Source organism: Paenibacillus taihuensis (genome assembly GCF_003386535.1).
GTDB lineage: Bacteria > Bacillota > Bacilli > Paenibacillales > Paenibacillaceae > Paenibacillus_Z > Paenibacillus_Z taihuensis.
On the sequence record NZ_QTTN01000013.1, the window covers coordinates 57672 to 115342 of the forward strand.

Here is a 57671-nt window from a genome sequence, read left to right on the forward strand (position 1 = left end):
TTGCTCGGATCCACGCCTTCCGGCAATGCAATCGTTCGTTCCACATAGATGTTGAATTTAGAAACTTCAACACTTTTGTCACCCCGCCCGCTCCGTCATCCGGAGCAGGCGAGGCACCTCAAAACATGCAAATCTATTCTTCCACATTCTCCCACGAACGCGTCGGGCTCCAATTCAGCAAGCGCTGGGCGAGCGCGTTGCTGACGATCGCTTCGCGCCCCTCGAAGCGCTTCCGGCGGTCGCGCACATCGGGGTAGAATGCTTCGAGCAGTCGCTCCGTCTCCCAGTCGCTCAGCGTATCGCTGCTCGTAATGCCGAGCGACACGGCGCCGAGGCCATCGGCGACCAGTGCCGCCACCGTTGCGGAGACGGCATCATCGACATGGATGTAGCTCCACAAGGTTCTCTTGAAACGCTCAGGCTCGGCGAAGCTTTGGCGTATGGACTTCAGCTCATCCGATGTGAGGATCGTCGAGTACCGCATCGAAGAGACTTGCATCCCATTGCGACGATTGAATGTCTCCGCCGTCTGCTCGTTCACAACCTTCGACAGCCCATAGCACTCCTGCGGGATCTGCGGATGCGCTTCATCGACCGGCAGGTAATGCGGGTCGAACGCGGTCGGCGCCCAGCAGAAGCCATACGACGACTCGCTTGAACCGATGACCGCCTTCTTGATGCCTAGGATCGAAGCCGCCTCGAGCACGTTGTACGTCGAGTTCACGTTGTTTGCGAAAATATGCTCATACGCAAAGCCAGTAGGCGATGGGATCGCCGCCAAGTGTATAATCCCTTCTGCACCGTTCACCCCGCTGATTACTTGGCCGAGCTGCGATAGATCCACCGTGATCTGCTTGCAGCGCAGCTTGTCACTCCGGCGGTTATCCAGTGCAACGACCTGATAGCCTTGCCGCTGCAGCTCCTCGACGACGCGCGAACCAAGCTTGCCGCTTGCGCCTGTTACTGCGATCGTTTTCATCGTATTCGCCCCCATTCCTTCATTCCTTACGGACGCACCAGCGTCCCGTCCGCTTTACGGTCTGTCGGATACGGATAGTGATACGACGCCCGATTCCACTTCTCATCGACAAGCAGCGCCGCTTTCTCTTCATCGATATCGACGCCAAGCCCCGGCTTCTCTGACAAGTACAGGTACCCACCCTTGCGCGCAACATGCCCAGGGAAAGCCTCGCATTCCGCATCCTTGAAGTGATTAATCTCTTGAATGCCGAAGTTCCACACCGCACGGTCCAGATGCACCGCTGCCGCCTGGTTCACCGGGTCGTTCTCGCCGCCCTCCTGCCATGCGGTGCGGACGCCGAAGTTCTCGCCGAGCGCAGCAATCTTGCGGCAAGCGCTAATGCCGCCTGCCTTGGAGACGCGCACGCGGATGAAATCGATCAGCCGCTCGACGATGAGATCCGTCCATTCATGCGGATTGGCGAACAGCTCGCCGACCGCTTGCGGCGTCGTCGTCTGCTGGCGCAAATGACGGTACCAGCCGATTTGCTCCGGCGGCAGCACATCCTCCAAGAAGAACAGGCTGTACGGCTCCAGCCGCTTCGCCAGCTGTACCGCGCCAATTGGCGTCAAATGCTCATGAACATCATGCGTGAACTGAATATCGCCCCCGAACTTCACCCGCAGCTTCTCGAACATCTCCGGTATCGCATTCAAGTACGTCGGCTCACTGAATGTCGCGCCAGTCGACCAGTGCGATTCTGGCAAATTAGCCACATTATCCTTCAAGAAGCCGCCCCCGCCATATGAACCGAGCTGACAGCGGATAACAGTGTAACCTTCCTCCTTATACCGGTGCACCGCTTCCTCCAGCTCCGATTGATCTCTGCCGTCCGCATGACCATAGCACGGCACAGCCGCTCGGCATGCGCCGCCAAGCAATTGATAAACCGGCAAGCCCGCTTCCTTGCCTTTAATATCCCACAGCGCCATATCGATGCCGCCGATAGCGGTCTGCGTAATGGAGCCATGCCGCCAATAGCCGCTCTGATGCAGCGTCTGCCAAATATCCTCGATCCGGCTCGGGTCTCTCCCGATCAGAAGCGGTGCGAACAGCTGCTCCACCACCTGAACGACCGCCTCCGGATTGAAGATATCCGTCGCCGAGCCAATGCCATATAAACCGTCCTGATCCGTCGTCACCTTCACAATCGTCCAGCTGCCATCATGCCGTGTGCGAATACACTTCACGCCTGTAATTTTGGCCACCTTCGATACCTCCGAATCTCCTCATGATTCGTGACTGATCCATCTGTTGTCTCTATTGTATTCGTTTCCAAAAAACGGTTAAAGGGGTTTTGCATATAAAATCCGCGCCCCCTAAACCAGAAGGCGCGGACATTTAACCGTTATTTTTTCGATGCCAAGTAAGCGTCGATTTGCTTCTGCGCTTCCGACATGATTTTATCCAGACCGTTGTTCTTCTGCTTCTCGATGTAGTCGTTAACGGCTTTCTCGACATCCTTCACGTTACCGAATTCGATCGGCTTGTTGAACTCCTCGACCGCTTGGTCACGCTTCGCCACTTCGTTCTTGATGTTGTCTTCGGAGATGAACAGGCCGTCAACCGGCGAGTTCACGTTAACAGGCAGTGCTGCGAACTCCGCCTCGTGAACCCAGAAGTCTTTGCCGTAAGCTGGGTTTGGACGCATGAACTGCGGCTTCCACAACGCCCATTGGCCGCCCCACTCCATGTAGTTGCTCGTCGTTGTCTGCATGCCGTCCGGATAATTAGCCGCGCCGTCTTTCAGCACGTAGGTCTTGCCTTCGATACCGTATTGAACCATGTCATACAGCTGCTGGTCGGTTTCGAGCATATCCAGGAATTGCAGGACACGGTCCGCATGCTCGGAGTTGCGGTTGATCGCAACCACGTTCGCAAGCGCAGTACGGTTCACATACTTCTTGTCAGGGTAGAGCAGGGAGCTGCCCAGCTTGTAGGACGGATCTGCGAAGCCCGGATCTGCGTTGACCCATTCATGGTCGGAGTCGGTGTAGAACATTTTGCCGTTTCTCCACTGCGCTGCGCCGTCTTCCTTATCGATCATTGCGTCGCGGTTCAGGATGCCGTCGTCGTACCACTTCTTCGACATGAGTGCTGCTTCTTTGTAGAACGGCTGTTGTTCAACCGGTTGGATCTTCACAGCCGGATCGTTCAGGTAGAAGCCCATGCCATGGAAACCAAGGTCAACCCACTCATCGCGCTGCATGTAGATGCCGAGCGGCGTGGAACGGGACAGCTTATCCTTCGGATACGCTTCCTTCAGCTTGTGGAGGAACACATCCAGGTCTTCGATGGTCTTAATGGAATCCGGTGCTGGCGTTATGCCTGCTTTGTCGGTCAAATCTTGGCGCCACGCCGCATACTTCCGTTGGTTCATGCTCATTGTCCAAGGGAGGCCGACAATCTTGCCGTCTACCGTTGCAGCCGCAAGCGTGCCTTGATCCTCGTACTTCTTATACAGCGTCGGTGCGTACTTCGGCAGCAGGTCGTTCAGCGCCATGTAGGAGCCTTTTGCCGCCATTTGCTTATACGACAGCCAGTCGCCGTCGAAGTTCATATCCCATTTGTCGCCGGAAGCCGCCATAACGAGCATCTTATCCTTGAAATCGCCGAACGGAATGAAGTTGATATCGAACTTCACGTTGAGGCCCTTCGTCTTCAAATAGTCGCTGATCGCGGACCATACTTCATCCGTTGCAGCTTTCTTATCGCCGCCAAAATAAAACTTAAGCGTCACTTCCTCTTGCGCCTTGCTCGAGTTATCGGCAGCAGCATTGCTAGAGTTCGTAGTATCGGTTGTCGTCGCATTCGTGCTGTCATTCGTCGCAGTAGAGGAATTATCTGTCGTGCCGCTATTGCCTCCCGCATTATTGCTCGCGTTGTTGCCGGAATTCCCGCCGCATGCCGCCAGCAGCAGCGTGAGCGTCAATATAACCGTAAGCAGCAATGGAAGTCTGGTACGCGTCTTCTTCATCTTCTACCTCTCCCCTTGAGTCGTTGATTTATACTATCCAGCCTGAAGGGGTGATCAGTCCCTGCTAAGCCGCTATAGTCCGCTTAACCTTTCACTGCGCCAATCATGAGTCCTTGGACAAAATACCGCTGCAGGAACGGGTACAGGAATACGATAGGTCCAATGGTGACAACGGTGAGCGCCATCTTAATGGACTCCGAGGGCAATTGGGCAGCAACGCGCTGCATATCGATGGCATTGCTGGAGCTTCGCAGAAACTCGACGTTCGAGACGAGCGTCCGCAGCAGCAGCTGAAGCGGCTGATACTCCTGCTTATCGACGAACATCAGGCCGAGGAACCAGTCGTTCCAGTACCCGAGGGCGACGAACAGGCCGACCGTTGCGAGCACCGGCTTCGACAGCGGCAATATCAGCTGGTAGTAGATGCGGTATTCGCTGGCACCGTCCATTTTGGCAGATTCGTAGATATCCTCCGGGATGGACAGCAGGAAGTTGCGGATCAGAAACATATTGAACGCGCCTGCGAGCGGCGGAAGAATCATCGCGAGAATCGTGTCCTTCAGATGCAGATAGTTGACGCAGACGATGTACCATGGCACAAGTCCGCCGCTGAACAGCATCGTGATGATCACGTAGACGGATAGGATGTTCCGGTACTTAAAAGATCGTCTCGCCATCACATAGCCGCCGAGACTATTAACCAGCACAGAGAGCAGCGTCCCTACTACGGTGACGAGCAAGCTGATGCCGTATGCATCGATGATTCGGTTAGAGCCGAGCAGCAGGATTTTATAGGAAACGAGTGTGATATGCCGCGGGAACAGCGAGTAACCGTTATTAATAATATCGTTCTCCGTTGCGAGCGAGCCTGTAATAACCATAAGGAACGGCAGCAGGCAGGCGACGCTGAAGAGTGTAATGATGAGGATGATGACCGTTTGCGAGATTGAGAATCGTTTGACTGGCATTGTGCCGCCTCCTTGTTTAGAAGATCGCCGAATCTTTGTCGATTCTGCGTGCCGCCCAGTTGCTGCCCAGTACGAGGACGAAGGCGACGGTCGATTGGATGAAGCCGGCTGCGGAAGCCATGCCGATATCGCCTGATTTGCGGAGCGAGCGGTAAACGAGCGTATCGATAACGTCTGTCGTTGGATAGAGCAGCGAAGCATCGCCGACCATCGCGTAAAACATTCCGAAGTCCGCGTTCATGATCCGGCCGACCGCAAGCAGCGTCAAGATAATAATCGTCGGTCTCAGCATCGGGATGCTGATGTAGCGGATCTGCTGCCAGCGCGACGCGCCGTCGATGGAAGCGGCTTCATAATACGAGTTGTCAATGCCCGCGAGCGCCGCCAAATAAATAATGGTGCCGTACCCGGTTACTTTCCAGCGGATCGCGATCGTTAGAATAAGCGGCCATAGCCCCGGCTGGCTGTAGAAGTCAATCGGATGGAAGCCGAAGTACTCGACAATGCGGTTGATCGCGCCGTTCTCGTAGTTGAGCAGGTTGTACGTGAACACGCCGACGACGATCCAAGAGATGAAGAAGGGCAAGAACGTGATGGACTGCGTGACCCGCTTGAACACCTTATTGCGCAATTCATTGATCATCAGCGCCAGTCCGACCTCGAACACCAGACCTACTGCGATGAAGAGCGCATTCAGCAGGATCGTGTTGCGGACCGCGCGGTAAGCGGCATCCGAAGAGATCAGGTAGTCGAAGTTGTTCAGGATCGGCTTCGCCCAGGCGCTGCCGAAGATGCCTCCGTCGAAGTCATAGTTTTTGAAAGCGATGATGAGTCCGGCGAGCGGCAGGTAGTTGAAGACGAGCAGCAGCAAGCCGACGGGGAGGAACATGATATACAACGAGTGATTCCGCATGAGATCCTTGATGAATCCATTCCTTGTGCGGAAAGCAGGGGCAGCGGCAACCGGCTTCGGGACGTTCGCGTTTGCGGTTTCGCTTATCGATTTCATAGGCAGTTCCCTTTCTTGTTCGTTGTTCAATGTAATTCAAGCATAAGGGATGAAGCATTCGTAAACTATGAGCCAAACTTAAACTTTGTAGTATAAGATTAGCCTCTGCGAAAATACGAATACGAATACGAACCTTACCTCTCAGCCGCTCTCAGCCGCTCTCAACCTCTTTCAGCCTCATTCAGCCGCTCTTCGACTTCTAACGGTTGTAACAGCGCCTAATTGGCTCCAAAAGCTCTATTACATTTGCTAACGGTTATCAGCTCGCCTATTGGGTGATGTTCCACCGAGAATTGGCCATTGGGCTTCAAATAGCCGCTGTCACAACCGTTAAAATTTCAAAAGCCGCACTTTACACGGAATAGCCGCTCGGACAACCGTTAGAGCAAATCGTTGATACCCGGAGAGGCTGCATTTAGAGAAAAAGCCGGCGTTTCAGCGAAACGCCGGCCATTTGTGCCTCATTCCTCTCCTACTGACCTACCTCAGCCGGACTGCTGCTCGCCCTCCGCTTCAATAATCGGATGCCGAAGCACGATGCGCGTCCCGTTCCCGCTCGACTCGATCTGCAGCGTGTAGGCTTCGCCATACGACAGGCGCAGCCGGTCGTTCACGTTGCGCAAGCCCACGCCGCGGCGCTTGCTCCTCGCTCTCTTCGGCTGCTCGGGCAGCGACAGCTCCTGCAGCACCGCATCCGGAATGCCTGCTCCATTATCGTTCAGCTCAATGACGATATCGCCGCCTTCCCTGCGCCCGGTCAGCATAATCTTCCCTTTCTCGGGATTGCTGCGGATGCCGTGATGGATCGCGTTCTCGACGAGCGGCTGCAGCAGCAGGCGCAGGAACGGCGCATGCAGCACTTCGTCATCGATGGAGATAAGCACCCGCACGGGATTGCCGAGGCGCGCCTGCTCGATACGGACATAGGCTTTCACCTGCTCGATCTCGCGCGAAACAGTCGTAATCTCCTTGCCCTGATTGAGGCTGAGCCGCAGCAAATTGCCAAGCGACGACACCATCTCGCTGATGTCGGTCATATTGTGATACTCCGCCTTCCACCGGATCGACTCCAGCGTATTGTACAGAAAATGCGGATTGATCTGGTGGCTCAGCACCTGAAACTCCAGTTCCTTCTTCGCCCGCTCCGCCTGTGTCGATTGATCGAGCAGCTGTTGGATTTTGCCCGTCATACTATTGAAGCCGCGGTACAGCCAGCCGATCTCGTCCCTCCGGTCCGACTGCGGCAGGCCGAATTGGAACTCCCCTTGCTCCAGCTTGCGCATGGAACGGACAAGCCGGTGCAGCGGTGCCGTGAAATAGACGGTCATATAGAAAATAACGCCGATACAGCACAGCAAGTAAATGACGAGAAACAGCACCAGCAGATTATCCATCTCTTGAATCGGATGCGTCAGCTGCTCCAGCGGCGTCGTGCTGATCAGCATCCATCCTTCGCTATCCAGTCTCACATACGTGACGAGCTGCTTCTCCCCATCAATCGTGAGCGTTTCCGCCTTCTGCGGCGTTGTGCCAATCGACTGGATAAGCGGCGCGGAATGAATCAGCTTGCCGGTCAGCTCATTGTCCTTGGAATCATAGAGCACCTGCCCGCTGCGCGTCGTCAGAAACATTCGCTGCCCCTTCATCCGCTGGGAGGGCGTAATGTAGCGCTTGAGCTGATCCTCCGTCAAGTCCGCGATGACGATGCCTCTTGGAATTTGATCGTTCAGCCCCGTGAAGCGCTTGATCTTGGACAGCATCGGGCGAAAATACGTGCTCTCCCCTGGCATGAACAGATGCCAGATCGGCGTAACCGTCGTCTGCGCGCTTCTGAACCAGGCAGACTCCGTAAAGCCTTGCGGCTCATCCAGCGTACGGTAATACAGCGGATGCTGGCTTGGATTAATCGGAAATGCCCGCACCCTGAACGCGTCAACTGACGATCTATTCTGGTCAAGCAGCAGCGTCATGCCGGAGATGAACGCACTCTCATCAATAGTTGGTTTCATCGATTGCTCCATCAGCGACTGAAACTTCACATTTCCGATGATCCCGTTAATTTGATCATTGAGCTGGTTCAAATATTGATCGAGGTTCCGCTTCGATTGCAGCATGTAGTCCATCGAGAAGGATGCGTTAGCGTTGGAGATGCCTTCAACCGACTTGATATGCGCATAGTAGGCGAATAGCAGGAACGGCACGATGATGATGAGGAAGAACATGGCGATTACTTTGTTCCGCAAGGAAGCGGCCTGCTGCATGGAGTAGCTACTCATCGTTGATCCCTCTCAGCTTCCGGTACTCTTTTGGCGTATGTCCGACATTCTTCTTGAACAGCTTCGTAAAATGAACCGGATCGCGATAGCCGACCTCTTGCGACACCTGATAGATCTTGTTGCTGACGTCGCTCAGCATCTCCTTCGCCTTCTCGATGCGCACCTCGGTCAAGTACTCGAGGAACGTCTGCCGCTTCTCTTTCTTGAACAGCTTGCTCAGCCATACCGGCGTCACGTGCACCTCAAGCGATACGGTATGCAGCGTCAGATTATCCGCATAGTTGCGCTGAATGAACTTCTCCGCTTCAGAAATAATTTGGCTCTGCGGCTGCTGCACCAGCTGATTGTGCAAGTCCTCGGCAATGGCGAGCACATAGCTCTCTACCTGCACGCGCAGCGAGTCGAGCGTGTCGTACTGCTCCAGCTGATCCCAAATCGCGATCGGGTTCTTCTCCCAGCTGCGCTCCTTCCACCCTGCGGCGGCGGCTTTCTTGAATAACTCCAGCAGCCACTCGAATATTTTCTGCTGAATATCTCTGATATGGGTTGTCGACCAGGTCCGCACGAAGTCCGAAAACGCTTGCATAACCGTCCGAATTTCGTCTATCGAACCGTATCGGATCAGGTCCATCACTTCGTTCAAATTGCTAAGCGACACTTCGCAAAATTCCGCGTCGACGCCGATATCCTGCCTCACCAGCAGCCGGTTGCCGCCGTAAACCGCCTTATGCTCGAGCACGTCCGTTGCTTCCTGGAACAGTTTATGCAGCTGCTTAATGCCGCCGATCGACGAGGCGAGTCCAACGCTTACCTTGACCTTCACATAGCCATTAATCCGATCGATGCATGTAACGGCGATATCCTTAATGCGCGCAAGCTGCTCCTGCTGCATACAGCTAAGCACGATAACGAATCTGGACTTCGCATCGCAATAGAGCGCGGATGGACAGCGATAATCTTCCTCCAGCGTCTGCTTCACGACATTGCTGATGCCGAAGAGGACAAGCTCCTTCTCCTTGCGGTACAGCCTGCCTTGATCGATCGCCTTCAAATCATCGACCTCGATGATCATGAGCGCGAGATTGTGCTGCGTCAGCCATTCCAACTGCAGGTTGCCAAGTCTGTGCATCATGCGCGTTTCCCAGTACGGGTTGTACTCGTTCTCCGCAGCTTCGCGGAGCATTTCCTCCTGCATCTTCGGCAGCGCAAAATGAACCTGATTCTCCAGCAGCAGCTTGTTCTGCTTGTCAAGACGCTCCTCGCGGATTTGGCCGACCGCCTTCGTGACGACCTGCGACAGCTCGTCGATATTGATCGGCTTCAGCACGTAGTCGATGGCGCCAAGCTGCATCGCCTGCTTCACGAGATCGAAGTCGTCGTAGCCGCTGATGACGATCGACTTGCCCGAGAAGCCCCCGCGCTGGCGAAGGGATTGAATAAACTCAAGACCGGACATCCGGCTCATCTTAATGTCGGTCACAATCATGTCCGGGTTCAGTTCTTCGGTAAGCAGCAGCGCCGATTCGCCGTCGTCGGCGGTGTAGACCTCATCCAGGTCGATGCTGAAATCCGACCATGGGAAGCGCAGCCGCAGTCCTTCCCGGATTTCCTTCTCATCATCCACAATCAGCACGCGATACATCGTTCTCATCACCCTTTTTTACCGAGTCTATTGCCTGGTCCATCCCATTCTATCGTTTGATTTTCGAGGGGGCAATGAGGGGATATTGTCTTTCCTAGGCAATTCTAGACGAATCGTATGGAAGGATTTCGACGGTCATCAAAAATTTCCCTTCTGGGACAAAATGAATCACAATTCCCCTATCATCAGCGCACAACCTTCTCTTTACCGGAGATTTGAGGAGTTGCTATTCTCTTCGTGTAAGGATTTTGTAAGCTCTTCATGTGAGAACAAAAGGTTAGGAATGAATTTCAGACAAACAAGGAGGAAGATTGATGAGAAAGTGGTTTTCGCTTGTTCTCGCATTTGCGCTTCTTTGGTCAGTCATTCTGTACCACCAGGAAACAACCTCAGCAGCTGCGGGGGACATTACGCTGACGTCGGTCGCCGATACCGATACGCAGAGCGACGTCGCGGCAGGCACGAATGCAACGCTGAATGTGAGCCAGTGGAATAACATCTTCACCAAATTTTCGTTAAGCGGCGTTGGGAGCTCGATTGCGAGCGCGAAGCTGCGAATCTACCATCCGACGCATGCGGCCAATCATAATCTGATTGTCAGCGGCGCTTCGACGGAGAGCTGGAGCGAGGGCGGGGCGAAGCCGAGCCTTGGCACGCAGATTGCCAGCGCGGCGGTCTCCGCCGTCGGCTATGTGGAGATTGACGTGACGGCAGCTGTGCAAAGCAAGCTCAGCGCTTCGTCATCGTCCGTCACGCTCGGCTTGAGCACGAACCTCGGCTCGTGGGAGGTGTATTCGTCCCGCGAGAGCACGAATAAGCCGCAGCTAGTGATTACGCCGAGCACGACCTCGTCGACGCTGAATCCGGTTGCGGATACGGATACCCAGAGCGACGTGGCGGCGGGTACGAACGCGACGCTGAACGTAAGCCAGTGGAATAATATGTTCACGAAATTTTCGTTGAGCGGTGTCGGGTCTTCGGTTACGAGTGCGAAGCTGCGAATCTACCATTCGACGCATGCGGTCAATCATAATCTGATTGTCAGCGGCGCCTCGACGGAGAGCTGGAGCGAAGGCGGCACGAAGCCAAGCCTTGGTTCGCAGATTGCGAGCAAAGCCGTCTCGGCCGTCGGTTACGTGGAGTTCGACGTAACGTCAGCCGTTCAGAGCAAGCTGACAGCCGGCTCGTCGTCCGTGACGTTCGGCTTCAGCTCGAATATCGGCTCCTGGGAAGTGTACGCCTCACGAGAGAGCAGCAACAAGCCGGAGCTCATCATTAATGGCGGTACCGGGGGAACTGGCGGCGATGGCGGTACGGGAGGCAATGGAGGGTCCGGCACGATGAAAATCGGCACGAACTTCTGGTTCATGGGCACATGGAGCGGCGAAACGCCGTTCAAGTCGAACGTCGATTGGGCGAATGCTTATGCCAGCGGCACCGACGTGTGGAACCCGACTTTCATCAGCGAGCTTGCGCCTTACTCGGTGCTTCGCTTCATGGACTGGGGCGGCACGAACAATTCCAAAGTGCAGACCTGGTCGCAGCGCCGATTGCCGACCGATCCGGTCAACAGCGATATCGGCTATATCGGGCCTAGCGATCCGATCCGCGCGGGGCTTGCTTACGAGTGGATGATCGACCTGTGCAACCGGACGAACAAGGACATGTGGGTCACCCTGCCGCATATGACCGATGACAACTATGCGAATCAGCTGGCGACACTGGTCAAAACGAAGCTCAATTCGAATCTGAAAGTGTACGTCGAGTACTCCAATGAAACGTGGAACGGCGGCTTCAGCCAATTCCAATATACGCTTGACCAAGGCATTGCCCTCGGCCTGCCGGGCTCGAACCAATGGTATCAAGGCGGCGCGTTCAGCCTGTACAGATCCGTTCACATCTGGAACGAGTTCGCGAACGTGTTCGGCACGCAGATGGCTTCTCGCGTTATGCGGGTAGCATCGTTCAGCGGCAACTATGATATTTTTGACCAAGGCTATGCGAATGTGGTGAACAGCACGACATGGAATCCGACGAATCAGAAGGCGGACATGATTGCGATCGCGCCTTATGTCGGCAACGGTCTCGACGGCGCAAGCCCGACGATTCAAAGCCAGTTCCATCAAGAGATCGACAACACGTTCAATGATCGTGTCCTGACGGCAGTTGCGATTGCGCAGAAGTATAACGTCAAGCTCGGAACCTATGAAGGCGGGCAGCATCTGCTGAACCACGCCGACCAATGGAGCGCGAATCAGAACATCTACACCGAGTACACGTACATGCTGAACAAGTTCGCGCCGTACTTCGTGCTGTTCAATCACTACACGAACGCCGGCACATGGGCCTCCGATGGCGCATGGGGCGCGAAGCAGTTCACCGGCCAAGCGAGCTCGGCCGCGCCGAAGTATCGCGCGATCGCCGATTGGGTCGCAGCGCATCCTTGATCGGTTTTGAAGAGGAAGAAGCCTTCCGCCCCTTGGGGGTGGAAGGCTTTTTATGCTCTAACGGGCTCTACAGTCTCTATTCGGCGTAAATATCGTGCTCTGGAATTTTAACGGACTCCAGAGACGTTATTCAGCTAGACCAGGCGATTTGGTGCAAAAAAGTGGGCATTAGCGGCGCTGGTGTCCGTTACTTTCTCTGAAGCACTATTTCTGGCGAAATAAGGTCACTAGAGTCCGTTAAAAGTTATCCGCGCTACCTTTACCCGCTATCCGCCAAACGCAATCCGATAACCGTCTACATCCTCTATCGTAAACTCGCTGAAGAAGTCATTCAGGTCCGGTCCTCTTACGATCGGAATGTTCTTCTCTCTTATCTCCTCCAGCAACTGACGAACGTCCCCATAACAGAACGCATCGAAATAAAGTCCGCCTTGAACGGAGGAGTTCGGTCGTACATCCTGCGGATTAACGGCTTCATGAAGAATGAAAGCCACTTGATCCCGTTTCATATGGACATGCTGAACATCCGGGCCGCCAACTAATTCGTACTGGAATCCAAGCTCCTTGTAAAACTGGGTGGAACGCTCCAAATCTCGCACTAGCAATACCATTGTTGGACCTGCAATAGCTGTTTTGCTCATACTGGGAAATCCTCCCTATTCGCATTTGATATTATCATAGAGTTTTTCTTTCCTAAGCACAATCGGAATTATCGCTGCTTAACGAGAAACGCCGACCCATGCAGGCCGACGCTCCTAAGCTATTTATTTGTTCTTCCCGTTGCCATTCCCATTGCCGTTACCGTTGCTGTTGCCATTGCCTTTGGTCGTCTTTGCCGTGATGCTCGCCGGCTCCGAGTTGTTTCCCGCCGCGTCCTTGGCAATGACGGTGAAGGTGTAGGAAGTATTATACGCAAGCCCTGACACATCAAACGTCGTCGCTGTCACATTATCAGCAAGGACAACATTTCCTTGCTTAACGATATATCCCGTCACGCCATCGGCCTGTGATGCTGCGTTCCAGGACAAGGTGAGGGTTGTTGATCCAATTGCAGACGCTGCAAGGCCTGTCGGAGCAGACGGCGCCACCGTATCGATTGGCGCTGCGCCTGGCAGCACAATTGCTTCGGCTAGCGGTGACTTCTCCTGCAAATTGTTCCACAGCTCTACTTTGGCCGTGTAGCCCGCTGTATTCGCTGGCAGTGTAAAGCCGCCTGTGAAGGTGTCGCTCTCGCCATCCTTCATCGTCTTCGAAGCGAAAGATAACGATACGACTTCGCCGTTCGGATCGTACAATACAACCGCTACTGTTACGGGCTGATTTGCACCTTGTCTAGTCACCGACACATCCGCCGTCAACAAGCCGCCTGCAGGAAGCTCGGTAACCTCGCCACCGTTTGCGCCCTTGAAATGAACAGCATCAACTACGAATTCATACGGCTGAGGCTCAGGATCTGTTACAACTTCATCTGGCGAAATTTCAGCCAGCTGCACATCGTCAATCAGCAGATCAACGCTCGCTGCCGACTTCCAGATGAACACGTTCGCTCCTGCCACACTCGCCCCAGTCGTGAACGTTACTTCTTTCTTCGTCCAGCTCGTGCTGTCGAAGGTGAGGAAATACTTGATCTGATCCTCGTCCGGCGACGTCTCTGTCGGTCTGTATTGGAAGCCCGCATCCGCGCTGCCGTCCACAAGCGCACCGCTTACTTTGCCCCACATCGTCAGCTTATAGCTCGTGTTCGGCTTCACGGTGACGTACTGACCGCCGCCGCCTGCTCCGCCCGCCGCTACTTTGAACGACTGCAAGCCTGTATGCCCTTCCGGCGCTGCTGCCGCATTCGACCAGTTCATCCAGCCGTCCATGCCGCCTTCGAACCCGCCGTTGCTTACAATTGGCGGTACCTCAGCTAGTGAAATATCGTCCACGAACAGATCGACGTTCGTTGCTGCTTTCCAGATGAATACATTCGCCGAAGCAGCGCCGTCACCTGTCGTGAAAGTCACTTCCTTCTGCGTCCAATCCGTACCCGTAAACTCGAGAATATGCTTGATTTGATCCTCATCCGGCGAAGTCTCGGTCGGACGATACTGTACGCCAACCGCAGCGTTGCCGCCTTCCGGCGTGCCGCTAACTTTGCCCCATGCGGAGAACTTGTATGTCGTGTTCGGCTTCAAGATGATAAACTGACCGCCGCCGCCAGCTGCACCAGAAGCGACATGGAATGACTTGGTCCCGCCGTGACTGTCCGTTCCGACCAGCGCACCTGACCAGTTCAACCAGTTATCGAGTCCCGCTTCAAAATTACCGTTAACGAGCAGCGGAATATCCGTCGTTACGGGCAGCGTCAATCCGTCATGCGTATCATCCCACACCACATTGCCCATCCACGTCAGGTTTGTCGGCTTCGAACCGTCCGTATGATCGATTTCCCAGCCTGCTCCCTGCGTAGTCGTCTCCTTCTTCGTCAAGTCGAAGTCGGAACCGCCGTCCTCACTGCCCCAAGACCATACGATTCGGCCAACGCCGCGTGGTACGGTTGCATTAAACATCGCTGCAGTTGCGCTTGTCGTCGCATTATTCGATGCGCCATATTCGCCAACGATAACCGCCAGCCCCTTCTCGGCCGCTGTATCCAAGTACGCATTCAGCCGTTTCAAGCCGTCCATCCACGTGTCGTACATATGAAGCGAGAAGACGATATTGCTGTATTTCCCGGTAAAATAGGGCCCGTTCGTCAGAATCGCGCTGTCATTCGATTGATTCTTGAAGCCGCCCTCTTGCCCGAAGTTATGGCCGTCCAGCACGATGATGTTCTGTGCGCCTGTGCTGCGGATGGCCGTAATAATCGCATCATGCACTTCCTTCCAGCGTGCGGAGGACGCGTCGACGCTTAATCCGCCAAGGCCAGGCTCGTTCATCAGGTTGAACCATACGTACGGGTTGTCCTTATACTTGTTCGCCAGATCGACCCAGTACGCCGAAATTTCAGCGAGCGACATCGAGTAGCTGCCGTCGCTGTTCGTAATCCCTGCAGCAGCAGGATAGCTGCCGGTAAAATCATGATCCTCGATCATCGTCACGACATGACGGGAAGTGAACGTTGCAACGATCGCGTCCAGATCCATGTTGCCCGCAATGTTCCAATTCTCCATCTTCGGGAACATATTGACGCGAACGGTATTGAATTTCCACACGTTCGTAATCAGATCCGCGTCTTGAATCGTATCGCGCAGCCAAGGCCAGCGCGGACCGTTCACGTTAACGCCGCACGTTATCGAAATCTACGATCGCACTGCGCGTTCCGATCCCGATTCGACCCGCATTGAACGTGCTGTCGCTCAGATGATCGATGATCGTTGTAACCGTGCTGCCTTGCCGTGCGTAAACCGAAATCGTGCCATTATCGACAACGACCTGCAGCGTTGTCACTGCTTTGCTCAGCGGGTAGTTAACTCCATTGGCGATCGTCGTGTCCACGCCGTTTACTTTTTTGACCAACTCGACGTTCGATTCCGCCGTATCGTTCTTATTGCCAATAATCAGTTCATACCCATTGTTGTCATCTTGTATGTTAAACAGCATACGCGTCGCGTTCCAGTTGCCGGATGATGCAGATGCCTTTACATCCGCGCTGAAGGAGTACGGACCCGTAAACGTCTCTCCGCCATAAATCGCTTGCTCGTGATAGTTCGCCCAGTCCCCAATATGAAGTGCGCCGCCCGAGACAGAGCCTGTGCTCGAAATCGCCCAATCTGCTGGAGTCGTACCACTGAAGTCTTCCTCGTAGAGTACAGCCGCTTCCGCATTGGCAGCGTTTGCAAGAAACGGCAAGGAGCCAGAGCCAGAGCCAGCAAAGCTAAAAGCAGTGACTAGCATAACCAGGAGCACAATCTTCGAAATCTTTTTAAGCATCCCCATTTTGCACCAATCCTCTCTTAATCACTCGCGAATGCTCTAATTATAGGAGAGAGTATCCGGCAGCATAATGAGGGAGTTGTTGCTCCTTCGTATGAAAGCTGTCTGTTCTAACGAGAACCGCCGATGCTCACATGACAATTTTCGCTTTAGCTCTGACGAACATGCTTTGGCAATTTGCCGGTTTGCTGCTTATAGAACTTGCTGAAATATTTCTCGTCCAGAAATCCCGTCATCTCCGCGATTTGGTAGACCGGTTCATTCGTCGTCTCCAGCAGCTGCGTCGCCCGCTCCACTCGCAGATCGTTCAGCAAATCCTGGAACGGCTTGCCCACGTACTGCTTGAAGCATCGGCTCAGATAGCTGCGGTTCAGATTAACCTTCTTCGCAACCTCCGTCTGGTTCATGCTTGCCTGCAAATCTTGCGAAACCATCCCGATCGCGCGCAAAATGCCAATGCACACATCCTCCGTCAGCTCATGATGCCGCAGCGCAATCCGAATGCCGCCGAGCCATTCCGCCCACTGCTGCCAGAACAGAAACTGTTCGCACTCCCGGTACCAGCCCGCTGCGCCGGGTATCGCATCGAGGTGCCGCCATAGCGCAACTGTCGAACGCACATCAGCCATCCACAGCTTCACGTTCGGGCGGTGCAGATTAACCTTTTGCAGCATGGAGTGGAATGCTTCGTCGTTATAGATCCAATAGAACGAGCGCCATTGCTGCCTTAGCAGCGCAAGTGCCGTCTCGTCTTCCTGGCTGCGCGTCTCTAACGTGCCCCAGTCCACCTCGTACCCCGTCTTGTCATAGCCGAATTCGTAAAAAAGCCGCTCATCGCGGTATCGTGTCAACAGTTGTACCGTCGTTCTCTCCGTCACTTGGCGAATGCCGCGAATGAGCACGACGATCCACTGATTGTGGTCGATCTCCGAATAGATGGACGCTTCCTGTTGATAGGGCTCCAGCATATCCGCTTGCCGCACATAGATGCCTTGCTGCGGAATGACAAGGATTGAATTCTCGCCGACTGGCTCGATGAGTCGCATCGGCAGTGCCCAATCCACGGCTGGGCGAACCGGAGTCAGAAACAACGCCCAAGGCTCCGCCGCCTCCCGCTTCTGGTCAAGCACGGCTACGGAGCGATACTCTTCCGTATGTATGCGTTCGATGACACGCTCGATCGACTTGTTCAACGTATCGTCCTCGAGCTCTGTTTTCACAATATAATCAATGGCGCCAAGTCGGACGGCCTCTTGAATAAGTTGAAATTCCCGGTGGCAGGTCAGGACGACGATCCAGGTGCCGAGATGCTTGAGCCGTACCTGCTTAATGAGTTCAAATCCGTTCATGACCGGCATCGTCAGATCGGTAATGACCAGATTCACCTCGCTGCCTTTCATGAAAGCGAGCGCCTTCTCGCCGTTCTCCGCTTCGCCGACAATTTCGACGTCATGCTCCTGCCATGGAATGGTATGAATGAGACATTTTCGCACAAAATAATCGTCGTCTACGATGAGTGCCTTCATCATATGGAATGGATCTCTCCCCTCTCGCCAAGGTACGAACGCCGATTCTCACTCTTCTAACTATACCTGCTTCCCGGCTCAAAATAAGCGGAAAACTGTTCCGAATCCATTGAATTTTGTCTGATCTTCCGGGTTTGTTTACCCGTGCTGCCAAAAGCGTTAAAATGGTTACGTCACGAGATTATATGAATAGCGAGGTACTGAAGCCATGAATCAAGAAACGATGGAACTGATGAAGACACTAACCGAATTTCAAGCGGCATCCGGATTCGAGCGTGAGCTTAGAGGCTTTGTACGCGGTGAAATTGAGAAATATACGAGCGAGATTGTAACCGACAGACTCGGCAGTATCTTTGGCGTTATGCGCGGCGACGAGAGCGGTCCGGTTATTATGGCGGCAGGCCATCTGGACGAAGTCGGCTTCATGATTACGGGCATTACCGAGAACGGCATGCTCAAATTCCAGACGCTTGGCGGCTGGTTCAGTCAAGTGCTGCCGGCGCAGCGCATCCAAGTGATGACGGATAACGGCCCGATCGTCGGCATTATCGGCACGACGCCCGTGCATCTGCTCGACGAAGCAGCGCGCGGCAAGCCGCTTGATGTGAAGGGCATGTACATCGACATCGGCGCAGACAGCCGCCAGCATGCCGAAGAGGTTGGCGTGCGCATCGGTCAGCAGGCCGTTCCGTATTGTGAGTTCACGCCGCTGGCGAACCCGAAGAAGATTATGGCCAAAGCCTGGGATAACCGCTACGGCGTCGGACTTGCCATTGAGCTGCTGAAAGAGCTGAAAGGCAAGCAGCTGCCGAACGTGCTCTACTCCGGCGCAACGGTACAGGAAGAGCTCGGCCTTCGCGGCGCGAAGACGGCTTCCTCGATGATTAAGCCGGACCTGTTCTTCGCCATGGATGCGAGCGCGGCGAACGATATGAACGGCGACAAGTCGCAGTTCGGCCAGATTGGCCGCGGCGCGCTCCTGCGTATTTACGATCCAACGATGCTGACGCACCGCGGCATGGTGGAGTATGTGAAGGATATGGCGGATACGCACAAAATCCCTTACCAATACTTCGTCTCGCAAGGCGGTACGGACGCTGGCGCGGTACATACGCAAGGCAGTGGCATTCCGTCGACTGTTATCGGCGTGTGCGCACGATACATCCATACGTCCGCATCCGTGCTCCACACGGACGACTACGATGCAGCGAAAGAGCTGCTCGTGAAGCTCGTCGAGAAATGCGACCGGACGACGTATCAGACGATTATTGACCGTGCTTAATGCGCACGGGAGGAGCAGTGACCTTGGGGTCACTGCTCTTTTGTTTAGTTGGGTAGGTGCGCCTTCACTCTCCCTTAGCTCCCAGCCAAAATAGGCTCATTTGATCGCAATAGCGTGCCTGAGGTTCCTTAGAGTTTTGAAACGAGCGGTTTTGGCCAAATAGTGTTATTGGGGTTCCTTAGCGTGAAAACGGGGAGGCAAGTGAGTAGACAGCGAGCAGGCAATCGAATGAGCAAGTGAGCGAGTTGACGAAAAGCTCAAAAAGCCACCACTATTTTCTAGTGGCGGCCTCGTAACATTCCGCTGTATCCTTTCGTCCAATAAGTGAAAGCATAAGGAGGAAAGGGTGTATGGAAATGAACAACAATGTTGGAAATCGTATGCATGTCTGGTTCCGGCTCTTCGCAGCCGTTCTTATAATCGCTTCAACGCTCGTCATCGCAGCAGGCTGCAGCTCCGCCCATAACGACGCGAATACGGCTGCGCCGCTCAGATCGGCGGAACCGACGACCGTCTCGGATCGGATCGAGTCGGGTACGAATCCTTTTGAAGTGGCGGGCATTCGGAACCCGAACGATATGGTAGCTGTGTTCAACAAGGTCCAGAAGGCTATCGCGGATGGCGATCAAGCTGAAGTGGCGAACAATATTCTGTATCCGCTGAGAGTGAACAGCAAGGACGGCAGCGAGCTTATCCAGACACGCCATGATTTCGTGGAACATTACGACGAGATCATAACCGAAGGTGTCAAAAAAGCAATCGCGAACCAGTCGGTCGACAAGCTATTCGTCAATTATCAAGGCGTCATGGTCGGCAACGGCGATATTTGGTTCGGCGGGAGCGCCGACGAGAACCAAGTGATTGGAATCATCGCGATCAATCACGATATTTAACAAGAGGAACATGCGGTGCTAAACTCGCGATGCTCGCGGATCCCTCTTTCAGCAGCAGCTCCAGACCACCGTGCTGCTGCTTCTTCATGTCCATCTCCGCTAGCAAATGCACGTTTTGCGTTTCATGCCTATTTTGCCCATTCCGGCCATCTTCGAAATATATGCAGTGGCAAGCGGCACTTTGCAGGCCGTATTGCCAACGTTAACATGCACTTTGCCGACCGCCTCCGCGATCGCAATTGCTTCCTCGTGCAGCTCCTTCACGTACGCCGCTGCCGAGATCAGAAACCCGTTCATCGTATAGCGGACGCGGTTCTGTTCCTCATGGATGCGATCTCGCACCTCGTGAAGCAGGCTGCGAATTTCATCGATGCCGAGCTGCTCATCCGGCGTAATCGACAGATAATTGGCGTACGTGCTCCAGCCGCAAGCCGCGATCATCTCCTCCGGTGAACGAATCCACTCCATCGCCAGTTCGCGGGCATAAGGACTCTCCGCAGCCATGCTCGCAACCGTATACTCAGACAGCAAGTACCAGTACGCTCCGCGCACCCAGCTTTGAAGCTGCTCACGCGTTATCGTCTTCGGATCGACCGTAAGTCCGGCGAGATACATCGCGTCGCTGACCCCAGATTCGTATAGCGAGAGCGCCAGCTCCTGATCCTTCTTGACTGGCTTCACCAGCTTCTTCAAATCTCCAACCTTTACCCCGTAAAATGGTTCCCGAGCGCCGTGGTTCACGAGCGTCTTCTTCGTCTGTTCCGAGCCCATTTCAGCCAGCTGCTGCATCACTTCTTCGTACGTTATTTTCGCTCACCCGCCCCGCATGTCTCATTTTCTCCAACTATAGCATGTCTCACCTTAAGCGTTCAAACGAGCTAAAACGCAGAAAGGCACAGAAAAGCCCTCCACCGTCAGGCCGAAGCTAGACGATAAAGGGCATCTTATTAGGATCTACGGCCGTGGAGCGATGGCAGCTCCGGCGAGAAGAAAGCTACGTTCACTTGCTGCTGGGCAGTAAGCTCATCCCCGTTAAACTTCAGCTCTGACGTCACGTAGAACGGAGTCTCGATATATCGTAACGTAATCGAGAGCGTCTCCGAATCGCGCCAAGTGAAGCTGGACGCCATGCGATGGTTCGCGCCCCGTTGGAACGGAGCGCCTTGCAGCAGAACGCCGCGGCCTTCCGCCCATTCGCCGCGTCCGCAGCGGAGGACGAACTCGCCTTCGCAGTTCTCAAGTGTAACGACTGCTTCTTGTGATTCAAACTGTACGGATAGCGCAGTCCATTGGAATTGATTTTCGTCTAGTACGTAGCGACTCCCGCTCACTTCAGATTCTAATGGAGATGCCGCATCCAACACTGGAGGCTCGAGAGTAAGTGACCCCAGCTTGTCCGACAATGCCTCATGCGCAGCTGGATCAGCCGTAACATCCTCCGTTAATGCAGGCAGCAAATGCGTCCAAATGCCATTCAGCACACCTTGCATATCGTTCGTCCCGCTCGTCAGCGCGATGACCGTATCCTTCTCCGGCAAGACGATACAGAACTGGCCAAAAGCACCGTCGCCCCGATATGCACCGTTCCGGCAGCGCCAGAATTGGTAGCCGTAGCCTTGTGTCCAGTCGTTCGCTTCATCATCGCCATTGTGAATCTGCTTCGAGGTCGCTTCGTTCACCCATTCTTCCGAGAGGATACGCTTACCCTCCCAAACGCCACGCTGCAGGTATAGCTGTCCGAACTTGGCGATCGACTCTGTCGTCAGCATCAAGCCCCAACCGCCAGTATGGATGCCGCGCGGACACGATTCCCATGTCCCTTCTGTAATGCCGAGCGGATCGAGCAGTCGCGGCCGCAAGTAGTCGAGAAGCTTGACGCCGCTCACCTTCTGCAAGATGGCCGAAAGCATGTAAGTTGCTCCGCTGTTATAGACAAAATGCGTCCCCGGCTCGCGTCCCACCGGTACTTGCAGAAACGCTCGAACCCAATCGCCGTCCTCTGCGGAAGAGAGTGGGCCCATCGTATCCTCTTCATGTCCTGTGCCCATCATGAGCAGATGGCGAACCCGCATCGCGCTGAGATTAGCGGATGGCTCCTCTGGCGCCACTTCCGGGAAGAACGAGATGACGGCATCATCCAGGGACAGCAAACCTTCGGCTGCGGCAAGGCCGATCGCGGAAGACGTGAAGCTTTTGCTAAGAGAGAACAACATATGAGACAGCTCTGGCGCGTAAGGTGCCCACCAGCCCTCCGCCGCCACTTGACCATGTCGCAGGATCATCATGCTGTGAAGCTCAAGTCCCGATTCCTTCCAAGCATCAAGCAGTGCAGCAATTGCAGTGGAGCGGATACCAACCGCTTCCGGTGTTGTTCGCGGCAAACGCAGTTCAGTACGTGTAATGAGAATCGCCTCCAAATGTTTTCGATTAAACATAGATGAGATGACCAACAAGACTATTCTAGCATTCTATTTACAGGAAATTCCATGCAAAAATTCGCAAGCAGCCGCCGAATATGAAAAAGACATGAGGATTCTTCCCATCACCCATGTCCCACTTGCATCAGATGCTTCGCCTCGCCGTCATTCTAAGACGCCGAAGCTCTTGATACTCGTCTTCACGTGCACGCCGACCTCCGCTTCAGCGAACGCCTTATCCCACTCATTCTGGACGGATTTCCAGCTCTTGTATTGATAAGCCCTCGCATACAGTCCGAAGCCGAACGGATCGACAGATGCACGCTGGCATTTGCTTATAAGCGCATCGATATCCTTCGTCAGAGCAGAAGTGATCATCCTCTCGATTGCAGGTTTGTCCTCTCTCTTAGACATCGAATCCATTCTCTGGAGCGTGGTAATCACAATGTTGAAATGGAGATCGACATGGAAAGAAAACTTCCCGTTTGAAAAGCCGGTATGCACTTTTCGTTTGTACGAGGTAATATCGATTGCAATGACGTTTTTGACCGTCGCTTCGGTTTCATTCCCGCCGTCTTCCTCTTCCTTAGCAGGACCGAAATCCAGAACCAATGAAGGTACGCCATTAATTTGATTCTGCAGAATCAGGAGAAGCGTACTTTCCTGCAGCGAAAGCTGGCCAGCGAACGTATTCTTCTTGTTTATGAGCGCTGTCCCCGTAACTAAGACATCATCCTTTCCTTTCTTAATGAGCGATAAGGACGGGGTCATGCCCTTTTCTTTCATCTGGCGCCGCAGCTCCTGCAAATTCGTTAAGACCGTAATATCCGACATATTTGCCGTATCGATGAGTTTGCTCATATGCAAGGAGAGCCGCGGCTTGTCCCCGGGCTTGAATTCGAAGATGTCCTTTACGGAGCCGTCCACGACGACGGCACGCGGCGTCTCGGTCAGCTTCGGAACGCGGTAAAACATGTCGAATAAGGTGAACCATTCTTTCTTCTGCAGCAATCGTTTGCCGATCAGAATCGTCTGGAGCTTTCCGCCGGTCGTAATGCCGGTAAAGACGGCATCGAATTTGGCCCGCGACAGCCGTATTGAATCCGCGGTTACCATGACGGTCTCCGTCTTCTCCTTTGCCTCTCTGGAGAAGACAGGGCTTTGCGTATAAACCAAGAACTGACCGTTATTGTCCACGTCCAGTCCCAGCATGAGCGCGATGGAGGCGTCCTCCAAATTCATTTGATCATAGCAGCCGGGAAGCAGCGCCATCCCAAGCGCGATTAGAATAACAAGAACCGCTTGGCAGAATCGGTTCATCTTCCCCCCTCCTTGCGCCTGATGATACTTGTATAAGCCAGTAAGAAGCATGGGAATACAAACGCTGTTACCCAACCCAAATGACCGAACATTCCCAGCATGTTACCCATCTCATGGAACGAAGGTTTATAGAAGATATAGGTCAGGAGCGTTCCGATGGAGACGAGCTTGACGAACAGCTTATGGTCCTGTTTCCCCAGCAGCCTGCTGATGCCGAAGGTCGCAGCGAACAAGTAATGCGTCCATACTCGAATCGACAGAAAGACATACGCCACGAGAACGACGATCTCGACGCGCTCCAGAAAGCGGAATTCCATAACCTTCAAAACTTTGAGCGTCGGAAATTCATAGGATAGCAGGTCGTCCGGCGAAAAAAATAAAAAACTAACGACGGTTACGATCATGTACATAACCAGCGTGATGCTATTCCCGATAATGATGCCTGCAGCTGCTTTCTCTTTATGCTTGAGGAAGGGGTACAGCACGAGGCTGATCTCGAATCCGAGAAACGCGATTCCCGTTGTCTTGATTCCATGCAGCACAGGCCCCCAGCCCTCCTTGAGTATCGGCAGCATATGAATCCAGTGGGAGTCCTTCAATGGATATAAGTAAACAAGCGATAACCATAGAAATCCCCAAAAGCTAATCTCCGCGTATCTTCCGAGAATACGGACCTGATTGCGGGCAAGATTATACGTTGGCAGCAAAAACAGCAGTACCATCAAGAAGTTCGGCGTATTCGAGAGCAGCTCGACTTTGAAAAAACCAATCAGCGCACTAAACGCAATAAAGAAACCGAGCAAGAAATAACCGATCAGACAAACATTCATGACGGCGCCAAGCACCCTGCCGAAGTAACGGGGGAGCAGATCATATACGGTCAGATCGGGGTGCTTCTTCATGACTTGCAAGGTGATCAAGCTGCCCAGAATGGCCAGCAGCCACCCGAACAGAAGGGAGATCCAGCCATCCGTCCCGGCACTCTTCGCTAAATCCGCGGGAAGCGACAGCAATCCGAATCCGAGCTGCGAGCCGTGGATCATAAAGATGTATTGAAAAAAGGTAATATCATTTAATGCGTACTTCTTCAACGATTCCCCCCCCGATTCGAACCATGCTTGCGCTGCTGAACCGCTCCAGAGCTTAACGGCCGCTTTACCATTTTCCACATCGGCAGCCGGATGATGGAATCCTTCAAATCCGCGAACCGCAGCGGACCGAATGGAGAGAAGTACGGCGTGCCGAGCGATTCAAGCGAGATCAAGTGCCCCAGCACGATGAGCATTCCGATACCGACCCCGAGCAGACCGTACACGAATGCGGCGAGCATCATAGGAAAACGAATTAACCGGATCGCCGCTGACATATCATTGTTCGGGATGATAAACGAGGACAGCGCGGTCAGCGACACGACAATAACCATGATATTGCTCACTACTCCTGCCTGAACGGTCGCTTGTCCGATGACGATGGCACCGACGATGCCCACGGTTTGCCCGATTGGCGCCGGAAGCCGGATTCCGGCTTCCTTCAACATTTCGAGCGTCAGCTCCATGATCAGCGCTTCAACGATGGGCGGAAACGGAACGCCTTGTCTGGATTCGCCTACCGAAAGGAGCAGCTTGAGCGGAATGACTTCGAAATTGTACGAAATGACCGCAATGTAGAATGAAGGCAAGAAGATCGTGAGGAAGAAGGCCCCGAACCGAAGCAGCCGAATAAACGACGACACCTGCCATCTTATGCTGTAATCGTCAATGCTCTGAAAGAACATCGCGAAATTGGCCGGCCCGATCAGCACTCCCGGCGACTTGTCGACCACAATGGCCAGCCGACCCTGCAAAATTTGCGAAGCGACGGAATCCGGCCGTTCCGTCGTCGAGAATTGAGGGAACGGCGAGTATGGATTATCCTCGATGTACTCCTCCAGCTCGCCCGAAGATAACAGAGCATCGATATCAATTTGCTTAATTCGGTCGACCAGCTCCTGCAGCACCTCCGGCTTAGCTACATCTGCCAGATATAAGATGCTGACCGTGGTTAATCCCCGTGCGCCGACCTCTAATTCAATCATTTTCAACTCCCGGTCCGGGATGTATCTTCTTATGAGCGCGATATTTTGGCTGCTCGTCTCTACGAACCCTTGATGAGCGCCTTTAAGCGATGCCTCCAGCTGCGGATCTTCGATCGCCCGCTGCGGCCATCCATGCGTATCGATGATGTAAGCAGCGCCTTTATTCGCAATGAACAGGGCGCTTGCTCCTTGCAGAATGTCCTTCACGATTTGGCCGAGACCAGTTTCGGATTTAATGCGGCCTACCGTGACCAAGTTCTCGATTTGGGGATCCGCAGAAGTTTCGTGCATAAGCGGGCGCAGCACATCGTGGTTGACGGCAACCTTGTCGCTCAAGCTATCCAGATAGATAAGGGCAGCCCGCTCACCTGTTGATTTGATCGGAAACCGGCGCGTAACTAAATCCGGCGACTGGCTGAGCCTCGCTTGCAGCTGTTGGATGTTACTCTCCAAATCCTTGCTTATTGGACCTTGCCCGGAAGCCGGGCTTAGGACAGGCGGAGGCGAAGATGACGGCTTATGCCGCCGGGGCTTTCCTCTCAGAATGCTGCGAAAGAATCCCACTGCCGTTTCCACCTCTCCCGAAAATAGACTGCGCTTCATTTAGTCTGCATCGGCATGGATAAATTATGCATATGAGGGATGCCCCGCCTGTCCTCGCAGCCCGCCAACCGTTGCAAATTCGAGAAATTCACCTGAGCGCACCGGTCTAAATCCACAGAAAGAACCCGAAGCGCATGCTTCGGGTTCTTCGTCTCATCTATGGAATTCAAATTCCATCCGATTCAGCAGCCGAATAATAGCTGCGGCCGCTTCTGCGCGCGTAGCTGTCGCAGCAGGACGGAACTCGTTATTGTTACCTTGCAAAATGCCGTCAGCCGCAGCTTCGTGCACCGCGCCTAATGCCCATTTTGCAATCGCTGAATCGTCTGTGAACGCTGATTTGCTGAGTCCGCCGTTGTCAGCTTGAGCACTGTCCATGCCGGAGAGAAGACCGCGGAAACGCATCAGCAGAACCGCCATTTCTTGACGGCTAATCTGTGCTTCCGGCGCATACTTGCCGTCTCCGTGTCCTTGCACGAGTCCGGCTTTGACCGCCTCTTCCATGATCGGTGCGTACCATTTGTCTTGCGCCGCCTGCGAAGCATTGGTGCCGCTGCTGCCAAGCGAACGAATGAGCATCGCGATAAACTGGGCTCTCGTGACCGTCGCACCCGGGGCAAAATCCGTCTCCGACACGCCTTCCAATGCATGACGAGATGTCAGCTGCGAGATGCTCGTATAAGCCCAATGCTGTTCAGGCACATCATTATAGGTTTTGCTGAAGGCCAGAACCGCATATTCACCAGGCTGATCGATGCTTGCTGTGATGACGCCAGCCTCGGCATCAACGCGGCCGCCAACATAGACCCAGCTGCCGGACTTCTCGTCATAGCGGTAGATTCCGAGCTGGCTGCTATCAGCATTGCGGTCATATGCCAGCTCAAGCTTGGCATGATCGTTACGCATTCTATCAAATGGGGATCCGCTTTCCTTCAGCTCAGGAAGGTCGAGCCTTACAACATCTCCGGCAGTTTGCCAATGTTCACGGCCATTCCCAGGGAGCTTCACATCCGCCGACGATTGCGTAGTCAGCTTCAGCGAGAGCTGCGATTGTGACGGAGACTGCGCATCCGCCAGCTTCAGCCATTGCGGGGAGAGCAGGAGCGCCGCGCCGCCGACAGTTACTTTAAGCTGATGACCGTCAAGCCGATTAGCCACTCCATCCGCGATCCGGACCTCTTGGCCGGAATCCGGTTGGATGACAGCCGTGTTGCCGCTTACGGCGAGGTTATCGCCCGAGATGAGGAGTGGCGCATTTTGCTGCGGTTGGCCGTTTCCGCCGTTTCCGCCATTACCGCCACTTCCGTTATCGTCACCGTCGTCGCCTGGGTAAGCATCGCCTTTATACAGGCCCACCTCGTCGAAATAAAGCACTCCCGTTCCCAGCTGTCCGTCGCCCTGATTCACATAGAATGAGAATTCGCTTATTGAGCCCAGATCAAGCGTGCCGTTGCCTGTATTATTCCACGGTGCGTGAACGAATCCGCTCAGCGGCAGCGCCAGCTTCACCGGAGCCGTGCCGTTCAATGGCACATACGACTCCCATGTTTCGCCATCCGGCTCCTTGAATTGAATGGTCAGCTTGCGGCCGGACCCGTCAGGAATCAGCCACAGCTTCAAGCCGTCATACTCCGACCAGCTCATGCTGCCAAGCGTCTTCGTAATGCCCGCGAAATTTCGTGAGGCATCCGGCAGCTCATACGTGTACTTCAGCCCGTATTTGCCGGCGAGCTTATGCTCCGCGTTCGGATACAACGTGACTGTGCCGCCCCACGGATTGCTCGAATACGAACGGCTTGCTATCAGCTCCGTGCCCTCGTCATAGTAGTCGTAGCTGTCGAGCACGGGCACGGTTGCCAGCTTCACATCATCGACAACTACCGCGCCATTCCCTGGCTCAGCGCTGCCTGTATTGATGTATAGCGAATATTCGGCGACTGCCGTGAGATCCATGACGCCATCGCCGGTAGACCAGATCGATCTGCCGAAGCCGGAGAATGGCAGCGTCTCTTGCTTCGCTGTTGTACCGGTCAAGTCAAGCCGCGACTCCCATGTATCGCCGTCCGCTTCCTTGAACTGCACGGTGAACAATCTGCCCGAGCCGTCCGGCACCAGCTGCAGCTGCAGCGCATTGCCAGCTGCGGACCAGTTCATCCGTCCGAGCTGCCTCGTTACGCCGGCGTAGCCTTTGCCCTCCGTCAGCGCATAGGATAGCTTCATGCCATAGCGCCCTTCCGACTTCTGCTCGGAACTGAGCGATACGACAGCCGAATCGCCGCTAGCATTGGCTATATAAGCAGCGAATGCAGCATCGCTGTTGCCTTGATAAAACTCGAAATTGTCTATGGTCCCGATTGGCGCCGCTGTTATCGAGTCGAAGAGAATAGAGCCGCTTCCAGCCGGACTATCGCCTTTGTCCAGATAGATCGAGAATTCCGATATCGCGTTAACATCCAGCTTGCCGTTATCGAGCGCAGACCAGCCCGGCATGCGGAACGTGTGGAACGGAATCTGAAGCTCCGTTCCGTCCGTGCCGGACAGCTTCGCCTTCGCTTCCCAATATTCGCCGCTAGCTTCGCGAACTTGAACCGTCAGCCCCCGGTTTGCACCGTCGGGCTTCACCCAGAGGGAAATGCCGCTGCTGCCGGACCAATCGACGCCTTGCATGTTCTTCGTGATGCCAGCGTAGCCTTTCGCATCCGTCAGCTCATATTCGAGCTTCATGCCGTAGTCGCCGTCATGCTTCTCGGATTGATTCAGCGACAGCGTCACCGCATCCCCGCTTGCATTCGGCGTGTAGACGGCCCGAAGCTTGGCGTCATCACCGCCATAGGATTCGAAGCGGTCGACGACAGGGTCGCGGTACAGCTTGAAATCATCCAGATAAATCGTCTTCGCGCCAGCCGCGCCGTCCAAATAGATGCCCGCGGATACCGGACCGTTCAGATCCGGCTGCCGATTGCCGACCGAAGGGTGGGAGTTCAGCCACCAATCTGGAATCGAGAAGGAGCTGAACGGCAGCTTAACATGCACCGGCTCGCTGCCGCTTACCCGCGTCTGCCCTTTCCACACTTCTCCGCCCGTTCCCGCATCTTCCGTGAATTGGATCGACAAGCCGATATCGGCCCCGTTCGGATTGACCCACAGCTCTATGCCTGAGCTGCCCGACCAGTTCGCGCCGGAAACATTCTTCTCGAAGCCGCCCCAGCCTTGCTCCATATTCGTCTCGAGCTTCATCCCGTAGTTCCCCGAAGCCTTCGCATCGCCGCTGAGCGAGATTTGCAGCGCAGAACCGCTCGTATTGATCATGTAGGCGCTGCGCATATTCGTGCTCGAACCGCTGTAGCTCTCGAAATCATCGATAATCGCCGACTTCGACAGGTCCGGCGGCGGATCAAGCTTCGCGCTGCCAATGCCGATGCGCAGCGAGCTCGCTTCCGGATTCCACGCCTGATCCTTGTAGCTGTCCGGCACGAGCGGGAACTCGAACTTCAAATACCGCGTACCCGAAGGAAGCTTATACGCCGTATATTCCGTCTTCGCCCAATACCCTTCGCCAGGTGTCGCCTTCTTCGCATAATCAGTTACCGCTGTATAGTTCGCGCCGTCCGCCGAGGCATAGAATGTGAAATCCGGCAGCACGAATTCATTCGGATTCTGCCTCGCATACATGATGAATTGGAAGTAATTCATGTCCCCGTCCGCTTTGTACGTAAAGCTCTCATTCGTGTTCGACGTCCGATTGAGCCGCTTCTCGTCTCCCCCGAAAAAGTTAATGTTGTCCGATGCGAAACTGAGATTCGCCGTATGGCTATCCATCTTCAGGAAGTTGTTGAATTCGTCGGTTAGCACGCCGTCCGACACGGTTTGCCTGCGGATGGAATCCGGGAATGTCAGCCCGCTCCCATCGGTCGTGTAAGCGATCCGCACGTTCCCGAGCTCGCCGGCGCCAGCTGCTTCAGGGAACACGATGCGCACCGTGCGCGTGCCGTCCGGAAGCTGGCCTGTCGTGTAAGTACGTTTAACGTACGCGCCACTCGTTTCGTCGGCAGCCGAAGCGTTAAGTGGACTGTAGGTCGTGCCGTCCGGCGACGCCTCGATTGCAAAATTCGTCCCGGCCGCTGCAGCTGCGTCGAGATAGACGGTCGCCGTCAATTGCGCTGCCGCAACCGGATTGCCTTCGCTATCCAACGGAAGCCCATAAGCTACGTATTGCGGCGATGAAGCAGGAAGCGCTTTCAGCCGGTTCCAGTCGTCACCGTGCCCGGCGGCATCCTTGGACGTAAACTCCAGATCCGTGCTGTAATCGTACATGCCGTCGTAATTGCGAATCGGATCAATGATTGCATGAGCCGCAGCGACAGGTCCGACGACATTCGAGTAGCCGGATTCGCCGCTGCCGTTAACCGCCTTTACCCGGTAGTAATAGGAAGTGCCCGATACAGCTGTCGTATCGTTCAAGAGCTGCGTTGCACTTGGAACAGCATCGTAGACTTGCGAGCCGACACTCGTCCATGGACCCGCCCCATTCTCCGCCCGCTCAACGGCATAGCTCGACGCGCCGACGGAGCCTTTCCAGCCGATCGCCGATACCGAATCGATCGGCAGCAGCTCCGGCGCATCCGGCGCCGGAATCGGCGGAGGCGTATCGATGCCGCGGATCGCGAACGCCTTCGCACGCAGCGTCTGAAGCAGGTTCGTCTCGTCGAAGCCATTGCCCGACGGGAAGCCCGGCCATCGATAGGCGCCGTAGAAAACGCCTCCGAACGTGGACTCCGTATGCGGGTAGAAGCCGCCGTCGCGGTTGTGATAGCGCAGGCTCCAGATCATCGCGCCGGAGGTGCCGTTATCGATGACGCTGTCCAGCAGCTGACCGACTTGATCCGTCGGCTTGAAGCCGAATTCGCCGACGATGAATGGCTTCTTGCCTGCTGTTTTCGCTTTGTCCAAGTTGACCTGCAGAGCGTAATCCGGATAGTGGTCCGGATAATAGTGGTTGGAGACAAGATCAATCGCATCGTCGCTCAGCGACGCGTCATCGATGCCATACTTGCCATCCAGCACGAGATGATGGCTGTCGATGCTCTTGATATAGGAGGCGATATCATGCGTCCAAGTATGGGACGCCGGGACCAGCTCATTGCCGGTTTCCCATGCCAATATGGCCGGATCGTCTTTGTACGGGATGCCCGTATAAGTGTTCACGCGGTTCAGCACATAATTGATCGTCTGCTTGAAATCGCCGATCAGCTGGGAATCGCTCCAGAACTGATCCTTGCCTTTCCCCCGGAAAGCCGCGTAGGAAGCGATGCCTCCCTGCCATTCGTATTGATCGACGAACGGCACAATAATGCGGATGCCGTACTGGTTCGCCAGCTGGAGCTGCTTATCGAACGCCTTGAATACATTCTCGTCGAATTGCCCCGGGCCCATTACGGCCCGCTTCATATCCGGCGTATCATCCGGCTTATGCACGGAGAAGACATACGGGCGAGTAGCCGTCCCGCCGAGCTGGACAAGCGTCTTCATCGCATCCTCTTGCTCCCACGCATCCGGCGTCCGCCAGGAAATATCCTCGACCATGGATAGCGTCGGCACGTTAGCCGAAATGAAGCGGAACTCATCGGTGCCGTCCATCAGCTTGTCGCTATCGCGTGTAATATAGTGCGCAAACCCGCTTCCTGCGGGCACCTCCGCCTCGTCCGCATGTGCTCTGCCAGACGGCAGGACTGCGGCTGCCAGAGCCGAAACAACCAACATGCCGGCCATTGCGGCCGACAATAATCTTCGCCCAATCACGATCATCCCTCGAATAACCCTCCTATGAAGTCAATTCAAGCAGGTAATAGCGATGATGTCGGACCGTCTATTTTACCGAGCCGCTCACGATGCCAGAGAAGATATATTGCTGCAGCAGCAGATAGAGAATGACGGTCGGTATAAGTACAATGAGAAGCGCCGCGCAGATGAGATTCCATTCCGCGCTGTTGACGCCGGCGAACTTCATGAGCGTCGTCGACACGACACCGAGCTTCTCCGCCGGCATGTATAGATAAGGAATGTACATATCGTTGTAGATACTGATGCTCTTCAAGATGACGACCGTCGCCGTAGCCGGAGCAAGCAGCGGGAAAATGATTGCTCTGTAAATGTAGAACAGGCTCGCACCTTCCATCATCGCGCTCTCGTCCAGGTCATACGGAATCGTACGGATAAACTGCAGGTACAGATAGATTTGCATCACGTCCGTACCCAAGTAGAGCAGAATCGGTGCAAAATGCGTATTGAACAGGTGCAAATGCTGAATCACGGAGAAGGTCGCCACCTGCGTCGTCACCGAAGGAATGAGCGTAGCCGCCACATAAGCGCCCATAATGTAAGGCTTAAGCTTAAACTGAAACCGGCCAAGCGCGTATGCGGTCATCGTGCCGAGAGCAACGTTACCAGCCAGTGATGCAACCATGATGATTCCGGTGTTGCCAAATGCGCGCCCCATGTGAGACAGCTCCAGCACGCGGCTGAAGTTCTGCCAATCCAGGAAGCTGTGCGGCCAGTCGAATACGCCCGAATTCGCGTATTCCTCGCTGCCCTTGAACGCATTAAGCAGAACGACGTATGGCGGGAAAAGGACAACGAATACCCCGATCAGGAGAATCGCGTAGACCAGCGCATGCCTCATCCCTTCAGGCGACAGAAAAGCGCGTCTTCGCAGCGACGTCGTGCCGGCGGTTTCTCTAAGTTCCACTCTCATGCTCTACTCCTTTTCCCCGCGCAAGATCACTTTTCGCTGGATGGTGATGACTGCGACGACGATCGCCAGCAGTACGACGCCCATTGCCGAAGCGAGGCCGTAATTGTTGAAATTGAACGCGGTCTGCACCGTCTTCGTCACGAACGTTTCGCTGGCGCCGGCCGGTCCGCCCTTCGTCATGACAAACGGCAAATCGAATACTTCGAGCGCGCCCGATACGGTGAGCAGCATGCTCAGCTCAAGAATGCGCCTGATGCTAGGCAGCGTAATGTAGCGCAGCGCTTGGAACCGGCTTGCCCCGTCGATCTTCGAAGCTTCATATAAATCTTCTGGAATCGACTGCAGCGCGCCGATATAAATGACCATATTAAAGCCCATGAATTTCCACATCGATATAAAAGCAAGCGAGATGTTCACGACATGCTTGTTGCCAAGCCAGCTCGTGATCAGCCCTTCCAACCCAAGCGCCGTCAGCAGGACATTGAGCGAGCCGTTCTGCGCATCGAACACATAGGTGAACATATAGGCGATCGCGACACTGTTCAAGATGTAGGGCAGGAACAGAACGATGCGAAAAGCATTTCGTCCTCTAAGCCGCCGGCTCAGCAGCAGCGCGAAGAAGAGAGCGAGGATGTTCTGCACAATGCCGCCGATAAAATAAGCGAGGTTATGCGAGAGCACGCCGAATATTTCGCGGTTCTCGAAGATTTCCTTGTAATTCGCCATCCCCACCCAAGGCTTATCCGGGCTATAGCCGTCCCATGACGTGAAGGAGAGCCATACGAGATAGAGCGCCGGGTAGAAAGAGAAGGCCGCCAAGAGGAGCAGCGGCAGGAATAGAAACGAGCTGATAATGAGCATTCGCTGCACGTTGTAGCTTAAGGAGAACATACCGATATCCCTTCTTTACTCGGAGCTTGTGGTGCTTATGGAGCTTGTAACCGCGGTTGCAGAGCTTGCAGAACGGTTTGCAGGTATACGAAGGGCGGGAAGCTTCCTTAACTGGCGCCGCCCGCCCCTCGCGAATGAAAGGTTATTTGCTTACTGCTTTGCGGGCATCTGCCCACTTCTTGTTGTAGCTGTCGAATACCGATTTGATATCGTCGCCCATCACGGCATCTTGCGCGAACGCGCTTGTGTCGAACTGCATTTTGTTCGCGATTGCCAGGTAGTCGTCGTTCTCCGCTTGCATCTCGATCGTCTTCGGATTCATCGCCATGAAGTCAGCCAACTGCTTCAGCGCCGGTTGCTTGCTCTTCAGCACCGGGATGAAGCCTGAGAAATCGTCGAAGCCGGACTCTTCGGTAAACCATTTCAGCGCTGCCTTAGCTGCTGCTTGATTCTCGCTCTTCTTGCTGATGCCGATGAAGTAGTCGGATGCGAGCACTGCTTTTGCCTCGCCTGTATTGTCAATTGGCATTGGGAAGAAGCCGATATCGTCTGCTGCCGCGCCATTGTCGATAACTTGGTTCACAACCCAGTTGCCAAGGAGATACATCGCTGTTTTGCCCGTAGCGACGTCTTTCTTCGAGCCTTCCCAATTCGTGGACATGAGGTCTTTCTCCGTGTAGCCCTTGTCGACCATCGTCTTCAGAATCGAGAACACTTTAAAGTGCGGACCGTCCACTGCAAAAGGCGCATCCTGCGTTGCCATCGTATTATGCAGCGCTGCGTCACCAGCAACGAGGAATGCCTCTTGATCCCAGCCGTACAGCGGCCACTTGTCCTTGAAGTTCGTCGCCATCGGAACGATGCCCTTCGCCTTCAGCTTCTCGCAGTCTGCGAGGAATTCGTCCAGCGTCTTCGGCACGTCGGTAATGCCGGCTTCCGCGAATGCCTTCTTGTTGTACGTTACGCCCATCGCCGCGCTGCCGGAGGAGATCGCGTACAGCTTGCCATCCTGCGAGCGGTTGTCTTTGAAGTAGATCTGATCGTTCAGACCAAGGTCATCGAGCGGCGAGAAGAACGTCGGCAGGTCGGAGTTCTTCACCGTACCTGGGATTAGCAGGATATCAGGAAGCTCATTGGAAGCCATCCGGATCTTGATCGTCTGGTCGTAATCCTTGATCGCTTCGAATTCGAGCGTCGCATTCGGATATTTCGTATGAAACTGCTCGGAGTATTCCTTCAGCTTCGTCTCTACAAGATCGGTCCGGTTGATCGCGAATACGACCTTGCCTTTGACGTCGTCTGCAGGAGCGGCATCCGTGCTGGAGTCTGCGGCATTCGTTGTGCTCGCATTGTCTGTACTGTCGTTCGTCGCCGCCTTGCCGTTATTTGTCGTCGACGCATTCGTGCTGTTGCTGCTCTCATTCGCATTGTTGTCGCTGCCGCATGCGGACAGCATAGCCGTCATCAGGACAGCCGTAGATAGTAAAGCAACCGATTTCTTCAAAATCTGATTCCCCCTCATCGATTATGAATCCCTCTTGTTATCGCTTACAAGGTCGATTATAGGGAATCCGAAAGCGCATTCCTATGCAGTGGATTTATGTTTCTTGCACTCTGTTTGGTACTTGATTTCGGAATTCCTTCGGCGTCGTACCGACCATTTTCTTGAACAATCGATTGAAATACATGGCGTCGGCATACCCGACCAGCTCGCCAATCTCATAGACTTTCAGATCCAGCCGCTCCCGCAGCAGCTCCTTCGCCTTGGCGATACGCAGCGACAGCAGGTACTGGGTGATGGTCTGTCCCGTCTCCTGTTTGAACAAGGTGGACAGATAACTCGGGTTCAGATATACCTTCTCGGAGAGCTCCGTCAGCTCGATCTCTCTCGTGTAATCGTTCTGAATCGCCTGCTTCACCGTCTCGATCAGCCGGTTTGGCGGAGCAGTGCGCTTGCTGGCGAGATGCGTGAACGCATCATCCAACAAGCTGCCTAGCCAATGCCGCAGCTCATCCAGTGTGAACGGCAGCGTTGCCGCTTGATAGAAATTAAATCCTGGCTTCGTCAGCCGCGACACTTCCTCCCCGAAGCCGTCACAGCGCAGTGCTGCGACGAACAGGACGTTGCCGGCAAGGTGAACCACCTCATCGTAAGGCGGCTTCGTCCGCGCGAGCTCTTCGAACAGGCGGCGCAGCGCGCTGCGCACCGCTTCCGGATCGGCATGCTCGAAGGCCGTTCCCAGCTCGGTGTCGAGCAGCTGCGCAATGCGCTCGCTATCGAGGTAGCCCCGCACAGCTTCGCCGAATATCGTTACCGGCTCCATGTCCGGCCAGTAGAAATGGGAGAGCGATGCTTCCAGCGCCTCGGAGTATGCCTGCGGAAGCGATTGTAAATTCGCGCACGGCTTACTTATGCCAATCACGAGGCTGCTTGCCCCGTCTCTGGTCTCCATCAACAGCTCATAGCCGAACCTCTTGACCTCCCCGGTCGCAGTGCCGCGCAGCAGAACCGCGGCAAGCCGTTCTCCGATCACGGTACAAGCTGTTTGCTGCAGCAGCTTGCCGCGCAGCACGGCAAGGAGCCGCTCATGCGCATGAGAATCCGAGGAGCGCAGCGCAAGAACGGCATAGCCTGCACCTTCCGAGCCGTCCGAGCCATCCGCTTCATCCACGCGTCCCGCTTCTGCCTCGCTTAGCAAACCATGAGCGCGAGCCAGCTCCAGCGCCTGCGTTTCTTCCAGCTCGCCGAGCAGCAGCCGGCGCAGCGCATCCTCCTTCGCCATCAGGTCGCTCCATCGCGCCTTGCGCCACAGCTCCATCTCCCGCTCGTTCTCCATCCGCTCGCGTCCAAGCTCTGCTGCGATCTGGTCGAGATTGCGCAGCAGCTCTTTTTTATCAACGGGCTTAATCAAATAATCGTTCACGCCGTATAGAATCGCTTTGCGCGCGTAATCGAAATCGTTGTATCCGCTTAGAATGACGCAGCGCACATGCGGTCGCTTCTCCTTCAACAGCTCGATAAAACGCAGCCCGTCCATGTACGGCATCTTTATATCCGTGATGACAAGATCCGGCTCCTGCCTCGCCAAGTGCAGCAGCGCATCCTCGCCGTTGCCGTAGCTGCCGACGATCTGGCAGTCCTCTCTTGCTTTAAGAATCATTTTCTCAAGGCCGATCCGAATCGTCTCTTCATCGTCAATGATCATAATGCGCAGCATGAGCCATTATCCTCTCTTGTATGGTAGTCGGAGCCGAACCTCGGTGCCCGCATCCGGCCTGCTATCGACCTCGATGCCGTAGCTTTCGCCATAGTGGAGCTTGATCCGCTCGTTAATATTGCGCAGTCCAACGCCAGTGCGCGTCCCATCCTGCGGTGCCTGCAAGCCTTGAATCGAGCCTCGCAGCAGATGCAGACGCATGCTGTCCATGCCAACGCCTTCGTCACGCAGGACGAATATGGCCATATCGCCTTCCGTGCGGGCTGACAGCAGAATTCGCACCTTCTCGTCCTTGCCTTCCATCCCGTGCAAAATCGCATTTTCCACAATCGGCTGGAACATCAGCTTCATGACATGGAAAGACATCAGCTCGCCCGGAATGTCGTACTCCAGCTCGAAACGGTTCTTGAACCGGTAGCGAAGCAGCTCGACGTAGTTCTCCAGATGCTCCAGCTCCTCCTCAACCGTCACGATTTCACGGCCTCGGTTAATGCTGTAACGGAGCAGCTTGCCAAGCGTAAACGTCATCTCCGCGACCTCGTCGTCGTCGTTGATGACCGCGTTCATTCGGATCGTCTCGAGCGTGTTATAGATAAAATGCGGATTAATCTGGCTCTGCAGCGCTTCGAGCTCCGTCTCCTTCTTCCTGGCGGAGATATCATAAATTTCTGCGATCAATTCCTTAATGCGCCGCAGCATCCGGTTAAACTCTCTGCCGAACAGACCGATCTCGTCGTTCTGCCGAATCTGGAACGCAACGTCAAGATTGCCTCCCTGCACCTGCTTCATCAGCCGAGTCATCGTCCGGAGCGAGCTTGTCATTGTAAAAGAAAGCACGATCGAAATTGCCAGCGCGAACAGTGTAATCGCGGCAGTGACCGACAACGTGACGTTCCGCGTCAGTACGGCGTCCTTGTGCAGGTAGTTGACCGGTACATAAACGAGCATTTTCCAGCCCGTCTGCTGCGAAACGGTATAAGTGCAAATGTAGCTGACCCCGTCCATCGTCGTATCGAAGCTGCCCGATTTGCCCGAAGAACGAACAAGATCGGCGTTTCCGGCCAGACTGACTCCGATTCGCTGCTGGTCATTGTCATAGATCACGCTGCCGTCGCGGTCCACGATGACCGTCTTTCCTTTGGTCACCTCGTTCAATTCTTGCACAACGCTCTTGAACACACCGATGCCCGCGTCCACCATTACAGTTCCGACAGGCTCGAGCGAGGATATATCCTTAATTTCACGCAGTACGGTGAACACGTAACGATTGCCGCCAACCGTATCCGGCAGCTTCTGCGTCCCCATAAGAACCGGATCGCCTTCCGCTTTCCTTGCGAGCGAGCGCCAATTCGCATAGTTCGACTGCAGGTCGCTGCGCACTGAGTCCGTCTTCAGCCGGTAGAAGACGTTGCCGTAATTATCGAAGATGTACACACTGTACGTGTCCTTGCGGATATTGTTCATCAGCCCGATATAGAAATCGATCCTGCGCTGCTCATCCAGATCCTTCTGCGAATGCGCCAAATATTGCTGCAGCTCCTCGGAATAGAGCGGAATCTTCGAGATCGCGTTCATGTCGCTGACCGAGTCATCGAGCTTGCTCTGCATTTTGGCGACCACTTCGGCGACGTAATTTTTCGTATTCTTATTAATCGATTGCAAATAGTTCTCGTAGGAAATGTAACCGATTGCAACAATCGGGATTAGAATGAGAAATATAAAAACGACGATCAGCTTCTTCTGCATCGTCATGCCGCCGTTCATCGTTAACCCTAGCCAGCCCTTCCCCATCATCATCCGCTGCCCCTTTGCGCCCATATCTTTCTCATCTTACACGAAAGCGCTGATTTTGGGAGGAACAAACATCGAAATTCTGAATACAGGATAAGAAATCTAAAACCAGTCCAATAAGAAATAGGCTCGTCTTCCAGTTGTAAATAGAACACATGTTCGTTTATAATGATGCTGAGGTGAGCAAACATGTATTGTACGGAAGAGGAGTTCAAGATGATACGTGACTGCTGCTTGCTGCCGATCATGCTGGATATGGTGGAGAAGAAACGTCTGGAGATGGAAGCATCGGGCGTAACCATGAAGAGGCTCTACTGCACAGCACTTGTCCGGATGCAGGATCTGATGCTGGCGGATTTGCTTCAGTTCAGGAAGAAGCTCAGCGATGCCGGCATTAAGCTATGGAAAATCGATGATTCCGAAGTTCGCAAGAAATCAGCCTTCAAGTACCAATACAAATGCCGTGGATATGTGAATGTGTTCGAGATGCTGCGCGACTTCGCCCGAGCGGAGATTTCCAAGAAATTCGGCTATTATATTGCGCTCGTGTTTAAGCGATAAACATAAGAAAAACGCAACCCCGAACAGGTTGCGAATTTAAATAAACTAAATTTTCAATCCCGTGACCATCGTCGCTGAAATCTTTGCTTCTGTCGATTCAAGTATTTTCTATACCGCTTATTTGCTCTCGTATGTTGTACCTGCGGACTCTTACGACGTGCGGGAATTCTTTATTGCCGGAAATGTCACCTATGAAGTTCAGCTGGACGCGCAGTCCACCGATGGTGTAACTGAAACAAGGCTGCCGAGTCTCGGCAGCCTTGTTTCCTAGAAAGGTCATAATACGGACGATTACTCCGCTTCCCTCGCAAATACAATCTCGTTCGTCAGGTATTCATATGCAGCTACCCACTCGTTCGAAATCAAGATTTCGCTTAACGCCGCGTCGCTTACGAATCCATTCCGATTCATGGCTATCAATTGATGCAGGGCTAGCTTATCCCACCCGATGCAGTCGCTTGTCGCAACCCCAACATTGTGGCATCGATTCTTTCGCTGCTCCTCTTCTTCTGCTTCGATTGCGTAGTGTTCGTCTTGGAGACTGAGGAAGTGGTGCAATAAGTCATCCAGAATGACAGTGCTGGCTTCGCTTACCGGTCGTTCTCTCCACTCCAGAAGTTTGGCTGATATGTCCAGGACAGCCTTATCATGTTCGCTTAGCCTGCCTGGAATGAAAGGTTTGACGGTAGAAGCAGGGATCTCCCACCTGCCTTTCCTTCCTTTGCTCTTGCGCTTCCCTTGTAAAGTGCCCGTTGCTAACCACTGGTAAATGGTACGCTTCTCTTTATTTAACATAATCGCGACTTCTTCCACTGTAAAAGAAGGTTCATAGGTCACATGAATCGCCTCCCCAGACTACGAAACTATCAATTGTTTCATAGATATGTTTCGGGAGGCGAATGTATGACAAGCCTCAACACTCAACCTTCTTAAATGAACCGAATGTAATTGTTTGCAGCCCCGTTGGAACACAGCAGCTCGAAACCTCACGAAGTTCACCGGCATGCTCAAACTCGGAATCCTCTTTGGTGAAGAAGATTTCCCATGCATTGCCGTCGGGATCATGCACCCATACTTTATCTTGCACCGCATAACAGCAGGTCGTGTTCATTTCATCAATTAACAGGAGCCCTGACTCACGAAGCCGATCACCAATTGCGAGAACCTCCTCGGTATTATTCAACTGGAAACCTAGATGGTTAAGGACACCTCTCGGCTCAAAGGGACGAACGTTCAAGGAGAAATGCAGGGCGGGATCGTTCAGTTCAAACTTTGCATAATTCTCCTTTACTTTCGTCGGTTCAACGCCAAAGAATGCACTGTAAAAGTCGATCGATTTCTGAAGATCGCTGCAATTTACCGCGACATGCATCCGTTTAATCATGCTCAGTTCCCCTCTTTCACGAATTGTTCAATGCGCTTCTTAATTGAATCCCGTACTTCGCGGAACTTGGCCATGATCTCTTCTTCTGTTCCGGCAGCCTTAGCCGGGTCCTCGAAGCCCCAATGCCATCGCTGCGCATGATCGTTCTGGACGACCGGGCAATGATCGTTCGCGTGACCGCAGAGCGTGATGATGAAGTCTGCTCGCTGTAAAATTTCGGGATCAATAACGTCGGAGGTATGAGTTGAAATATCAACGCCGGACTCCTTCATTACTTGAATCGCTCGAGGATTCAACCCATGCGCTTCAAGACCGGCACTCTTGACTTCGAAGTCATCTCCGCCGAACGCCTTCAAGTAACCGTCGGCAATTTGGCTTCTGCAGGAATTACCTGTACATAGAAAATAAACGAGTTTCTTATTCAAAAGATTCAACCCCTAGTCATGTAATATTTGATAGACAAGTGTAGCAGCAATTGCACCGAGTACAGGAGCCGCCAAGTATAACCATAAGTGCTCTGTCGCACCGGACACCAAGGCAGGACCAAGTGATCGAGCTGGGTTCATGGATGCGCCACAGATTGGACCCGCGAACATTGCCATGACACCAACCGCAGCTCCAATCGCGATGCCAGCAAAGCTTTTCACCGCTTTGCCATGTGTGGCAGATCCCAAGATGACGATCATTAGCACGAAAGTCAGTATAAATTCTAAAACGAACGACTGGCGCTCTCTAGAAGAGGGCAGCGTAGCTCCTAATTTGGCGATATTGCCAAACAACCAATATAAAGTCGATGATGCTGCGATCGCCGCGACACACTGAGTAAGGATATACAGGAGACTGCTCCTGAGCGATATATCTTTCCGTACCCAGAACGCAATCGTTACTGCAGGATTAAAGTGCGCGCCAGATATATGGCCAAACGTATAGATAAGTGCAGTGACAACAAGCCCGAATGTCATCGCAATGCCGACGTGCGTGATGTTATGCGTAATCTCATCGATGACCATTGCCCCCGTACCGGCGAATACTAAAAAATAGGTGCCGATAAACTCAGCAAGGAGTTGTTTTTTCATTTCCATTACCACAGCAGCTGCTGCCGATCCGGGCTGGTTTGAAGATGCAGCACAACTCCTCCGAGAGAATATGGCTCACCTGCTCTTGGTTAATCTCGTAATAGCTCCACGTACCTCGCGTTTCTTTGTTAATAAAACCGGCGTCCAGCAATATTTTGAGGTGATAAGAGAGCTTGGATTGGGACATGTCAAAAATATCGGTGAGGTCGCAGACGCAGGTGTTTCCACGCTGAGTTAGCTCATACATAATTTGAAGACGTTTCTCGTCTGCGAGCGCTTTGAACTTCGACTCGTAGTCTTTGAAGGAAATTTCATTCATGAAAGGGCCACCGCCAATTAATCAATTTTTTTTGATTTAATCTATGAGTTGAATTTACCACTGCATTTCGTGGTAGTCAACTACTTAATCAAGAAAAATTGATTTAATCGTGAAAGAGCTGCATCTTTAATCATATTTGTTCCGTTATGCAGACAGCAAGGCATATGGAGAATAGAGGTAATTATTAGCGGGTTGTACGAATAAGCCTTCGAGCCATACGGCGTCAGTATCGTCCACTGAATCAAAATCCATTGTATACACGAATAAGCAGTACGGTTTTCAATTTTCTTTGCCCGATAGCTGGAAAGGTTATTCCATTGTAGAAGGTGAATGGCAGGGCAACATGATGGACGAAGGTTCCGAAAGCAAGCCTTCTGAAGAAATGGGTCCCCTCATTTCGATTCGGAATACGCATTGGACAGCACAAACGCCAACGCAGGACATCTCATAATGGTATTCACAACGAGTCAATGGAGTTCCCTTCAGCAAGGGAACTTCTACATCGGAGCAGCAGCGGTCGGACCAACCGAGTTGGCTCACAACGATAACTATGTCTTCGCACTTCCCGCTCGTCACAATTACGCCTTCCCGCCTGGATATGAGGAAGTGGAGAAGATTTTACAGAACGGCGCACTTGTGTATATTAATTAGTTGAGAAAATGTAATCGCCGAGCGCTGCTGGATATGGGCTCTCCGCTAAACGGTTGCCACAGAGACTATTTGCCTTCATATCGCACCTTTGAAATTTTAACGGTTGTCAGCGAGGCTATTTGGCAATTTACGCAGCGATTAATACCAATTTGAGCTCAATAAGCGCTGTGGCAACCGCTAGGCTTTAGAAAATGGCGACTCTCGGCAAATACGCGCTGTGGCAACCGTTCGGGACTGTTTGTTTTAAAAAAGGTACTGTGTCTTAGAAAAGGCACTGACCCTACCGGGTCAATGCCTTTTCTGTGCTTTCGCATGATCTTATAAATAAACTTCTTTCCCTGTCTCCGACGATTGGTAGATCGCTTCCAGAATTTGCGTAACTACGAAAGCCTGCTCCGGCGTAACTACCGGCTCCGTATCGTTAACGATGCACTGCAGCCACTGTCGTGCTTCCCTTGTGCCCGGATCCTCCGCATTCGGCCCGAAATAGGCAATGCCTGGTCCAGACTTCGGCTTCATCTCCGTGAGCTTGCCGAACTGGACGTTATTGAAGACGAGTTCACCACGGAAATCCGCTCCCTGCTTCATCTCTGCTCCGCCATCCGTGCCGTAGAGCGATGCCTTCGCTTCTTTCTCGTCGGTTGTATTGAGCGCCCAGGAGCTTTCAAGGAAAATCGTCGCGCCATTCTCCATCTTAATCAGTCCGAAAGCGGAATCCTCCACGTTAAGCGTCTCCGAATTCCATGGTCCGAACATGTTGCCTTCGGGCTTGTCCTTCAGCTTATAGAAGACCGATCCCGTTACGGATTTCGGCTTATAATTGTCCGTAAACCAGAGCACCAGGTCGAGGGCGTGGGTGCCAATATCGATCAAGCAGCCGCCGCCTTGCTGCTCTTTGTCTGCGAATACGCCCCACGTCGGCAAAGCGCGCCGGCGTATGGCATGCGCTTTGGCCATGTAGATTTCTCCCAATGACCCTTCCTGGCAAGCCCGGTAAAGCGTCTGCGAATCGTCATTAAATCGGTTCTGATAGCCAATCGTCAGCTTCTTGCCGGTTCTCTTCGCTGCATCCACCATCTTGCGCGCTTCGGCAGAGTTGATCGCCATCGGCTTCTCGCACATCACGTGCTTTCCCGCTTCCAGCGCATCGACCGTAATGAACGAATGCTGCAGGTTAGGCGTGAGCACATGAACGACATCAATGGACTCATCCTTCAATAGCTCTTGGTAGTCCGTGTATATTTTCGCATCCGGTCCGCCGAATTCGCTCGCCGCCTTCTTCGCCTTCTCGATGTCGATATCGCAGAACGCCGTCATTACAGCCAGTTCAGAAAGCTTGGCGAGAGATGGCATATGTTTCTGATTCGCGATGCCTCCGCATCCGATAATACCGATATTCAACTTGCTCATGAGTAGTCGCTCCTCTCTTCTATTAAACTGGCTGGGACGCCTGCAAGTATTGCTTTAACACTTGCAAGTCACTGCGAACGCTCTGCAGCTTATCGGCTGATTCGCCTTCATTCTCCACTAGAGCATACCGGATATGACCCATTTCTTGAATGCTCGCATAAGTACCCTTCAGATCAAAAGCGCCTGTTCCAAGATCGACGAAATCGCTTGGAGCTGTATATTTTCCATATGCTTGGAACGCTTCCATATCTTCGTCCCCATTCTGGCGCATCGCTTCGATAATATTAAGCGGGCCGGCAAGGGTTCTACTTATGTCCTTCTGATGGACAATGTCGCATCGCTCTCCGAGCTTCTTCAGAACATCGATCGGATCGAGTCCGGCGCGCAGCACCCAAACCATGTCCAGCTCAAACTTGAGGTAAGAAGGATCTGTGTTCTCCAGCAGCAGGTCGAATAACGTTGTATCGCCGACGCTTTTGAACTCGTGGGCGTGGTTATGCAGATAGAATTGGAACCCTCTTTCTTTCAACTTCTTCCCTACGGCATTCATTTGCTCCGCGCTTCGAAGCGTATCCTCCCGATTTCTGATGAACACGGATGGAAGAACGATATTCCGGCATTCGAACGTCTCGTAATATTCCAGTACGCGATCCCAGTCAAATGCAGCCAAATCCTGCCCCGGCATCAGCCCTTCATGGACGGATATGGCAGTTAAGCCCAGCTCCCGAAGCTTCGCTCCTACGACCTCCGCCGGAACTTCATCGATAAAACGCGTGAACGACTTCATGTTGAACCCGATCAACTCAAGGTTCTCGTAACCGGCAGCGGCCAGCTTCTCGAGCGTGCCGAAATAATCCTCGCCTAGCTCCTTGTGGACGGAAAACACATTAATACCTGCAGAAATACGCATGCACATGCACTCCTTTTTACAAAATCCCCTGCATCTTCATCATACCGCTCCCATTATCTGTCCACTTTCGATTTCCGTACTAATTTACTTTCAATATTACGACTTCTTCGCTAAATAAAATAAAGAAGCCCGCGATCATCGCGGGCTAAATTCGAACTATCAATTATGTGAACCAACAGCTGCGAAGCTTTGTCGACCATCGCCGCAAGCTCTATCATAATTCAATTAGTGGAGTTGGGAAACTACGAAGGAAAATTTGGAAAGAACGTCTGCGAAAACAAAAAGAGCCGTATGACTCCAGTGGAAGTCATACAGCATCTTAAGTAAGCTTTGTCATCAAAAGACCGTCCCGAAACGACGTTAATTGGTTCCCACAGCCTTGAAATGGCCGCGAGGCTTCTTTCCGCTCCAGCGTTCGTCAATGACTTCAAGCGAAGATTGGTAGCGCGTATCGACGCTAAGGCGATACTGGTTCGTCGTGTTCTCCAGCGAACAGTGCATCAGGAACATGCCGAAAATGATAATATCTCCTGCCCGAAATTCAGTAGTCGCCCATTTGCCCCCGAATTTGTTCGTAATGATGAGCGGATCATCCGTGTAATGGCCGACGCCGTCGTTGTCCGAATCCTTCGTCCCGTACGACTTCTTCAGATCCTCGAAGTTATGAGAGTCCAGGCAAAGCGCTAGTCCCCCCATCGCGTAATCGATATCGCCGATTGGCGACCATACCGTATAAAGGTTATGCGTGCCTCGGCCCATGTAGACAATATCGTAATGCGCGCCCGTGTAATCGCCCTTACCGACAGCCCGAAGCCACTTATACTGATACGTCAGCGACTGCTCGCCCAGCAGCTGATCGAAGAAACGCATAATATGGTCGCCGTTCAGCACGTCCAGCAGCTCTGGCAGGTCTTCGTTCGTGCCGCCAAAGAACAACGTTTTGCTGCCGTCCGCCATAACGCCTTCCTCAAGTACGGTATCCCGTTCAAGCTTGCCCATCTTCTGCATCTTTTCCAATACGGCACGTCTTGCCTTCAACACTTGCTCACGGTCATGAAATCCGCGCAGCAATAGATAACCATCTTCCTTGATTCGCTTATTCAATGCGTCGAAGTCATGCAGGATATCATTCGAATCACGCAATTCCGTTAAATGCGGTCCGCCAAGCTCCAGTTCGCGACTTCCTACTTTAACCATCATGCCGCCTTGCCCCTCTCGAGTTTCGAATTTCGAATTGTATAACTCAAGTTTAAGGTTCAACTACGTTCTGCACCATGGAAAAAGATCGATCAAACATGTATAATCGTACAAAAATACGATGTCGATTCCTACTTCGAGAAAAAGGGGCTTAATTCTCTGATGGCTTACATCAATATTCCCTATCAGCTAGCGGAAACGCAGTTTCCCCCGCCTTGCCAGTTTAAGTCTATCTGGAAAGTAGAAGCAAATAACAGCTATCAGGCCGTTCATCCACAAGGATTAATATCTCCCGGACTATTCGTTACTTTGGAGGGAAGAGGTAAATTCGTTCAGGATGGCAAGGAAACGATACTTGCTGCAGGAACGTTGTTTTTCGTGCGGGAACGGATCCCCTGCTCTTATGATTGCGTTGATGACAACTGGAAATTTTACTTTATCCATTTCGATCAGCTTCCTATGATTGAGCATTTAGGCCTTCCCATTGGGGAACGGATCACGTCTACAAAAATAAATGAGGCCGTCCGGTTATGCGAACGCCTCATTGAGATTCTTATTCTTAAATCGATTGGCCACGAGTACGCTGCGCATCTCCTTCTTCAAGAGCTGCTGCTCTTATTTGCCGGCGACCAGATCATCAAGCTGGGCAGCAGTCTCGACTTGGAGGAAATCTTGCTCCACATGCACCGAGCCATCGATCAGCCATTCCGCAGCGAAGATTTCATTCGCCACAGCGGTTTATCCCGAACCGCGTTCTTCTCCCAATTTCGCGAGATGACCGGGAAATCTCCGAACCAGTACATGCTGGAGCTCAAGCTTGCTTCGGCTAAAGTTTCACTGGAATCAACCAGCACTTCCGTGAAGGACATTGCTGCAGCGCTCCATTTCTACGACGAATTCCACTTGTCGAAATCGTTCAAGAAGCGTTACGGCGTCTCTCCTCGTTCGTATCGGAAGATGCACAGTTAGTTCAGCTCTTTTTACGTGTCAGCAGGTGTTCGATAGATCTGTGCTTCCTCCGATAATTACGCCCATTCATTAATCAGCCTTTTCTCTTCATCTGATAAACGGCCGCGCCGCGCAGCTTGCAGATTCGAATGGATCCACTCTTGTTTCCTCATCGAAACGATAACCTTGTCAACTATTTCCTGCTCGGTCACCCATCTCAGCAGCAGGTCCGCAGCTTGATCCGATTCGATTTCGTCCAGTTTCCAACCTCGCACGAAAGGCGATAGCGCAACCGTTGTCAACCCCATCTCCTTGGCGATGACGAACGTTTCCTGGGTCCTTTGATGCGCAATATTGTAAGGAGCTAATACATGCGTAACCGGATGATCAGCAGGAAGACGATCGAGATGCGAAGGCTCGACCATGCCAAGCCCTATCGTTCCGACTTTCCCGTGATCCATCCAGCGTTTCGCAAGGTCCATTTCCTGCCGAAGCCTATGTTCATCATCATGCGTATGGATAACCAGCACATCGATACGATCGGTTTGAAGCTCTTGCAGCATCACATCGATATGATGGGGCTCGTAGCGGCTAAAACCGACCAGTTTATCGGACTGGCCTGGCAGGTTAAAGAAATTCCACGCCATGATTTCCGCTTCATTACGCCTGCTCAGAGCTTGCAATACTTTCCCGAGCGCCACCCGTTCCTGATAATAGGTTGTATCGATCAGCTGAATTCCACTATCGAGGCACGCTCCGACAATCGCGCACTGCTCTTCGAACGAAGCCATCGGGTCGTTGCCCAGTTCCTCAATGAACGAGTGTCCTCCGAGCCCGAGTTTTGTTACGTTCGGCATGCTTCTCATCTCCCCCGTCAAAATAGATTCATAAATCTATTATAGCAAGGGGAAAGACGAAGCATAAGAAGTGATAAAAAATGAATGGAGCGCACATGTGAAGAAATTGCAAAAGCATCGATCTGGTGCGAACGCAATAGAGCCAGCCAATCCTGAATATAAAGTCCCTTTAGAGCAGAGCATCGGTGCAATTTGTAAGAAAAATGGAAAAAGAGCCGCATGACTCCTTTGGAAGTCACACAGCTCTTTCCACGGATTCCCGTGGAGAATAGAAAGCAACCATCAAGCTAATGATTACTCTGCCACACTCGTGCACGTTCTTTCATTTCCTCTACAAAAGCGCGCTTACGGTTCTGATAGCCCAATAAGCTATTGGGTGATGCTTCTGCCGCAGCTTTCTTCGTTGCAGCGTAACGACTCACCTCATCGGGATGTGTACGCAAATAATCACGCAAGATTAAATTATCTCTCCACAAGTCACCGTCAAATGGGACAAAGCTGAGGTTAAAGTTACTCGACCCTCTTTTTCGGAAGAAAAATCGACCGGGTCTTCGTCCATCTTCTCCTAGAAATTCATAGTTTAGCTTCGCAAGAGTTTCAATATGAACTTCCTTCAGACGATCTTCCGCTTGCGTCCCAACCAGAATATCGACAATAGGCTTCGCATCCAGCCCGTCTACGGAAGTGCTGCCGAAGTGTTCAATAGCAATAACGATATCCGAAATTGCTTGTCTTAGTCGGTGTGCTTCTTCTTTGAACAAAACGGACCAATTGGAGTCAAACGGCAAGACGCTAACATCGGTTTCTTCGGCATTGTTCGGTTTGCTCGTTTCGGCTATCAATCTTTCCGTATCGCTGATTAAGGCTTGAAGCTCATCAACTGCCGCACCCGGGCTGCTTACTTGCGATAGCAGCGCATAGCATCGGCGAACTCTTTCCTCGAAGCCGTCAGGTGTAGAAGGGAACGCGGCGCATGCAGCTACCGCTCCTTTCTCATTCAGCAGGTAGGTCCGGTTTATCGCAAACAACACTTGGGTTAAGCAGCTCACAGCGCGGAACAGATGACCGGCCACATAGGAGACGTCGCTTCGGCTAATCCCTTTACGTGCGTTACCTGCGGAGAAATCCGCTTCCCACATGAACTTGGCCATTACCGCATCACGCAGTGCATCCGGATATGTCGCGCATAATGCCTTCAACGCTTGAATGCGTCCATTCGGGTCCCATAACGGCTTGCATATCGCTGCCTCCCCCATATAGATTGCGCTGCAGAAGGCATGCGGATGGCCTGGCTGATAATGAACGGATAATCGCCCTTGCAAACAGTCTTCCACAACTGTCTTGACCTGCTCCAAATCCCTGTACAACAAATCAACAGGCAGTGACCGGATCTGGAGCCACCCTCCGCCGTTAATCCACGGGCCCCACTCGCCAATCGGCGTGATGATGTCGTTTCTACCGAGATCATCAAGCTCGGCCGCGAACGCAGCCAATGCTTGCGTGTCCACGGGATGATCGGGATCATAATAGATCCCGATATCGATATCCGAGCTCCCGGTATGCGTTCCCCGCGCGCGCGAACCGCCTAAGACGATGCCCTCGATGCCTGGAACGGAGCGAAGCCGACTTACGATTATTTCAAGAAGCCGCATGGTGTCCAGAAGCTCACCTCTAACCGTTAATGATAATTTCCTTGCCGCAGGCCAATACTCGTAAATTCGAGGCATCACCAGCAAGCACGCTCACTTCGATGTCATGTTCGCCAGTACGTTCGTTGAGCTTCTGGCTATAGGTTCCCCAAGCACGCCCCGTGCTCCAGAAGCTCGTATATTCGGCTTGATTGATGACAGGGGCAAACTTAATGACGCCATAGCTCATATCAAACTCAAAGCCGCTCAGCGCAATCAGCAGTCCCCAGCTCGACATCGATCTTGCATAATGATGGCCGCACTCCACTTCGTTCCAAGGGCTGCGGCGGTAGCCGTCATGACGGTCCCTCACTGCCTTTACAAGCTGGAGGCCTTCTTCAATAAAGCCTTCATAGATAAGATGAGTGGCTACATGATATTCGATTCCGGTCCAAACCTCATCCGAGTAGACGAAAGGAAGCTTCGGACGGCCTCCATTCGGCCAAGAGCAAAGAACTAGCCCCTGTTCGTCATTCAAGGTATAGGTCCGCTGGCAATTGACGTGATCGTTGAAATCCGTCTTAAAGTTATACTTGAACACCGCGTGAATCGCGCTTTGTACCCGCTCCTTAGGCAACAGGTAGCCAAGGCCGTACAAATGCGCCAGCTGCTGGCCGAGCAGTTGATCGGACAGACAACCAATGCCATGCTGGTACTTATGTGCATTCACGTCATCCAATCGCTGCACGTAGTACTCGCCGTCCCATGTCAGCTCATCCAGCCGTTTCGAGCTCTTCTCGAATGCCTCCGAATATCGAGCCGCTACCTCGTTCTCGCCTAAGTAAGCCGCCATCTCGGAAGCTGCGCGAAGCGCGCCTAGGAAGAAGATGCCTGTCAGCGGATTCGGTCCGTAGAACTCGATGTCATAGGTGTTATGCTGGATGCCGTCGAATACAAGGTCTCCGTCCGTATCCCAATGCTCCGGCCCGTAGTCCAGCGTCTTCTGGATCGCAGGCCACAGCTCACGAAGAAATTCGTCATCGCCGCTCAGCTTCCATTCCCTATAAGCACGCATGATCGTTCCCATTTGACCGTCGGCCGCAGCAGGCGCAGGCTGTCCGTTCCAGTTCCACTGCGAATCGAACATTTGGAAAGCTCGGAAATTCATTTTCCCGTCCTCGTTCACTTCGGTTAGAAACTCCGTCCGCCTCATGTTCCGCTCAAGCTCTGGGAAGAGAAATGCGACCGTCTGCGCATAGTTCCACACATGCGTACATGTTCCGTCACAGCTGCCGGCATCGTCGAAGCAGCCTTCATAGCCGTAGAACCGGCCATCGATCAGCCGGAAGCAAGTCGTGCTTCTCAGCACCGTCATATTGCCCGAAAGAGCTTCAAGCACAGGTCTTGGTAACGCGCTATCGAATAGCGCTTGATGGAACGCTTTTGTCCCCTTCTCAAGCCGCTCTCTCTCCGCTACAAGATAGGTCGCTGCTGCCCATGAGCTGTCAAACTGACCTGCATAATAATTCTGCGTCGTTTGTCTGCCCTCTTCCTTTACGCAAATATGCGCATTCCAGCCGTTGATCCGGTTGGGGAAATGCCATGCGAGCACAAATGCGAACGATTTCGTCTCTCCGGGAGCCAGCGTCTCGTAAGCGCCGATGGAGCCGGTATCCGTACGTCCGGTATCCGATGGCGTATCGTATCCGAGATCGTTCAGTCTGCCATCCTCCGCGAAATCGTCCCAAAATTCCTGCAAGAAATCAAACCATGCGCCGCGCAGCCAAGCGGGCTTGCAGGTTATATGCGGATTCGTCGTCAAGAGGGCAAGCGTACCTTGCTGGAGGTCATCCGCAGCAAACTTGTTCGTCCCGAGCACAAGACCCGAACAATCTCCCTCCTGGCGGAATTCGTTGAAATTGCCTCCGGCGTTCTTCATGTTCAAATTGCCGAACTTATCGTATTCCAGCCCGCCAAGCGGATTGAGAATGGATCCGGCAATCGTAACGTCCACCGGTTCATCGGATGTATTCGTTACCCGGTAGGTTAAATAAGCGCCAGGAATGCTTGAATCATCCACTTGTAGCGGAATGAACGGCGTGAACGCCTCCAGAGACACCTGTACCGGCAAAGCGCCATCCTCGAAATCGACCTGCATGATCGGATATTCGCCTCGAAGGGAGGAGCTCTCCATACGCGGAAGACCGGCCCCTGTTATCGGATGATAGCCGTGCGAGAGACTATGTGGCTGCGGTAAGCGCGCTTCGAGCACCTTCGCAACCGGGCTGCCGCTCTCCGTCTTCGCCCATATCGCGAAGTACGTGTTCGGCATCTGCACGCCTTTGCCTGGCCTGTTAAAAATCTCCCAATCTCTAAACTCTCCCCTGCTCCCAATGGAGATATTGCCGGTACCGATCCCCCCAAGCAGGAAAGCGGCCTCTGTGGCCTCCGCCGGGTAAACGGTTGTTCGAGAGGATTGCGATGCAAGCAATTGCGGAGCATTAACCATTACACTTCACTCCTTCATGGATTTGTCGCGAACCTAAGCTTATCCTGCTATTAATGCAATACGATGGCGAGCACGCTGCCGGATAGCGACTGCCCTTCATGGAAGCGAATCACATTGCCGCTGCGATCTGCAGGGATCGGAGCACCATTAACAAACACTTCGAACGATTTCTTGCCCTGGAGAAGGTCGCTGCTAAAGCTGTTCAGCTGCAGCTGTCCGTAGTTCACTTCCAAGCGGATCGTTCCGTTCGCATGCTCGAATTTGCCCCAGCCTTGATTAAGCGACCAGAAGCTGCTGAACTTCTCGGCGTTTAGCTTCGGACTGAAGCCGATATGCCCCTGCAGCGAGTCGTATTCAAACCCGCTTAGCGCAAGCAGCAACGAATAGGAAGCCATCGATCTGACGTAATTGCTGCCGCATTCCAGCTCGTTCCACGGGTTTCTCCGCTCGCCGTCATAACGGTCGCGGATGGCTTTGACCGCTCGCAGCCCCTCGTCCAGCATGCCTTCATAGATCATATGGCATGCCGCTTGATATTCGAAGCCATGCATCATCTCATCCGCATAAGGAACCGGCACCTTCGGACTGTTGCCTTTGGGCCAGGAAGAGATCAGGATGCCCTGCTCGTCATTAAGCGAATAGATTCTGCAGGCGTTCGGATAATCGCGAATCGTCTCGATAAAGTTATATCGATATACGGACTCCAGCGCCTTCTTCACCTTCGCTTGATCATACATATAACCAAGTCCAACGATATGCGCATGCCATTGTCCGAGCACTTGGTCGATGTGACAGCCTTCTCCGATTTGGTACTTTATTTCTCCGAGCTCCTCATCGATCGGGAAGCGCTCATCCTGCAGATTGACGAGCTGATGATAGAACTCGCCATTAAACAGATGCTCATCTACCCACTTTCGTCCATTCTCATAGAGCGCCATATACTTCTGGCCCGCTTCATCGCCGAGCGCTTCGGCCATTTCGGCAGCACAGCGCAGCGCGCCTTGATAGAGTCCGCTCACATAGGAATTCGGCCCATAAATCTCGACGTCAAGCGTGTGATGCTGAACACCCTCCATCACGCCGTCGCAGTCTTGATCCCACCAATCCGTATTGGATGGATTCCAAGCGTATTCAAGCGAGGTTTTCACTTTAGGCCAAATGGACTTCAGCCACTCGTCATCGCCTGAAATTTTCCACTCGCGGTAGACCCTCATGATCGTGCCCATCTGCCCGTCGGCTGCCGCGCGATGCGATCCGGCGCAATCGGATACATCCTTGATCGTGCGCTCGACTGGGAGCATGAGGCGAAAAGCTACCTTGCCATTCTCGTACATCGCCGCCTTATATCTCACGTCAATCATCGAACGGGCTAAGGATGGGAAGAGGAACGGCGTAACCTGCTCATAGTTCCATACATGCGTGCAGGTGCCTTCGCAGCTTCCTTCTTCCGCATGAACACCTTCAAATCCATATAGAGTGCCATCTGTCAGTCTCAGGCAGGTTGGCGATTTCAGAATCGAAATATTGCTGGCTACCGCATCTACGACATAATCCGGGAGCGTCGAAGCAAATAGCGTCTCCTTGAATAAGAGCGATTCACGGTAGAGTCTATCAAGCTCCTGCCACACATAAGCGGCAGACTGTACCGAGTCTTCGAATAGCGTAGCGTAATAATTCTTCCAACTCGGCGGATCGCATGGCGTACCGTCTGCATGGGTGCCTGGATTCCAGAAATTCACGTAATTCGGGAAGCTCCACGAAATAATGAAACGAAATTCGCCGCTCTCGCCTGGCGCGAGCGATTGGTGCGCGCTAAGCAAACAGACGTCCTTCACGTTATGGGCAGAGACCTTGGCCTCGTCGCCGGATTGATTGTAGTCGCGCTCTTTGAACTTGCCAGGCGCGGCAAACTCCTTCCAGAATACCGTCAGATTATCGAACCAATCACCGCGGTACCAGTAGGTCTGATAGCTGACATCCTCGGCATCTGTGCTTAGCGTCAAGTCGCCGAACTCCCGGTCCTCCGGCTTATAATGGGTGGAATTCAGCTTTATTCCTTTATAAGCGCCGTAATCGCGGAATTCATTACGGGGCTTCTTCGTAAACGGGTTCGATAAATTGCCAACAAGACTAATATCAAGCTGTTCATTTGATGTATTGGTTACCTTGTATGTCAATATAGCGACAGGAATGGAAGAGTCCTTATCATTGAGCGGAATGAGCGGATTGAAGGCTGTAAGCTTCACATCGAGCGGCACGGAATCATCGATAAAGGAGATTTCACCGAATGGGTATTCTCCTTTAAACGCTGTACCTTTGAAGTGGGGGAATCCGGCAAGGCTTTCCCGTTCGACGCCGAAGCCGAAGCCCGAGAACCGCCCCTTGCCCGTACCCGAGTATTGCGGGTGCAGGTCCCCGTTGAGCACCTTCGCGACTTTCACTTCACCGTTATGCTCGGCTTTAATGGCAAAGAAACTGAAGCCGTTATAGCTGTTCTTGTTCGGACGATTGAAGATTTCCCAATCGATAAGCCGGCCGTTGCCAGCAAGGCCGATGCTTCCGGAGCCGATCCCGCCCAGCGGGAATGAGATTTGATTCGTCTTGTTTCCTTTATACGTAAAATCTTTATCCATTTTGTATAGTTCATTAAGCAGCTGCACGTTCAAATGATTCCCTCCCTATAATCGATCGATGGCCTACAATTTCAGCCCGCCGGCAGTAATGCCTTCGACAAGATATTTCTGACCAAAAATATAGAAGAGCAGCGGAACGACAAGCGACAGCGTTACACCCGCAAGTATCGCGGATAAATTGCCTGACCCGAAGGTACCGGTTAGCACGGTCATCCCGAGCGGAAGCGTCATTTTCTCAAACGTATTTAAGAAAATAAGCGGTCTGAAGAAATCATTCCAGTTCGCGATAAACGTCATGACCGACGTAACGGCGATCGCCGGGAAAACCATCGGGAGAATGACCTTCAGAAACACCCACATCCGGCTTGCCCCATCCATATAAGCAGCTTCGTCATACGTAGAGGATATCGTCATCATCATCTGACGTATCATGAAGATGCCAAGCGGATTAATTAATGCCGGCAATATAAGCGCCCAATGCGTATCGATGAGCCCGAGCCTGGAGATCAGAATGAACTGCGGGATAATCGTCACCTGACCGGGAATCATGAGGCCGGCCAGGAAAATAATAAAGATGAGATTTCTGCCCGGAAACGAGATGCGGGAAAAGGCAAAGGCGGCCATGCTCGAAATAAAAATATGACCGACAACGATGAGCAGCGAGATTTTGAGACTATTGCCTATGAAATCCGCAAACGGAACACGGTTGAACACTTCCGCGTAGTTATTGAAATTAAAGTCGGTAGGAAAAATCGCCGGCGGCAATGAGAACGAATCCTTCGGCAGTCTAAGCGAGGTGGAAATAATCCATAGAAACGGCGAGAGCATCAGAAATGAAAGCACGAGAAGAGAGGCATCCAGAACGTAGCTTCCAGCGCTTCTGCGCCGTACGCCGATGCGGATCTCCTTCTGCTCCTCCGTGTAAACGCTGGCAAGTTGAACATCACTGCTCATGATCGTGACACCTCCATAGGAGCAACGCCTAATACGTCACTATTCTTGATCATACGATACCCACTTTTTGCCGAGTGCAAATTGAAGAACGGTAATCGATAGAATCGCCAGGAACAGACTGATGGAAACCGTAGAAGCATAGCCCATTTCATGTCGCTGGAAAGCGACTTCATAAATATACATGTTGACCGAACGGGAAGCGTCGCCGGGTCCGCCGCCTGTAATCAGGTACGGCTCGTCAAAAATTTGCGTTGTCCCGATTAACGTGGTGACAAGTATAAAGAACAGCATCGGAGAAAGCATGGGGAGCGTAATGGCAAAAAAACGCTGAACCTTGTTCGCCCCGTCGATTTCGGCGGCTTCATAAAGCGTCTCCGGTATGTTCTGCAGTCCGATAAAGTAGTATAGAAACGCATTTCCGATAAACTTCCAGAAGCTATAAATCGCTACGGCCAGAAACACCCAGCTTGGCGATTGCATCCACGGGATACCTTCGATATGAAATAAGCTTAGAAAGTAATTGAGCACCCCAAACTCCTTGTTGAACATAAAGGACCATGCCACCGCAACAGCAGCGGAAGTCGCTAACACCGGGAAGTAAAATACCGTTCGGTAGAAGTACTTTAATCCCGTGGCGATCTTCCGCTGCACCGCGAGCGCAAGAAGCAAACCCAATATGACATGCAGAGGTGTAAGAATAAGTACGAACTTGAGCGTATTCCAGTACACCGTACCAAGCCTGTCATCGTCAAAGAAGTCCTTGAAATTGTCGAGCCCGATGAACTTGGAAGGCGTAATGACGTTGTACTTGTTAAAGCTGAGGATGATGGATGCAACCACACCACAGGCTCGGCTATGAACAAGAGGAAGAGCGCTAGGGCCGGCGCCAGGAACAGATAGCCGGTGATCGTATCTTTCCATTTCTTCGACATCACTTCAGGATACCTCCTCCAGACAGGCAATAACGACAATGCCGTCTTTGCCGTATGAGAATGTAAGCTGCAGCAGGCACGAGGGCCCGCTGCAGCATGACGCACAATTCGAAAGCTATTTCTTAAGTGCTTTATCGATCTCTTCCTTGGCCTTCTTCATCGCGGAAGCGGCATCCATCTGATTCGCAAGAATGAGACCCATGTATCGGCTGAAGATGGACTCGATATCGGCATACTGCATAGGCGCTTCTACCGCTTTGGAGATATCTGCGCTGTCGGCATAGATCTTCCAGTTCGTCGCTGGCGTCTTAGGAAGTACTTCCGCCATAACCGATGTACGAGTCGGGATCGAAGCATCCGACAATGTTGTTTTTTGAGAGAATGTACCTCCGAGGAATGCGGACAGCTTGTAAGCAGCATCCGGATACTTCGTCGTCTTCAAAGCCGGGAATGCGCCTACGCCGAATATAACTTTGTTCGTTTTGAAGGTCGGCAAATATTGAACGTCGATGTCCTTGAAATTGTTCTTCGCATAGGTAGAGAATGGCCATTTACCAGCGGACATCATGGCGACTTGGCCGTTCATCAGCATTTGGGTTCCGTCATCCTTCGGATTAGGTGCTGGAGCTACCTTATACTTGTAGATGAGATCCTGGAAGAATTGCATCATTTCAATGG

The 57671-nt window shown here is 53.0% G+C and carries 45 protein-coding genes (2 of these 45 cut by a window edge); 7 read left to right on the top strand and 38 right to left on the bottom strand.

Annotated features, from left to right (window positions below):
* The 8 genes from A8990_RS12840 to A8990_RS12875 form a co-directional block, all read right to left on the bottom strand.
* Positions 1-44, bottom strand: partial view of an S-layer homology domain-containing protein gene (locus tag A8990_RS12840; protein WP_245995994.1) — the start only. The gene continues 703 nt to the left of window position 1, outside the view; 44 of the gene's 747 nt are visible here — the first part of the coding sequence; the start codon lies at positions 42-44; the stop codon falls past the left edge of the window.
* An 89-nt stretch (positions 45-133) separates the two neighbouring features.
* On the bottom strand, positions 134-979 hold the full coding sequence (locus A8990_RS12845; protein ID WP_116189514.1) for an NAD-dependent epimerase/dehydratase family protein: 846 nt from the start codon (positions 977-979) through the stop codon (positions 134-136).
* Between the two features lie 26 nt (positions 980-1005).
* Positions 1006-2229, bottom strand: coding sequence for an enolase C-terminal domain-like protein (locus A8990_RS12850; protein WP_116189442.1), 1224 nt, complete (start codon positions 2227-2229; stop codon positions 1006-1008).
* A gap of 140 nt (positions 2230-2369) precedes the next feature.
* On the bottom strand, positions 2370-3998 hold the full coding sequence (locus tag A8990_RS12855) for an extracellular solute-binding protein (RefSeq protein ID WP_116189443.1): 1629 nt from the start codon (positions 3996-3998) through the stop codon (positions 2370-2372).
* Positions 3999-4081: 83 nt separating this feature from the next.
* Positions 4082-4966 (bottom strand): carbohydrate ABC transporter permease, encoded by an 885-nt coding sequence (locus A8990_RS12860; RefSeq protein WP_116189444.1) that lies wholly within the window; start codon positions 4964-4966, stop codon positions 4082-4084.
* A 16-nt stretch (positions 4967-4982) separates the two neighbouring features.
* Complete coding sequence (locus A8990_RS12865) at positions 4983-5975, bottom strand: ABC transporter permease (protein ID WP_116189445.1); 993 nt, start codon at positions 5973-5975, stop codon at positions 4983-4985.
* 485 nt (positions 5976-6460) lie between these two features.
* Positions 6461-8251 carry a cache domain-containing sensor histidine kinase gene (locus A8990_RS12870; protein WP_116189446.1) on the bottom strand — a complete coding sequence of 597 codons (1791 nt, stop codon included), beginning with the start codon at positions 8249-8251 and terminating at the stop codon, positions 6461-6463.
* Positions 8244-9893 carry a response regulator gene (locus A8990_RS12875; protein ID WP_116189447.1) on the bottom strand — a complete coding sequence of 550 codons (1650 nt, stop codon included), beginning with the start codon at positions 9891-9893 and terminating at the stop codon, positions 8244-8246. Before A8990_RS12875 ends, A8990_RS12870 begins: the two co-directional genes overlap by 8 nt.
* A gap of 314 nt (positions 9894-10207) precedes the next feature.
* On the opposite strand from A8990_RS12875, the gene A8990_RS12880 reads away from it, so the two are divergent.
* Complete coding sequence (locus A8990_RS12880; protein ID WP_116189448.1) at positions 10208-12340, top strand: CBM96 family carbohydrate-binding protein; 2133 nt, start codon at positions 10208-10210, stop codon at positions 12338-12340.
* Between the two features lie 266 nt (positions 12341-12606).
* On the opposite strand, the gene A8990_RS12885 is transcribed toward A8990_RS12880, so the two are convergent.
* The 4 genes from A8990_RS12885 to A8990_RS12900 form a co-directional block, all read right to left on the bottom strand.
* Complete coding sequence (locus A8990_RS12885; protein ID WP_116189449.1) at positions 12607-12981, bottom strand: VOC family protein; 375 nt, start codon at positions 12979-12981, stop codon at positions 12607-12609.
* A 123-nt stretch (positions 12982-13104) separates the two neighbouring features.
* Positions 13105-15600, bottom strand: a complete 2496-nt coding sequence (locus A8990_RS12890) for a cellulase family glycosylhydrolase (protein WP_116189450.1) — start codon at positions 15598-15600, stop codon at positions 13105-13107.
* 1 nt (position 15601) lies between these two features.
* Positions 15602-16255, bottom strand: a complete 654-nt coding sequence (locus A8990_RS12895; protein ID WP_181909551.1) for a hypothetical protein — start codon at positions 16253-16255, stop codon at positions 15602-15604.
* A gap of 152 nt (positions 16256-16407) precedes the next feature.
* A complete protein-coding gene (locus A8990_RS12900) occupies positions 16408-17787 on the bottom strand; it encodes a response regulator (RefSeq protein ID WP_116189452.1) in 1380 nt (459 codons plus the stop codon).
* Positions 17788-17992: 205 nt separating this feature from the next.
* Between A8990_RS12900 and A8990_RS12905 the strand changes: the two genes are divergently transcribed.
* Together A8990_RS12905 and A8990_RS12910 are read left to right on the top strand one after the other, a co-directional pair.
* Positions 17993-19066: a M42 family metallopeptidase gene (locus A8990_RS12905; protein ID WP_116189453.1), complete on the top strand. Its 1074-nt coding sequence runs from the start codon at positions 17993-17995 to the stop codon at positions 19064-19066.
* Positions 19067-19416: 350 nt separating this feature from the next.
* Positions 19417-19959, top strand: coding sequence for a hypothetical protein (locus A8990_RS12910; RefSeq protein WP_116189454.1), 543 nt, complete (start codon positions 19417-19419; stop codon positions 19957-19959).
* Positions 19960-20058: 99 nt separating this feature from the next.
* On the opposite strand, the gene A8990_RS12915 is transcribed toward A8990_RS12910, so the two are convergent.
* From A8990_RS12915 to A8990_RS12965, 11 genes are all read right to left on the bottom strand, one after another.
* Complete coding sequence (locus A8990_RS12915) at positions 20059-20766, bottom strand: DNA alkylation repair protein (RefSeq protein WP_116189455.1); 708 nt, start codon at positions 20764-20766, stop codon at positions 20059-20061.
* A gap of 140 nt (positions 20767-20906) precedes the next feature.
* Entirely contained in the window at positions 20907-22394 is a 1488-nt protein-coding gene (locus A8990_RS12920) for a serine hydrolase domain-containing protein (protein ID WP_116189456.1), read from the bottom strand.
* A gap of 147 nt (positions 22395-22541) precedes the next feature.
* The gene (locus A8990_RS12925; RefSeq protein ID WP_181909552.1) at positions 22542-23696 is read right to left on the bottom strand and encodes a Ger(x)C family spore germination protein; all 1155 of its coding nucleotides are present in this window, start codon (positions 23694-23696) and stop codon (positions 22542-22544) included.
* Positions 23693-24787 (bottom strand): GerAB/ArcD/ProY family transporter, encoded by a 1095-nt coding sequence (locus tag A8990_RS12930; RefSeq protein ID WP_116189458.1) that lies wholly within the window; start codon positions 24785-24787, stop codon positions 23693-23695. The genes A8990_RS12925 and A8990_RS12930 overlap by 4 nt, the downstream gene beginning before the upstream one ends.
* Positions 24784-26334, bottom strand: coding sequence for a spore germination protein (locus tag A8990_RS12935; RefSeq protein ID WP_245995995.1), 1551 nt, complete (start codon positions 26332-26334; stop codon positions 24784-24786). Before A8990_RS12935 ends, A8990_RS12930 begins: the two co-directional genes overlap by 4 nt.
* 192 nt (positions 26335-26526) lie before the next feature.
* The gene (locus tag A8990_RS12940; protein ID WP_116189460.1) at positions 26527-32178 is read right to left on the bottom strand and encodes a carbohydrate binding domain-containing protein; all 5652 of its coding nucleotides are present in this window, start codon (positions 32176-32178) and stop codon (positions 26527-26529) included.
* A 61-nt stretch (positions 32179-32239) separates the two neighbouring features.
* Complete coding sequence (locus A8990_RS12945) at positions 32240-33052, bottom strand: carbohydrate ABC transporter permease (RefSeq protein WP_116189515.1); 813 nt, start codon at positions 33050-33052, stop codon at positions 32240-32242.
* 75 nt (positions 33053-33127) lie between these two features.
* Positions 33128-34015, bottom strand: coding sequence for a carbohydrate ABC transporter permease (locus A8990_RS12950; protein ID WP_116189461.1), 888 nt, complete (start codon positions 34013-34015; stop codon positions 33128-33130).
* A 142-nt stretch (positions 34016-34157) separates the two neighbouring features.
* Complete coding sequence (locus A8990_RS12955; RefSeq protein WP_116189462.1) at positions 34158-35519, bottom strand: extracellular solute-binding protein; 1362 nt, start codon at positions 35517-35519, stop codon at positions 34158-34160.
* Between the two features lie 94 nt (positions 35520-35613).
* Positions 35614-37233 carry a response regulator gene (locus A8990_RS12960; RefSeq protein WP_116189463.1) on the bottom strand — a complete coding sequence of 540 codons (1620 nt, stop codon included), beginning with the start codon at positions 37231-37233 and terminating at the stop codon, positions 35614-35616.
* 6 nt (positions 37234-37239) lie between these two features.
* Positions 37240-39030, bottom strand: coding sequence for a cache domain-containing sensor histidine kinase (locus A8990_RS12965; RefSeq protein ID WP_181909553.1), 1791 nt, complete (start codon positions 39028-39030; stop codon positions 37240-37242).
* A 183-nt stretch (positions 39031-39213) separates the two neighbouring features.
* Here A8990_RS12965 and A8990_RS12970 point away from each other — a divergent pair, with 183 nt between their 5' ends.
* Both A8990_RS12970 and A8990_RS12975 read left to right on the top strand, forming a co-directional pair.
* On the top strand, positions 39214-39585 hold the full coding sequence (locus tag A8990_RS12970) for a YhjD family protein (protein ID WP_116189465.1): 372 nt from the start codon (positions 39214-39216) through the stop codon (positions 39583-39585).
* A gap of 61 nt (positions 39586-39646) precedes the next feature.
* Positions 39647-39856, top strand: a complete 210-nt coding sequence (locus A8990_RS12975; protein WP_116189466.1) for a hypothetical protein — start codon at positions 39647-39649, stop codon at positions 39854-39856.
* Between the two features lie 20 nt (positions 39857-39876).
* On the opposite strand, the gene A8990_RS12980 is transcribed toward A8990_RS12975, so the two are convergent.
* From A8990_RS12980 to A8990_RS13000, 5 genes are all read right to left on the bottom strand, one after another.
* The gene (locus A8990_RS12980) at positions 39877-40422 is read right to left on the bottom strand and encodes a MerR family transcriptional regulator (protein ID WP_116189467.1); all 546 of its coding nucleotides are present in this window, start codon (positions 40420-40422) and stop codon (positions 39877-39879) included.
* Between the two features lie 76 nt (positions 40423-40498).
* On the bottom strand, positions 40499-40969 hold the full coding sequence (locus A8990_RS12985) for an ArsI/CadI family heavy metal resistance metalloenzyme (protein ID WP_116189468.1): 471 nt from the start codon (positions 40967-40969) through the stop codon (positions 40499-40501).
* A 2-nt stretch (positions 40970-40971) separates the two neighbouring features.
* Positions 40972-41394, bottom strand: coding sequence for an arsenate reductase (thioredoxin) (gene arsC / locus A8990_RS12990; RefSeq protein ID WP_116189469.1), 423 nt, complete (start codon positions 41392-41394; stop codon positions 40972-40974).
* Between the two features lie 12 nt (positions 41395-41406).
* Positions 41407-42051 carry an MIP/aquaporin family protein gene (locus A8990_RS12995; RefSeq protein ID WP_245995996.1) on the bottom strand — a complete coding sequence of 215 codons (645 nt, stop codon included), beginning with the start codon at positions 42049-42051 and terminating at the stop codon, positions 41407-41409.
* The gene (locus tag A8990_RS13000) at positions 42023-42364 is read right to left on the bottom strand and encodes an ArsR/SmtB family transcription factor (protein ID WP_116189470.1); all 342 of its coding nucleotides are present in this window, start codon (positions 42362-42364) and stop codon (positions 42023-42025) included. The genes A8990_RS12995 and A8990_RS13000 overlap by 29 nt, the downstream gene beginning before the upstream one ends.
* Positions 42365-42814: 450 nt before the next feature.
* Here A8990_RS13000 and A8990_RS13005 point away from each other — a divergent pair, with 450 nt between their 5' ends.
* Positions 42815-43015, top strand: coding sequence for a hypothetical protein (locus A8990_RS13005; protein ID WP_116189471.1), 201 nt, complete (start codon positions 42815-42817; stop codon positions 43013-43015).
* Between the two features lie 318 nt (positions 43016-43333).
* Here the strand turns inward: A8990_RS13005 and A8990_RS13010 are convergent, their stop codons facing one another.
* The 3 genes from A8990_RS13010 to A8990_RS13020 form a co-directional block, all read right to left on the bottom strand.
* Positions 43334-44425 (bottom strand): Gfo/Idh/MocA family protein, encoded by a 1092-nt coding sequence (locus tag A8990_RS13010; RefSeq protein ID WP_116189472.1) that lies wholly within the window; start codon positions 44423-44425, stop codon positions 43334-43336.
* Positions 44426-44447: 22 nt separating this feature from the next.
* Positions 44448-45335 (bottom strand): sugar phosphate isomerase/epimerase family protein, encoded by an 888-nt coding sequence (locus A8990_RS13015; protein WP_181909555.1) that lies wholly within the window; start codon positions 45333-45335, stop codon positions 44448-44450.
* Between the two features lie 360 nt (positions 45336-45695).
* The gene (locus A8990_RS13020) at positions 45696-46535 is read right to left on the bottom strand and encodes a phytanoyl-CoA dioxygenase family protein (protein WP_116189474.1); all 840 of its coding nucleotides are present in this window, start codon (positions 46533-46535) and stop codon (positions 45696-45698) included.
* A 159-nt stretch (positions 46536-46694) separates the two neighbouring features.
* Between A8990_RS13020 and A8990_RS13025 the strand changes: the two genes are divergently transcribed.
* Positions 46695-47501, top strand: coding sequence for an AraC family transcriptional regulator (locus A8990_RS13025; RefSeq protein ID WP_116189475.1), 807 nt, complete (start codon positions 46695-46697; stop codon positions 47499-47501).
* A gap of 56 nt (positions 47502-47557) precedes the next feature.
* Here the strand turns inward: A8990_RS13025 and A8990_RS13030 are convergent, their stop codons facing one another.
* From A8990_RS13030 to A8990_RS13060, 7 genes are all read right to left on the bottom strand, one after another.
* Positions 47558-48337: an aldo/keto reductase gene (locus A8990_RS13030; protein WP_181909556.1), complete on the bottom strand. Its 780-nt coding sequence runs from the start codon at positions 48335-48337 to the stop codon at positions 47558-47560.
* A 287-nt stretch (positions 48338-48624) separates the two neighbouring features.
* Positions 48625-49989, bottom strand: a complete 1365-nt coding sequence (locus A8990_RS13035; protein ID WP_116189477.1) for a GrpB family protein — start codon at positions 49987-49989, stop codon at positions 48625-48627.
* A gap of 19 nt (positions 49990-50008) precedes the next feature.
* On the bottom strand, positions 50009-52474 hold the full coding sequence (locus tag A8990_RS13040; RefSeq protein ID WP_116189478.1) for a GH116 family glycosyl-hydrolase: 2466 nt from the start codon (positions 52472-52474) through the stop codon (positions 50009-50011).
* A 50-nt stretch (positions 52475-52524) separates the two neighbouring features.
* Entirely contained in the window at positions 52525-55134 is a 2610-nt protein-coding gene (locus A8990_RS13045) for a GH116 family glycosyl-hydrolase (RefSeq protein ID WP_245995999.1), read from the bottom strand.
* A 36-nt stretch (positions 55135-55170) separates the two neighbouring features.
* Positions 55171-56061, bottom strand: coding sequence for a carbohydrate ABC transporter permease (locus A8990_RS13050; protein ID WP_116189480.1), 891 nt, complete (start codon positions 56059-56061; stop codon positions 55171-55173).
* A gap of 39 nt (positions 56062-56100) precedes the next feature.
* Positions 56101-56901 carry a carbohydrate ABC transporter permease gene (locus A8990_RS13055; RefSeq protein WP_181909557.1) on the bottom strand — a complete coding sequence of 267 codons (801 nt, stop codon included), beginning with the start codon at positions 56899-56901 and terminating at the stop codon, positions 56101-56103.
* A 207-nt stretch (positions 56902-57108) separates the two neighbouring features.
* Positions 57109-57671: the 3' end of an ABC transporter substrate-binding protein gene (locus tag A8990_RS13060; protein WP_181909558.1), read on the bottom strand. Its footprint extends 751 nt past the window's final position; only the last 563 of its 1314 coding nucleotides appear in the window; its start codon lies beyond the right edge, outside the window — the gene reads right to left on this strand; its stop codon occupies positions 57109-57111.

What these genes read in the sequence shown, in the direction of transcription:
- A8990_RS12845 (WP_116189514.1), bottom strand. Translation starts at nt 979, where the DNA reads ATGAAAACGATCGCAGTAACAGGCGCAAGCGGCAAGCTTGGTTCGCGC.
- A8990_RS12855 (WP_116189443.1), bottom strand. Translation starts at nt 3,998, where the DNA reads ATGAAGAAGACGCGTACCAGACTTCCATTGCTGCTTACGGTTATATTG.
- A8990_RS12860 (WP_116189444.1), bottom strand. Translation starts at nt 4,966, where the DNA reads ATGCCAGTCAAACGATTCTCAATCTCGCAAACGGTCATCATCCTCATC.
- A8990_RS12865 (WP_116189445.1), bottom strand. Translation starts at nt 5,975, where the DNA reads ATGAAATCGATAAGCGAAACCGCAAACGCGAACGTCCCGAAGCCGGTT.
- A8990_RS12870 (WP_116189446.1), bottom strand. Translation starts at nt 8,251, where the DNA reads ATGAGTAGCTACTCCATGCAGCAGGCCGCTTCCTTGCGGAACAAAGTA.
- A8990_RS12875 (WP_116189447.1), bottom strand. Translation starts at nt 9,893, where the DNA reads ATGTATCGCGTGCTGATTGTGGATGATGAGAAGGAAATCCGGGAAGGA.
- A8990_RS12880 (WP_116189448.1), top strand. Translation starts at nt 10,208, where the DNA reads ATGAGAAAGTGGTTTTCGCTTGTTCTCGCATTTGCGCTTCTTTGGTCA.
- A8990_RS12885 (WP_116189449.1), bottom strand. Translation starts at nt 12,981, where the DNA reads ATGAGCAAAACAGCTATTGCAGGTCCAACAATGGTATTGCTAGTGCGA.
- A8990_RS12895 (WP_181909551.1), bottom strand. Translation starts at nt 16,255, where the DNA reads ATGCTTAAAAAGATTTCGAAGATTGTGCTCCTGGTTATGCTAGTCACT.
- A8990_RS12900 (WP_116189452.1), bottom strand. Translation starts at nt 17,787, where the DNA reads ATGATGAAGGCACTCATCGTAGACGACGATTATTTTGTGCGAAAATGT.
- A8990_RS12905 (WP_116189453.1), top strand. Translation starts at nt 17,993, where the DNA reads ATGAATCAAGAAACGATGGAACTGATGAAGACACTAACCGAATTTCAA.
- A8990_RS12910 (WP_116189454.1), top strand. Translation starts at nt 19,417, where the DNA reads ATGGAAATGAACAACAATGTTGGAAATCGTATGCATGTCTGGTTCCGG.
- A8990_RS12920 (WP_116189456.1), bottom strand. Translation starts at nt 22,394, where the DNA reads ATGTTTAATCGAAAACATTTGGAGGCGATTCTCATTACACGTACTGAA.
- A8990_RS12925 (WP_181909552.1), bottom strand. Translation starts at nt 23,696, where the DNA reads ATGAACCGATTCTGCCAAGCGGTTCTTGTTATTCTAATCGCGCTTGGG.
- A8990_RS12940 (WP_116189460.1), bottom strand. Translation starts at nt 32,178, where the DNA reads ATGATCGTGATTGGGCGAAGATTATTGTCGGCCGCAATGGCCGGCATG.
- A8990_RS12945 (WP_116189515.1), bottom strand. Translation starts at nt 33,052, where the DNA reads ATGAGGCATGCGCTGGTCTACGCGATTCTCCTGATCGGGGTATTCGTT.
- A8990_RS12950 (WP_116189461.1), bottom strand. Translation starts at nt 34,015, where the DNA reads ATGTTCTCCTTAAGCTACAACGTGCAGCGAATGCTCATTATCAGCTCG.
- A8990_RS12960 (WP_116189463.1), bottom strand. Translation starts at nt 37,233, where the DNA reads ATGCTGCGCATTATGATCATTGACGATGAAGAGACGATTCGGATCGGC.
- A8990_RS12965 (WP_181909553.1), bottom strand. Translation starts at nt 39,030, where the DNA reads ATGATGATGGGGAAGGGCTGGCTAGGGTTAACGATGAACGGCGGCATG.
- A8990_RS12970 (WP_116189465.1), top strand. Translation starts at nt 39,214, where the DNA reads ATGTATTGTACGGAAGAGGAGTTCAAGATGATACGTGACTGCTGCTTG.
- A8990_RS12985 (WP_116189468.1), bottom strand. Translation starts at nt 40,969, where the DNA reads ATGATTAAACGGATGCATGTCGCGGTAAATTGCAGCGATCTTCAGAAA.
- A8990_RS12995 (WP_245995996.1), bottom strand. Translation starts at nt 42,051, where the DNA reads ATGGAAATGAAAAAACAACTCCTTGCTGAGTTTATCGGCACCTATTTT.
- A8990_RS13000 (WP_116189470.1), bottom strand. Translation starts at nt 42,364, where the DNA reads ATGAATGAAATTTCCTTCAAAGACTACGAGTCGAAGTTCAAAGCGCTC.
- A8990_RS13005 (WP_116189471.1), top strand. Translation starts at nt 42,815, where the DNA reads ATGGTATTCACAACGAGTCAATGGAGTTCCCTTCAGCAAGGGAACTTC.
- A8990_RS13010 (WP_116189472.1), bottom strand. Translation starts at nt 44,425, where the DNA reads ATGAGCAAGTTGAATATCGGTATTATCGGATGCGGAGGCATCGCGAAT.
- A8990_RS13015 (WP_181909555.1), bottom strand. Translation starts at nt 45,335, where the DNA reads ATGCGTATTTCTGCAGGTATTAATGTGTTTTCCGTCCACAAGGAGCTA.
- A8990_RS13020 (WP_116189474.1), bottom strand. Translation starts at nt 46,535, where the DNA reads ATGATGGTTAAAGTAGGAAGTCGCGAACTGGAGCTTGGCGGACCGCAT.
- A8990_RS13025 (WP_116189475.1), top strand. Translation starts at nt 46,695, where the DNA reads ATGGCTTACATCAATATTCCCTATCAGCTAGCGGAAACGCAGTTTCCC.
- A8990_RS13030 (WP_181909556.1), bottom strand. Translation starts at nt 48,337, where the DNA reads ATGCCGAACGTAACAAAACTCGGGCTCGGAGGACACTCGTTCATTGAG.
- A8990_RS13035 (WP_116189477.1), bottom strand. Translation starts at nt 49,989, where the DNA reads ATGCGGCTTCTTGAAATAATCGTAAGTCGGCTTCGCTCCGTTCCAGGC.
- A8990_RS13040 (WP_116189478.1), bottom strand. Translation starts at nt 52,474, where the DNA reads ATGGTTAATGCTCCGCAATTGCTTGCATCGCAATCCTCTCGAACAACC.
- A8990_RS13050 (WP_116189480.1), bottom strand. Translation starts at nt 56,061, where the DNA reads ATGAGCAGTGATGTTCAACTTGCCAGCGTTTACACGGAGGAGCAGAAG.